Source organism: Geodermatophilus sp. SYSU D00867, from assembly GCF_054050315.1.
The window spans coordinates 1-57433 of record NZ_JBJGZC010000018.1 but is presented as its reverse complement, the minus strand read 5'-3'; the positions used below and the strand labels follow the sequence as shown (position 1 = coordinate 57433).

The following is a 57433-nucleotide window of genomic DNA, read 5'->3' as shown; positions in this document are numbered from 1 at the left end:
GAGCTGGTGCGGGCCGCCGGCGGGGTGGCCGACGAGGGCGGGGCCCGGTGGTGGGACGCCCCCGACGCCCGCCGGCGCAGCCGTGTGTGGCAGGCCACCGGCCTCGCCACGGTGGCGCTCGGCCTCGACGTCGTGGACACCCTCGCCGTGCTGCGCGCGCACGCCTTCGCCACCGGGCGGGTGGTCGACGACCTCGCCGACGACATCGTCGCGGGTCGGCTGGACCCCGCCACGCTGAGCGACTCCGACGCGATGGGCTGACGTGCCGCTAGCGGGCCGTGTAGGCGGCGAGGAAGAGCACGAACGCGCTGGAGCCGAGCAGCAGGCGGGCCGGGGTCAGCCCGTTGATCAGCCCCGCGGTCGCCTCCACCCAGGCCGGCCGCACCGTGGCCTCCCGGGCGCCGCGGCGGACCAGCCGCACCTCGTCGGCCAGCAGCGCCCCGGCCGCGCCGAGCATCACCAGTCCGACGACGAGGAACACCAGCGCCAGGCGCTCGGCGAACGCCTCGGCCCGCCCGCCGAGCAGCAGGACGGCGACCACCCCGGCCAGCAGGCCGAGGACCGCACCGGCGAGCGGCGCCCACGGGCCCATGCGGGTCAGCGGGTCGCTCCGGCGAGGGCGGACCACCGGCGGCCGGCCGGGCACCGGCCCGGTCGGGGAGGAGCCCGTCTCGCCGCCGAGCACGGGCCCGCCCGTGCCCGGTCCGCCCGGAGGGCCGCCGGGGGCAGGGGCGGCGGTTCCGGGGGACGCCTGGCCGGCGGCGGTCGCCCCGCCCGCGCCCGGGTCGCCGGGCGGGTACTGCACGGGGGCGGTGGCGGGTGCGGTCGGCGGGGCGGGACGTGCGGGGACGGCGGGCTCGGTCATCGCCGGCGACGCTAGGACGCCCCTCCGACAGGTCCGCGCAGGTCGGCCGGGCGCGGCGGGACCCGCCGGTCCCGCCGCGGGGCGCCGCGGCGCGCGACCACGGTGCGTCGCCCCGGAGTGACGGGGCGTCAGAGCAGCCGGCGGCCGTCCTCGGCGACCACGCGCAGCCAGCGGTACCCGTAGCCCTCGAGCGCCAGCTCCGCCGCGCCGTCGTCGCCGAGGGTCGTCGTCCGGGTGACCAGCAGGTCCTCCAGCCGGTGCGAGGCGTCGCAGCCCTCGAGCATCAGCGGCACCACGCGCGGCTCGGGACCGAGGTTGTGGACGGCGACCAGCGTGCCGTCGTCCCACTCGCAGACGTGCGCGAGCACCTCGCGGTGCGGCTGCTCGAGCACCCGGAACGAGCCCCAGCCCAGCTCCGGCGACTCGCGGTAGCGGCGGATGAGCAGCTTCACGAACGACAGCAGCGAGTCCGGGTCGCGGCGCTGGTCGGCGACGTTCACGAACTCCGGGGCGAAGCCGCCGGTGACCACGGGCCCGGGCAGCCGGTCGGCGTCGGCGGTCGAGAACCCGCCGTTGCGCCCGGCGGTCCACTGCATCGGCGTCCGGACGGCGAGCCGGCCCTCGGCGTCGAGGTCCTCGCCCATGCCGATCTCCTCGCCGTAGAAGAGCACCGGCGTGCCGGGCAGCGAGAACAGCAGACTGTAGACCATGCGCACCCGCCGCGGGTCGCCGTCGAGCATGGGCGGCAGCCGGCGGCGCAGGCCGCGGCCGTAGACCTGCATGCGCTCCTCGGGGCCGAAGGCGGCGAAGACCTCCTTGCGCTCGTCCTCGGACAGCTTGTCCAGGGTGAGCTCGTCGTGGTTGCGCACGAAGGTGGCCCACTGGCTGTCGGGGTCGACGAACGGGCGCTCGACCAGCGCCTTCGTCAGCGGGCCGGCGTCGGCGCGGGCCAGGGACAGGTACATCGCCTGCATGCCGACGAAGTCGAAGAGCATGGTCAGCTCGTCGCCGTCGTCGCCGCCGAAGAAGTCGCGCTGCTGCTCGTGCGGCAGGTTCACCTCGCCCAGCAGCACGCCGCTGCCGGTGCGGCGGCTGAGGAAGGAGCGCAGCGCCCGCAGGTACTCGTGCGGGTCGGGGAAGCGGTCGGCGTCGGCGCCGCCCTCGGTCTCCAGGAAGAAGGGGACGGCGTCGACGCGGAAGCCCGACAGCCCCAGCTGCAGCCAGAAGCCCATGATCTTGGCGACCTCGTCGCGGACCCGCGGGTTGGTCACGTCGAGGTCGGGCTGCTCCTTGTAGAAGCGGTGCAGGTACCACTCCCCCGTCGGCTCGTTGAACGACCAGACCGAGTCCTCCTGGTCGGGGAAGACGACCTGGTCGGAGGTGTCCGGCGGCTCGTCGTCGCGCCAGACGTAGAAGTCGTGGAACGGGTCGTCCTTGCTGCGCCGGCCCTGCTGGAACCACGGGTGCTCGATGGAGGTGTGGTTGACGACGAGGTCGGCGATCACCCGGATGCCGCGGTCGTTGGCGGTGCGGACGACCTCGACCAGGTCGCCGTGGCTGCCCAGCCGCGGGTCGACGCCGTAGAAGTCGGTGATGTCGTAGCCGTCGTCGCGCTCGGCGGTCGGGTAGAAGGGCATCAGCCACAGGCAGGTGACGCCGAGGTCGGCGAGGTGGTCGATGCGCTGGGCCAGGCCCGCGAAGTCACCGGTGCCGTCGTCGTTCCAGTCCAGGTACGTCTCGACGTCGAGGCAGTAGACGACCGCCGTCTTCCACCACAGGTCGGCCGTGTCGGTGATCTTCATGCCCCGCGACCCTGTCGGCCCCGCGCGCCCCGGGCAACAGGACGGTGGGGTCTCGCTGGACCCGCGCTCCTCCCGGAGTCGATCACCGGCTGCGTGTCCGCGACACGCGCCGACACGCCGTCGGGAGCGGCACGGACCCGATCGTCAACGCGCGGGGGGCCGGCCCTCGGGGAGCACGGTGGGCGCCCCGGGCTCGGGCTCCTGCCGCGGACGGCGCGGCCCGCCGGGACCGTCGAGCGCCACCGCCGGCTCGGGCTCGGTGACGCCGAGCTGCGGCAGCACGTGCTCGCCGAACGCGTCGAGGAAGGGCCGCTGCTCCTTGCCCACGTGGTGCAGGTAGATCTCGTCGAAACCGAGCTCGACGTACTCCGCCAGCCAGGCGGCGTGCTGCCCGAGGTCGGAGCTGACCCGCACCGCGCCCTCCACCGCCTCCTGCGGTGTGTACGCGCTGGCCTGCTCGAACGCCTCCGGCCCGTCGAGGTCCCAGCACAGCGGCGGCGGGAAGGTGTTGGTGAACCACTGCTCGTGGGCGATGGCTCGCGCGCGCTCCGGGTCGGGGTCCCAGCACAGGTGGACCTGCAGCACCAGCCGGCCCTGGCCGCCGGCGTCCCGGTAGGCGCCGACGAGCTCGCGCAGGGTCTCGTGCGGCTGGTTGATGGTGATGAACCCGTCGGCCCAGTCGGCGTGCCGCCGCGCCGTCGGGACGCTCATCACCGGGCCGATCAGCGCCGGCTGCTGCTCGGGCAGCGACCAGATGCGCGCCCGCTCGACGGCCACGAGGCCGCGGTGGGTGACCTCCTCGCCGGCCAGCAGCGCCCGGATGACGTCGACGCACTCGCGCAGCCGCGCGTCGCGCACCCGCTTGGGCGGCCACGGCGTGCCGGTGATGCGCTCGTTCATCACCTGCCCGCTGCCCAGCGCCATCCAGAACCTGCCGGGGAACATCGCCGCCAGCGTCGCCGCACCCTGCGCGATGACCGCCGGGTGGTACCGCTGCCCGGGGGCGTTGACCACCCCGCAGGGCAGGCCGGTGGTGGCGAGCGCGGCACCGAGCCACGACCAGGCGAACCCGGAGTGCCCCTGGTTGGAGTTCCAGGGCGCGAAGTGGTCCGAGCACATCGCCGCGGTGAAGCCCACCTCCTCCGCGTGCTGGACGGCGGCCAGCAGATCGGCCGGGTGCACCTGCTCGTGCGAGTTGTGGAAGCCGATCACGGTCACCGGTCGTGCCTACCGCAGCCGGGGCCGCCCGGCCAGGCGACGGCCCAGCTCAGCCCGGCAGCCCAGCCCAGCAGCCCAACCCAGCAGCCCGGCCACCCGCGCGGGGTCCGTGGCGACGTCGAGGTGTGCGCCGCGGCCGTCGCCGGCGACCGGCCGGCCGCGGGCCCGGGCGGCCGCCGGGTCCTGCACCAGCCCCCCGGAGGTCGGGGACGGCGGCCCTGGCGCCGCGGGCGCGCAGCTCCGCGGCGAGCGGGCCGAGCACCGCGGGGCCGGGCAGTGGTGGGTGCACGAGCAGCCAGTCCACGGGCCCGGCCTGCCGCACGCGGCGGGAGCGGTGAGCGGGGTAACCGGCACCACTGCGTCCCCTGCGCTGCGATCACCCCCGCGCGCCCGGAGGATCGGGGGGTGACACGCACCCCCGACACCGACCGGTGGGGCATCGACGCCACCTGGCTCGACGCCCTCGACGAGGAACACGAGGTCGCCCAGGCCACCATCGACCGCCTGCGGGAGGTGATCGGCGAGCCGCCGGAGGACCTCGAGCACCGGGCGCCCATCGTCGCCCGCCCCGGCGACGTCCTGGAGGTCGACGAGGCCGAGGTGACCCTCGAGGACGGGTCCACCCGGCACGTCGACGGCGAGCTGCCCGCCGACTTCCCGCTCGGCTACCACTGGCTGCAGGCGCCCGGCGGCCCGCGGCGCCGGCTGATCGTGTCCCCCGGCCGGTGCTGGCTGCCCGAGGACCGCGCGTGGGGTTGGGCGGTGCAGCTCTACGCCACCCGCAGCCGCGGCAGCTGGGGCATCGGCGACCTCGCCGACCTGCGCGCCGTCCGCGAGATGGCCGCCGGCCAGGGCGCGGGCTTCGTGCTGATCAACCCGCTGCACGCCGTCGCGCCGACGCCGCAGCAGGAGGCCAGCCCCTACCTGCCGGCCACCCGCCGCTTCCGCAACCCCGTGTACCTCCGCGTCGAGGAGGTGCCCGGCGCCGACCGCGTCGACCTCGACGGCGACGCCGGCCGCGCCCTGTCCGAGGGCGACCTGATCGACCGCGACGCGATCTGGGCCCGCAAGCGCGAGGCGCTGCGCCGGGTGTTCGACGCCACCGGCCGCGACGACCCCGCCTTCCCCGACTGGTGGTGGCACCAGGGGCAGAAGCTGCAGGACTGGGCCACCTGGTGCGCCCTGGCCGACGTCCACGGCCCCGACTGGCACACCTGGCCCGAGGAGCTGCGCGACCCGCGCAGCGGCGCCGTCGGCTCCTTCGCGGCCGAGCACGAACGCGACGTCGCCTTCCACGCCTGGCTGCAGTGGTGCCTGTCGCTGCAGCTCGAGCGCGCCACGGAGGGCATGACGGTCATCCAGGACCTGCCCATCGGCGTGGCCGGCGGCGGCGCCGACGCCTGGACCTGGCAGGGGGTGCTCGCGCAGGGCGCGACCGTCGGGGCGCCGCCGGACGAGTTCAACGCGCAGGGCCAGGACTGGGGATCCCCGCCGCTGGTGCCGTGGCGGCTGCAGGAGTGGGACTACGAGCCGTTCGTCGAGTCCATCCGCGCGACGATGGCCGGCGCCGGCGGCCTGCGCATCGACCACGTGATGGGCCTGTTCCGGCTGTGGTGGGTGCCCTCGGGCGGCAGCGCGGCCGACGGCGCCTACGTCCGCTACCCCGCCGAGGACCTGCTGGACATCGTGGCACTGGAGAGCCACCGGGCGCGGGCCGTCGTCGTCGGCGAGGACCTCGGCACGGTCGAGGACGGCGTCCGGGAGGCCATGGCCGAGCACGGCATCCTCAGCTACCGGCTGCTGTGGTTCGAGGACGACGACCCCGCCGAGTGGCCCGAGGAGGCCATGGCCGCGATCACCACCCACGACCTGCCCACCGTGGCGGGACTGTGGACCGGGGCCGACGTCGAGGAGCAGCGCGAGCACGGCACCGGCAGCGACGAGGAGCTCGAGCGCGGCCGGCGGTCGCTGCTGGAGCGGCTGCCGGGGCTGCGGAGGAACGCGAAGCCGGAGACGGCGGTCAAGCGGGCGCACGAGCTGCTCGGGCGGGCGCCGTCGCTGCTGTTGTCGGCCACCCTCGACGACGCGCTCGCCGTCCGCCGCCGGCCCAACATGCCCGGCACCACCGACCGGCCCAACTGGTCGCTGCCGCTGCCGGTGCCCGTCGAGGAGCTCGCGGGGCACCCGCTGCTGCAGGAGGTCGCGCAGACCCTCGCCGCGGGCGTGCTCGCGACGACCGACCCCGAGGAGGACGCGATCGGCGAGCAGGCCGGCGGGGAGGCCCGCCGGGACTGACCGGCCCGTGGGACGAGTCCGGCGCGGCACCCGCTCCGGGTGCCGCGCCGGACGCGTTCTCAGCCGCGGATCAGGACTCGCGGCCGTCCTGCTCGCTGCTGCCGGTGCCACGGCCCTGGGTCAGGACGTCGCCCCCGCCGGGACCACCGACGAGCGTGTCGTCGCCGTTCCCGCCGGCGAGCGTGTCGAGGCCGAACCCGCCGAGCAGCACGTCGGCACCGTTCTCCCCGGAGAGCGTGTCGTCGCCGGCGCCGCCGCAGACGACGTCGTCGCCGTTGCCGCCGCTGATGGTGTCCTCGCCGCCGAGACCCGTGATCACGTCGACGCCGTTGGTGCCGCGCAGGACGTCGTCCCCGGGGGTGCCGGTGATGGTGGGCCGCAGGCCGTTGCAGCGCTCCTGCAGGTCGATCCCGACGACCAGCGGGTCGTGGTCGCTGGAGCGGTAGGGGTCCGGCGCGTACAGGGCCGGGTCACCGGTGTACTGGTAGGCGAACGACTCGACCGAGTTGATGTTCCAGTGGGCCGCGTCGGTGACCTTGTCCGCCAGCGACGCCGTGGCCAGCGCGTGGTCGAGCGAGCCGGAGAGCTCGTCGTACACGTAGCTGTACCGGCCTGGGTCGAGCGCCTCGCCGAGGTCGGTGAACCCGGCCTCGCGCAGGACCTCGATCGGGTCCTCCTGCGAGTAGGCGTTGAGGTCGCCCTGCAGGATCACATCCGGGTCGCCGGTGCTCCGGGCGAGCTGGGCGGCGAAGGCTGCCACCGACCGCGCCTGGCGGACGCGGTCGCCGTTCCACTCCCCCTGACCGTCACCGGTGTCGACGTTGTCGCCGGTCGGGTCGCCGGGGCTCTTGGACTTGAAGTGGTTGGCGACCACGGTGAACGCGTCACCGTCCTTGACGAAGGTCTGGGCCTGCGGCTCGCGTGCGTTGGACCACACCGCCTCGTCGACCAGGCCGACCGGGTCACCCACCGGCTGGACGACGTCGTTGCGGTAGATGACCGCGTTGCGGATGACGTCGCGGTCGACGGCGTAGAGCTCATCCGGCATCGGCACGTGGCTCCAGACCGGCGAGCCCTCCGCGGCGTTGAGCCGACGGACCAGGTCGGCCAGTGCCGTGTCCGCGTTCCCGGGGGTCAACCCGGTGGAGTCGGTGTCCTCCATCTCGAGCAGGGTGACGACGTCGGCGCCGAGACCACGGATCGCCGCGACCTCCTTGGCCGCCTGCTCCTCGAGCTCGGTCTGGTCGGCGGCACCCCGGCCCTCCCCGCCGAAGGTCAGGAAGTAGTTGAGCACGTTGAACGTGCCCAGCCGGACGTCGCCGCCGACCGGCGCCGGAGCGGCGGGGCGCGTGTTCTGCGGCGCGAAGACGTCGGCGGCGGTGCCGTCGGCCGGCTGCAGGCGGTAGGTGCCGAAGCCCTCGCCGAGGACCAGCGACTCCTGGAGACGCAGCTGGTCACCGACCCGCACCGGGGTGGTGGGCGACAGGTGGGGCCGCGTGGTCACCGTGACGCGAGCACTGACGCCGTCGTCGAGGGTGATCTTGCGGGCGGCGTTGTCCGCCGCCACGGCCTCGGCTGCGTCGGAACCCGGGCGGGCGATCTCCGTGGGCTGCACCAGCACGCCACCCGCGGAGAGGGTCAGCTCGCCGTAGCTGGTGAGGTCGTAGACCTCGCTGACGGTGAGCTGGTCGGCCGGGGCGACGCGCATGCCCTCGAGCCGCTCGCGGGTAGCGGCGTCGGCAGGCAGGTCGAGCGGGGCGGCCGGCGGCAGGCTCGCCGCGGTGCCGTCGGCGCAGACCGCGACGTCGGTGCGCGCGGCGATCTGCGTCTGGCCGCTGTACTCCTGCACCTGGCCGGTCACGGCGATGGTGTCGCCGAGGTCGACCGCCACGGGGCTGAAGACGAAGACGCCGTCGGAGGTGACGGCGCTGCTGTCGCCGTCAGCGTCCTGCAGATAGAAACCGGACAGACCCGGGACATCGCCAACGACCACGCCACGCACGGTGACCGTCTGCCCGGTGATCGGGCTGGCGGCGCCGTCGCCCTGGACAGCGCCGATCTCGTGCGTGGGCGTCGCGTCGCAGACGCCGGTCGTCACGGGCGGCGGCGTCGCGGGTGCGGCCGCGTTGACCGCGCCCTTCGACGTGGTCGCGGGACCCGCCCACACCAGCGCGTCACTGGCCGCGTCGTAGGTCCGCGAGAGCGACTGCCCTGCGGGCTCGGTACCGGCCTCGCTCACCCCGATCCCCGTGCTGAGCATGCCGCTCGCCGGGCCGGCCGTCGCCGTGAACTGGCCCTCGTAGGACAGGAACTCGAGGACCTCGGTGCCGCGCACGAGTGCCACACCGTCAGGGGAACCGTTCTGGATGCCGCTGGTCGGCCCGGCGACGACCGCGACCGCGGGCCCGTCTGGAGGCGCGGTGACCGACGGGACGTCCAGCGTCGCGTACGAGGCTCCCCCACTGCCGTTGTAGAGGACGACCGAGAGCCCCGCTGAACTCATACCGGCCGGGATGTGGATCTCGACGAACTCGTCGGCGTCAGCGCCGGCGTTGTCGTAGTGGATCTCGGAGATGAACGGGGCGGTCGGCGCGGCCGCGGAGGCGGTGGCCGGGAGACCCACGACGGCGACGGCCACGGCAGCGGCGCCGAGTGCCGCCCGGCGCGCGAGCAGGCGCCGGGAGCCGGTTGATGAGAGCACGGAGGACCCTTCGGGCAGGTGCCAGGACGTGAGCGACGCTAAGCAGTCGCGGTGCACACTCCAACAACGATCAGTGACGAGTTGGTGACTCCCCGCACGGAGTGTGACCGGGATCACCGACGTGTCGGCGTGTCGCCGAGTCGACACGCCGACACGGCGACACGGCGCCCGCAGCCCGCCGTCCGAACACGTGTTCGACCACCGTGTCAGACTGCCCGGGTGGCAGGCGGGATGCAGCGGGGCAGGTCGCGGCCGTCGCTCGGCGAGCGCGCCGCGGACTCCGGCGTCGCGCCGGCCCCGCCCCCGGGGGCACCGCCGCCCCGGCCGCCTGCGAGGGAGCCGGCGGCGGGCCGGCACTGCTGGGTGCTGACCCCGCCCGGTGCGGACGGGACCGTCCCCGGCCTGCTGGTGGAGTGGCGCCAGTCCGCCGGCGGCTGGCAGGGCCGGGTCGCCTACGCCGTCCCCGGGCCGCACGGCCCGGTGCTCGTCGAGGCCTGGTTGCCGGCCGGGTCGCTCGAGCAGCGCTAGGGGTTTCCCGCCCCCTTCGGCGGCTATGGCCTCCGGGACCGATCGACGACGACGCAGCGGAGGCACTGCGATGACCGAACCCGACCGCCCGACCCTCGACGACGTCATGGACACCGAGGAGTCGGCGCCGCGCGACCGTCAGCAGCACGGCAAGACCGACCCGCGGCCCGACGACGACTGGCTGCAGCACCGCACCGAGCAGGAGCGGCAGGCCGTCGGCTCCGACGACGCCGACCCGGCCGGCGCGGAGTTCCACTCCGCCACCGACTGAGGGAGGACCCTCCTGCTCCCGACCCCTCGCTGGGCTCGCGCGGGTCCCTGCAGGAGGGCCGCACAGCCCGTCACCTCCCGGGGGCGGGTGCCGGACGGCACCCGCCCCTCAGCCCCGGCCCGGCGCGCTGCTGCGCCCGAGCAGCAGGGCCAGCACCAGGGCCCCGCCGATGCCGGTGCCCGCGACCACCACCGCGCCCGGCCACCCCGCCGCCGCCCAGGCCCGGCCGGCCAGCGTGCCGCCCACCGACGAGCCGACGTAGTACCAGAACGAGTACAGCGAGGCGGCCTGGCCGACCGGCCGCTCCCCCAGCGCCGCCCGCGCGGCCACCCAGCCGCTGGCCACGCCGTGCGCGGCGAAGAAGCCGACCGTCAGCACCGCCAGGCCCGTGACGAACAGCGCCAGCGGCGCGGCCAGGGTCAGCGCGAGGCCCGCCGCGGTCACCGCCAGCGCCACCGGGACCACCACCCGCCGCCCGGCCCGCTCGGCCAGGCCCCCGGCGACCGGTGAGGCCACCGATCCCAGCAGGTAGGTCAGGAACACCAGCCCGGCCAGCGCGGGCGACAGCCCGTACGGCTCGGCCTCCAGCCGGAACGTGCCCGCGTTGTAGACCGCCACGAACCCGCCCATCAGCAGCGCCGCCAGCCCGTAGAGACCGAGCAGCACCGGGTCGCCGAAGCCGCGCGCGAGCTGGTGCAGCACCGGCGTCTCCCGCGGCACCGCGACGAACCGGCGCGAGTCCGGCAGCAGCACCCAGACGGCGACCGTGCACGCCACCGCGAGCCCGGCGATGCCGCCGACCGCCGCCCGCCAGCCGCCGAGGTCGGCCAGCGCCCCGGCGACCACCCGGCCGCTGAGCCCGCCGATCGCCGTGCCGCCGACGAACAGCCCGATCGCCCGCGAGCTCACCGAGGCGTCCAGCTCCTCGCGGAGGTAGGCGACGCCGACGGCGGGCAGCCCGGCCAGCGCGAACCCCTGCAGGCCGCGCAGGACGAGCAGCGCCTCCCACGCCGGCGCCGCCGCGGTCAGCACCGCTAGCCCGCTCGCCACCGCCAGCGCCGCCCGCAGCACCGGCCGGCGGCCGATCCGGTCCGACAGCGGGCCGAGCACGAGCAGCCCCAGCGCCAGCCCCGCCGTCGCCACCGAGACCGACAGCGTGGCCGCGGCCGGCGACACGGTGAAGGCGCGGGTCAGCTCGGGCAGCAGCGCCTGCGGGGCGTACAGGACGGCGAACACGGCGACGCCGGCGAGGAACACCGCTCCCGACGCGCGGCGCAGGCCCGCGTCGCCGGCCCGGTGCCCCGGCGGCAGCGGCTCCTCCCCGCCCGGCGCGGCGGCGGGCGGGGGCGGCACGCGCCCATCGTGCCCGGCTGCTGGGATGGGCCCGTGCCCCGCCTCCGGCCCGCCGACGTCGCCTGCTGGGTGGTCAAGACGGCCCGGCCGCCCGAGGCGGTCGTCCCCGGCTGGCGCCCCGGGGAGCAGGCGACGTTCTCCCGCTGCCTGCGCCGTTCCTACCGGCTCGGGCTCATGCGCCCCGGCGACCCGTGCCTGCTGTGGCTGAGCGGCCCCGACCGCCCGGGCGTGCACGCGACCGGGGAGCTCGCCGGGGAGGTCGGCGAGGACGCGGGCGGGCCGGTCGTCGTCGTCCGGCTCACCCTGCTCGCGGCCCCGGTGCCGCGCGGCGACCTGCTGGGCGACCCCGTCACCCGCGACGCCGAGGTGCTCCGCATGCCCGCCGGCAGCAACCCCTCCTACCTGACGCCCGCGCAGCACGCCGCCGTCCTCGCCCACCTCGGCTGACCCGCCGCCCGCGCGCGCGGGCGGCAGGGGCGGGCACGGGACCGGCTGGGACCATGGGCCGCATGCCCGGCAAGCGGATCACCTGGGGTGCGGTCGCCTGGCTGCTGACCCTGCAGTTCTTCGTCGTCGAGACGGTCGTGCAGCTGCGGTCGGTGCTGCCGTACTCGCGCTCGGCCGACACCATCAGCGCCCTCGGCGACGCCACCCAGCCGGCGCACGCGCTGATGAACGCCTCGTTCGTGGTGCAGGCCGGGCTGATCGGCGCCGGGGCGGTGGCGCTGCTGCCGGTGCTGCGCGGGCGGGCGGCGCGCCCGGCGGTGGCGCTGCTCGGCGTCGCCGCGCTCGGGGTGCTGCTGGTCGGCGTCTTCCCGCGGCTGACCTCGCCGAGCCTGCACACCGCCGGCACGGTGCTGTACCTGGTCGGCGGCGGCCTCGGGCTCATCGCGCTGGCCTACGCCGTGCGGCCGTGGTCGGAGGCGCTGGGCACCACCGTGGTCCTCCTGGGCCTGTTCGCCACCGCGATGACGGTCTTCTACGGCGCCGGGGTGGTCGAGCTGCTCGGCGAGGGCGGCACCGAGCGCGCCGCGGCGTACGTGCTGCCCGTCGGGCTCGCGCTGGCCGGCGCGGGGCTGTGGTGGCTCAGCCGGACCCGCGCGGAGCCCGACACCGGCCGCCCGACCCGGCGGCAGCTGCGGGCGCAGGAGCGCGAGCGGGAGCGGCTGGAGCGGGCGCGGCGCGCCGCCGAGCGGGACGACGCGCTCGAGGCCGCCGCCCGCCGCGCCGATGCGACCCGGGAGACCCCGGCCGACGCCGACGACGACCTGGACCCCGACGACCCGTGGGCCGGCCCCCGCCGGCGCCGGGAGCGCTGACCCGCTCGCGGGCGTCCGGGGGTGCGGCCACGATGGGCTCGTGACCGCCGAGGAGGTGGGCCCCGAGCACCGCGCCGACCTGGTCGCGCGCACGCGGGCCACGGGCCTCGAGCCGTGGGCGCCCGGCGAGCACGGGCACCGGGTGCGGCTGATCCCCACGGCGGTCACCGGCCGGCGGATCGTGCCCGGGGAGCTGCCGCCCGCGGTGGACCCCCGCGCCTACCTCTGAGCGGCCGCCTCCAGCACCGGCTCCGGCTGCCGCACCGGGCCGCGGCGCCGGGACAGCGCCACTCCCGCCAGGCACACCGCACCCCCGGCGACGGCGAGCGCCGGCGGCACCTCGTCCAGCAGCACCCACCCGAGGACGACGACCAGCGGCGGCACCAGGTACGTCGTGACGCCGAGCCGGCCGGCCTCCGTGCGGGCCAGCGCGTAGGCCCAGGTGCTGAACGCCAGCGCCGTCGGGACGACGCCCAGGTAGACCGTCCCCAGCACCGAGGACGCCGGCGCGGCGGCCAGGTCGGACACCAGCGCCCCGGCCCACGGCAGGCAGCACGCCGCCCCGATCGCGCAGGCGGTCGCGGTCACCTGCAGCGGCGGCAGCCGGCGCAGCACCGGCTTCTGCGCCACCACGCCGACGGCGTAGGTCACCGCCGCGACCAGGCACAGCAGCACCCCGACCAGGTCGCCGCCGCTCCCCCGGCCGACCGCCCCGATGAGCAGCACCCCGGCGAAGGCGACGGCGAGGCCGGCGACCAGCCGGCGCGGGAAGCCCTCGTGCAGCCACACCCCGGCGAGCACCGCGATCAGGATCGGGCCGATGTTGACCAGCATCGCCGTCGTCCCGGCGTCCAGGTGCCGCTCGGCGGCGTTGAGGGCGACGTTGTAGACGGCGAACCAGCCGACCCCGCAGACCGCCAGCAGCCCCCACTCGCGGCGGGTGGGGGCGACCCAGCCGCGGCCGAGCGACAGCAGCGCGAGCACCGCCGTCCCGACCAGCAGCCGCCCCAGCGCCAGCGCGCCAGGGGACAGGTCGGCGCCGACGGCGCGGATGCCGATGAAGGCCGAGGCCCAGGCGAGGACGGTGACGGCGACGGCGGCGAGGACGGGCAGGGACACCGGGCGGGCGGGCACCAGCCGACCGTAGGGGCCGCGCGTGCCCGCACACCGGCGGTTCCCGGACCTCGCCCTCGACCTGGCGCTCCCCTTGCGGAGATCGGCAGGGACGGCGCGCTCAGCTCCGGAGGTGCTCGGCGTAGGTGACCCGCCCGCGCGCCGCATGCGGGCCGGGGAGCACCCCGCCCTCGCGGAAGGCGGCCGACAGCCGGCCCGGCAGCGGGGTGGCCACCACCCGCACCGAGGGCTCGCGGGCCGCCACCCACGCGTGGGCGAGGTCGGCGGCCGAGAGGTCCTCGGGCCCGCCGAACTCGACGACCTCCCCGCCGGACGGGGCCCCGGCGACGACCTCGGTGAGGAACCCGGCCGCCTCCCCGACGTCGACCGGCGCGGCGCTCCAACCCATCGGCACGATCAGCACCGGCCCGCGGCGGGCGGTGCCGAGCATGTCGTCGACGAAGTCGTGCCACTGGGTGATCCGCACGATGGTCACCGGCAGTCCCGAGGCCAGGGCCACCTGCTCGGCGGCGAACTTGGCCCGGTAGTAGTTCCACGGCACCCGGTCCACCCCGACGATCGAGACGTGCACCAGGTGCCGCAGCCGGTCACGGTCCAGCGCCTGCACCAGCCGCCGGGTGCCGGCGACGTCGACCTGCCACGGGTTGCCCCGCGGGTCGGTGGCGGCGTGCACGACCACCTCGGCGCCGCGCACCGCCGTCGCGAGGTCCCGGCCGGTGGCCAGGTCGGCCCGCACCCCTCCCGGGCCGGTCCCCCGCCTCGACACCTGCCGCACCTGGTGCCCCGCCGCCTGCAGCGACGGGACCAGGACCCGGCCCAGCCTCCCCGTACCTCCGGTGACCACGACGTCCATGGGTGCAGTCTGGCCGGACCGGTCCTTCCCGTTCCACCGGCGTGCCGCAGCAGTCGTATCTCACGTGCGAGATACCGTTCCCGACCGTGACGGCGACCGAGCTCCCGGCCGAGACCACGACCACCCCCCTCTCCCCCGCCCCCTCCTCCGCGGCCAGCGCCATGCAGCGCATCGGCCTGCTGGTCCGCGACGCCCGTCGGCACCGCGGGCTGACCCAGCAGCAACTCGCCGAGCGGCTGGGCACCAGCCAGAGCGCGATCGCCCGGATCGAGCAGGGCGGGCAGAACCTCACCCTCGACCTGCTCGGCCGGCTCTCCGAGGCGCTCGAGAGCGAGCTGATCAGCGTCGGCCCGGCCGGCCCCACCCACCTGCGGGTCACCGGCGGCACGCCGCTGCGCGGCAGCGTGACGGTGAAGTCGTCGAAGAACGCCGCCGTCGCGCTGCTGTGCGCCGCCCTGCTCAACCGCGGCCGGACGACGCTGCGCAACGTGGCCCGCATCGTCGAGGTGGACCGGATCCTCGACGTGCTGCGCTCGATCGGCGTGGCGGCCACCTGGGACGGGACCGGCCGCGACCTGACCCTGCAGGTCCCCGACCAGCTCGACCTGGCCGGCATCGACGCCGACGCCGCCCGCCGGACGCGCAGCATCATCATGTTCCTCGGCCCGCTGCTGCACCGGGCCCGCTCGTTCCGGCTGCCCTACGCCGGCGGCTGCGACCTCGGCACCCGCACCGTCGAGCCGCACATGATCGCGCTGCGCCCGTTCGGCCTGGACGTCGAGGCGCACGCCGGTGAGTACCACGCCACCGTCGACCCGCGGGCCACCGCGCGGCGCACCATCGTGCTGACCGAGCGCGGCGACACCGTGACCGAGAACGCGCTGCTGGCCGCCGCCCGCACCGAGGGCACCACGGTCATCCGCAACGCCAGCTCGAACTACATGGTCCAGGACCTGTGCCTGTACCTGCAGCTGCTCGGCGTCGACGTCGAGGGCCTCGGGACGACGACGCTCACCGTGACCGGCCGGGCGGTGCTCGACGCCGACGTCGACTACACGATCAGCGAGGACCCGGTCGAGGCGATGAGCCTGCTGACCGCCGGCATCGTCACCGAGTCCGAGCTGACCGTCCGCCGCGCGCCCATCGAGTTCCTCGAGATCGAGCTGGCGGTGCTGGCCGAGATGGGGCTGCGCTACGAGCTGTCGCCGGAGTACCTGGCCGACAACGGGCACACCCGGCTGGCCGACGTCACCATCCGCCCGTCGCAGCTCAAGGCCCCGATCGACAAGATCCACCCGATGCCGTTCCCGGGCCTGAACATCGACAACCTGCCGTTCTTCGCGGTCATCGCCGCCTCGGCCACCGGCTCGACGCTCATCCACGACTGGGTCTACGACAACCGCGCGATCCACCTGTCGGACCTGACCCGGCTGGGCGCCGACGTCCGGCTCATGGACCCGCACCGGGTGCTCGTCACCGGCCCGACCCGCTGGCGCAGCGCCGAGGTCGTCTGCCCGCCGGCGCTGCGGCCCGCGGTCTGCATCCTGCTGGCGATGCTGGCCGCGCGCGGCACGTCGGTGCTGCGCAACGTCGACATCATCGCCCGCGGCTACGAGCACCTCTACGAGCGCCTGGTCGAGATGGGCGCCTCCATCGAGGTCTTCTCCGACTGAACGCGGCACCGGGAGCCGTCCGCACGTGTCGACGACCGGCACGTGCGGACGGCCTCCCGTGCCTCAGCGCTCCTGGGCGGTGGGGCGGACGAGGACCTCGTTGACCGCCACGTGCGGCGGCTGGCTGACGACGTAGGTGATCGCCCGCGCGACGTCCTCGGCCTGCAGCGGCGTCATCTCGGTGTACATCCGCACCGAGGCGGCCTTGGCGTCGGGCTGCGTGATGTGGTCGGTGAGCTCGGTGGCCACCGCGCCCGGCTCGACGAGGGAGATCCGCACGCCCCGGGTGGTCACCTCCTGGCGCAGCGACTCGCTGAAGGCGTTCACCGCCCACTTGCTGGCGTTGTAGACGCCGGCGCCCTTGCGGGCGGTGCGGCCAGCGACGCTCGAGACGTTCACGACGTCGCCGGAGCCCTGCTCGACCATGCCGTCGATCGCCGCGTGCGTCATGTACATCAGGCCGAGCACGTTGGTGGACAGCATCCGCCGCCAGTCCTCGACGTCGGCGCCGACGATCGTGCCGAGCAGCATCACGCCGGCGTTGTTGACCAGGACGTCGAGCCCGCCGAGCTCCTCCCGGGTCCGGGCGACGGCGGCCCGGCAGGACGCCTCGTCGGTCACGTCCAGGTCGAGCGTCAGCACGCGGGCGCCGTCGTCGCGCAGCTTCCCCGCCAGCGCGTCGAGCCGGTCGGCCCGGCGGGCGCCGATCGCCACGGCGGCGCCGGCCTCCGCGAGCGCGACCGCGGTCGCCTCCCCGATCCCCGACGACGCCCCGGTGACCAGGGCGACCCTCCCGGACAGTGGTCGGCCGGCGTCGGTCATGCGGTCCTCCTCCCGCGCCGCACCGTGCGGCACCCCGGCCAGCCTGCGCCCGCCCGCGCGATCCGGCAGCGCGGACCACAGCGGAACGAGACCGGTCGCTCCCGGTGGTTCCCAGCGCCCCCGCCCCGGGTCTAGGACCTCTCCATGACGACGCGACGCGGGTTCCTCCTGGGCGCCGGAGCGGGCGCGGCCGGACTGGCGGTAGGCGCCACCGGCGGCGTGCTCGTCGCGACCGAGGACGACGAGGTCCGGCGCCGGGCGACGGCGCGCGCCGAGGAGCGCTTCTTCGAGGCCGCCGGCGCGGCGGACGAGGGCGAGGGCGTCGCCCGGCTCGGCACCCGCCGCGTCGTCTGGAACACCACGGTCTCCGAGCCGGTCGCGGCGATCACCTTCGACGACGGGCCGACGCCGGAGTACACCCCGCGGATCCTCGACGCGCTCGACCGGGCCGGCGTCACCGCGACGTTCAACGTCATGGGCTGGAACGGCGTCCACCACCCCGACGTGCTGCGCGACGTCGTCGCCGCCGGGCACGAGATCGGCAACCACACCTGGACGCACCGGGACCTCACCACGCTCACCCAGCAGGAGACCCGGGAGGAGATGGTGCGCTGCAAGGACGAGATCGAGGCCCTCCTCGGACAGCCGTTCACCAGCTTCCGGCCGCCCCGCGGTGAGCTCACCGGCTACGCGCTGCGCATCGCCGCCGAGCTCGGCTACGACACCTTCATCTGGTCGGTCACCCGCGGCCCGGGCGACCGGAAGGAGGTGACCGAGATCGAGGACTACATGGGGCAGACCGTCACCGCCGGGGACGTCCTGGGCCTGCACGACGGCATCGGCCGCGGCACCTTCGACCCGCGGGCCGCCTTCGCCGTCGCGCTGGCCGAGCGGCGCGAGCTGGAGGTGCGGGCGCTGCCGTCCGCGCTGCAGCAGGTCGCCGACCGCGGCATCACCCTGGTCAGCGCCAACCGGCTGCTCGAGCGCAGCGCGGTCGAGCCGGTCGGGGGCAGCCCGCCGCCGGCGCCGGACGGCGACTGAGCGGCCTCAGACCCGCACGACCACCCCGCGGCGCAGCAGCGCAGCGCACAGCGCCCACGTCACCACGATCGAGAGCACCGGGTAGAGCCAGGCGGACACGGCCGCCCCGGCGACCGCGGTGACCCAGCCGTCGACCGCCGGCTGCACCCCGGGCGAGAGGACCGCGCGGAACACGACCTCGGAGAAGACGAACGCGACGATCGCCTCGATCCCCAGCACCTCGAACGGCCGGAACGGGCGCGCCGTCCCGCGCTCGTCGACCAGCCAGTGCAGCAGCGCCAGCGCCAGCAGCGCGATGCCGCCGGTGACCAGCACGAACGACGGCGACCACAGTCGCTTGTTCACCGGCACCAGCGGGCCGAGCGCCGCGCCCGCGGCGACCAGCGCGGCACCGCCCGCCGTCAGCCGGACCAGGGCCGCCCGGCCCGCGCCGGACCGCAGTGCCCGCCCGGCGAGCACGCCGAGGAAGACGGTCACCGCGCCACCCAGGTAGGAGTGCGGCGCCTCGGCGGAGAAGCGCAGGCCGAGGGCGGCGTCCACGGCGTGCCCCCACGACCGGTCGGGGCCGTCGCCCAGGACGACCGTGAGGACGCACAGCCCCGCCAGCACCCCGGCGGCGACGGGCACCTGCGCCGGGCGGGGCAGCCGGAGCAGCGCCCAGCACAGCAGGTAGGCCCCCGCGACGTGGCCGAGGACGCCCAGCCCGGCGGTCGGCGAGCCGTACTTGACCGTGACGACGAGCCAGCCGAGGACGGCGAGCTTGGCCACCCGGGCCAGCGCGGCCCGGGGCCGGGCGGACCGCCGGGAGAACGGCACCGACACGCCCACCACCAGCAGGAAGACCGGGAAGACGACGTCGGCGACGTGCAGCCCGTCCCACGCCACGTGCTCGAGCTGGTCGGGGATCGCGGCGTTGCCGCGGTTGTCGACGAGCAGCATGCCGACGACGGCGAGCCCGCGCAGCACGTCGACCCCGCGCAGCCGGGGTCGCGGGTGTGCGTCGACCTCCTCGCCGGGGACCTCCGGTCGCGCCGCCACGTCCCCACGCTAGGACGGCGCCGCCCCGGCCCTCATCCCTCCGGCAGGACGACGCCGAAGCCGCGCACGGCCAGCCGCAGCAGCACCGGCCCGCCGCGCTGCAGGTCGGTCACCCGCGCGGCCGCCGCGGCCTCGAGCTGGGCCACCCGGCAGGCCAGCGCCTCGGGCCCGTGCAGGCGCGCCCGGTGCAGGACGGTCGTGTTGCCCCACACCCGGCGCCGCGACTCGCGCAGCAGCGCCCGGGCCGCCGTCCGGTTGAGCCCGGCCAACACCCGGTCCACCGGCGTGCGGCGGCTGCCCGCGGCCTGCAGGGCGAGGTCCTCGGCGGCCACCCGGCCGGCCAGCACCTCGTCGATGCGCTCGTGGTCGCGGCGGCGGGAGTCCAGCAGCGGCGGGTCGGCGAAGTCGGCCGGGCCGATCACCCGCACCAGCGACTGCGGCAGGTCGAAGTTGATGTGCGCGTTCATGCCGAGCAGCACGTGCGCCTCCGGCCGGGCGGCCGGGTCGGTGCCGAACGCGGCCCGCCACGGCGCCGGCGGGGTGGCCGGGTCGCGGCGGTGCGCCTCCAGGGCGTCGAGGTACAGCCCGGCGAAGTCGACGTCCCACGCGGTCACCCAGTCCGGGTCCTCGAACCGGCCGGCGTCGATCGCCGCGTTCACCGCCTCGGTGGTGCGCAGGTAGGTGCCGAGGAAGTGGCGGGCCGGGTCGCCGGCGGCGACCAGGTCGTCGAGCAGGTCCTGCATGCGGGCGACGAGCTCGTCCACCGGTGCGGTCACGCCCGCGATCGTCCCCGCGCCGCCCGCCCGGCGCAGGTCAGGCCTCCAGGAGGCCGGGCAGCCGGTCCAGGGCCGCCGTCAGCAGGTCCGGCAGGTCCCCGGCCTCGCCGGCCAGCCAGCCGGCCCGGGCGACCTCGAAGCAGGCGACGACGAGCTTGGCCAGCAGCAGCGCGTCCCCGGCCGGGACGCCGCGGGCGGCCAGCCCGTCGGCGAGCGCGGCCTCCCAGCGGCGCAGCTCGGCCGCCGCCCGCGACCGCAGCGCCGGCACGCCGGCCACCACCCGCTCGCGGGTGAGCAGCAGGTCGCGCAGCGGGGCGACCCGACCGGCGATCGCGACGGCGGCCGTGCGCAGCGCCGCCCACGGGGACAGGTCGGGCGGGGCGTCGGCCACGGCCGTCGCGGCGGCGGCGAGCAGGTCGTCCTCGAGGCCGAAGAGCAGGTCCTCCTTGTCGGCGAACAGCCGGAACAGCGTGCTGCGCGAGACGTCGGCCGCCGCCGCCACCTGCCCGGTGCTCGTGGCGGCGTAGCCCTGCGCGGCGAACAGGGCGACCGCGCGGCGGGTCACCTCGGCACGCAGCCGCCGGCGCCGTCGCTGCGCGGCCGTCTCGGTCACCGCCACCTCCTGTTGACACGGCGTCCCATCCTGGCACAGAGTCCCACATCGGGACGCCGTCCCGCGAGGCCCCGGGAGGCACGATGGGCGCCATCCGCACGGCCCTGGTCACCGGGGCGACGTCGGGGCTCGGGCGGGCCGCCGCCGGACACCTGGCGGCCACCGGGCAGTGGCGGCTGCTGCTCGGCGCCCGCGACGCCGCCCGCGGCGCGGCGGTGGCCGCCGAGCTGGGACCCCTGGCCGAGGTGGTCGACCTGGACCTGGCCTCCCTCGGTGCCGTCCGGGCGGCCGCGGCCCGCGTCGCCGCCGGCGAGCCGCTGGACGCGCTGGTGCTCAACGCCGGCGTCCAGCTGCCGGTCGCCGACGAGGCGAGCGCCGACGGCCACGAGCTGACCTTCGCGGTCAACCACCTCGCGCACTTCCTGCTCACCGTGGAGCTGCTGCCGCACCTGGCGCCGGGCGCGCGGGTGGTCGTGGTCGGCAGCGGCACCCACTGGGGCACCTGGCGGAAGTCCGGGCCGTTCCCCGCGCCGCGCTGGGCCGACCCGCGCGAGCTGGCCCGCCCGCGCCGGGAGTCCGGGCAGCGCGCCTACGCGACGTCCAAGCTCGCCAACGTCCTCTTCGGCGCCGAGCTGGCCCGCCGGCACCCGGAGGTCGACGTCGCCGTCTTCGACCCCGGCCTGGTGCCGGGCACCGGGCTGCACCACCGGTACCCCGCCCCGGCCCGCGCGGTCTACACCGGCCTCGCGCCCCTGCTGGCCCGGCTGCCGTTCGCCTCCGGCGTCGACGAGGCGGCCGCCCGGCTCGCCGCCGCGGTCACCGGCCCGCCGGGCACCAGCGGACGCTACCTCGAGCGCGGCGTCGAGGCGCCGTCGTCGCCGGACAGCCGAGACCCCGGCCGCGCCCGGGAGCTGTGGGAGGCCAGCCTGGAGCTGACCCGGCCTCAGACCAGCGCGTCGTAGCCGTCGTCGGGGGGCAGCAGCCCCGAGTCGACCGGCGGGCGGTGCGGCTGGTCCAGCCCGCGCATGCGCGCGGCGTGCAGCGCCAGCAGCAGGTTCAGCCGCAGCGTGGGATCGGTGGTGAAGGGCCCGAGCAGCCGCTCGAGCTTGCCGATCCGGTAGCGCATCGTGTTGTAGTGGAAGTGCAGCCGACGGGCGGACTCCGCGACGTTGAGGTTGGTCTCCAGCAGCACCCGCAGCGTCTCGCGCAGGTCCGCCGAGTCCGGGTCAGCGGCGTCGGCCAGCGAGCCGAGCACCTCGTCGACGTAGGAGCGCAGCTCCGTGCTGTCCGGGATGAGCGACAGCAACCGGAACACCCCGAGCTGGTCGAAGTGGGTGACCGCGGCCGCGCCGTGGATCTCCTGCCCCACGCCGAGCGCCCGCTGCGCCTGCTGGTGCGCCTCGCCCAGCGCCGAGATCGACTCCGCGGGGCGGCCGATGCCGGTGCCGAGCACCCGGCCGACCCGGCGCACCCGCGCGTTGACCCGCGAGGTCACCGCGGTGACCAGCGAGGTGATCTCCTCCGGCGTCCGGCCGTCCAGCGGCAGCACCGTGACGATCTCGGTGGACAGCCCCGCCACCGCGGCGCCGCTCACCTCGGTCTCCAGCGCCGCCCGCCAGCCGTCGGCCAGCCGGTCCAGGACGTCGAGGGCCCGGGTGGGGTCGGCCGCGGGGTCGGCGGCGGTCTCGGTGGCGGTGACCAGGACGACGACGGGGCCGTCGAGCCGCCAGCCGAAGGAGCGGGTCTGGGCCAGCGCCCGCTCGGTGTGCCGCAGCGAGCCGCCGACCAGCCGGCGGACCAGGTCGCCCTGGAAGCGCAGCTCCACCGAGTGCACCGCCTGCTGGCGGATCACCGACAGCGCCGAGACGACGGCGGCCCGCTCCAGCACGCCGCCGGCGCCGACCACCATCTGGCCGCTGCGGTGCACCGCGACCAGCCAGCCGTGCCGCTGGTCGCCGGCCATGATCGGCGCGACCGCGTACTCCCCCACCCCGCCGGGCAGCTCGTGGTGGCCGGGGACGAGCAGGATGCCGTCGGCCGGGGACAGGTCGGCGTCGGCGAGCACGTCGGCGGGCGTGACGACGGTCTGGTCGGCGCGCACCCCCGACAGCCGGTGGGCCGGCGCCATCATGGCCAGCTCGTCCTCGGCCTCGGCGTCGAGCAGCCACAGCCAGTCGCTGATCTCGGCGACGTCGGCGGGCGGGCCGGCGCTGGTGACGATCTCCCGGTCGGGGCCGAGCCCGAGGACGGCGGCGCCCTCGAGGTAGGTGGCCAGCTGCTCGGTGACCTCGGCCAGGCCGCCGCCGCTCAGCGCGACGTCGATGAACTGGTCGTGCATGCGGGCAGAGACGGCCAGCGCCTCGCCCTGCCGGCGCACGACCGCGCCGAGCACCTCGGAGACGGCCTCGTCCATGCGGACGGTGGCCGGCAGCGCCACCACGGGGAACCCGTGCCGCTCGGCCTCGGTGAGCACCTCGGCCGGCACCGCGGGCGGCCCCTCGGTGCGGCGGAAGGCCAGCGCGGCGGCGCCGACCTGCAGCAGCCGGTCCACCAGGGCGCGGCCGGCGGCGGCGTCGGCCGGGGGCAGCCGGGCGCCGAGGACGACGAGGACGTCGGGACCGGCGGTGGCCAGCGGGGCCGACGGGTCGTCGACGACCATGTGCCGGACGACGCGGCCGGTCCCGGAGCGCCCGGCGACCACCTCGGCGCCCACCAGGCGGGGCAGGCGCAGCGCCTCGTCCAGGCGCAGGCCGACGCGGTCGCGCCACCCGGCGCGCTCGTCGCGGGCAGGCAGGGCGCGGGACGGAGAGGGGTTCTGCCACCCGTGGGGCAGCTGCAGCGGCGCAGTCGGGTACATCGCCGAAGTCATCGGCGTATCACTGTGAGTCACGACTCGCCCTCCTCCTCACCCGTCGTCCTTCTCGAGTTGCGGGAAAATGGCAGGTGTGCCTGGACGGGCACCCCCATTCTTGGCCACATTCGCCATAAGAGGACGTGCGACGCGCCGCATAGCTTCGAGCCAGTCGGACCGTCCGCTGGATGGTAGGCGCTCCCCCCAGGTGGTGCGTCTCACCCTCCGACGGCCGGTCCGAGGGGCGGGAGTCGAGCGGAGGGTCGCTCCCGCTGTCCGACGGGGAAGGGCTGCACACATGCGCACCATCGACCACTCGACCACCGGTTCTCCGACCGCACCGGGGCGCGCCGCCCGTGCCGGCGTCCCGACGATCCCCCTGCCCCGCTCGTCGGCGCAGGAGACGCTGCGGACGGCGTCGCCGGCACGCGCCGCCTCGGCGGTCCCGGCCTCGGCCAGCACCGGCGTGGCCGACCTGCTGCGCGGTCCCGTCCGCCCCGCGCGGGTGCTCATGAGCATGCCCGCCGCGGTGTACCTCCAGGTGCCCACCGAGCGCGGCACCGACGTCGTCGGTGTGCTCACCAGCGACGCCGCCCGCCTGCCCCTGGGCTGCGTCCTCTTCCGGCCCAGCAACGGCCGTCCCCTCGTCGCGCTGCCGAGCGGTGCGCCCGCGGAGGTCGGTGGCGGCCGGATCGTCGTCGGCGACCTGGTCGTGCGCGCCGCGGCGTGGTGGGACCCGCGGCCGCGGCTGCCCAGCCCGCGTCCGGCGCTGCTGCCCGAGGGCGTGCGCCAGCTGCGCACCACCCTCTACGGCGAGGGCGTCCCGCACAGCGCGTTCACGCTGCCCGGCCTGCCCGCCGGCCCCGGCGGCCCGCTGGCCGCACTGCGGGGCGCGGTGCGCCGGGCCGACCTCGACGCCGCGCTGCGCACCGCCGCCCGGCTGATCGGCCTGGGCCCCGGCCTCACCCCGGCCGGCGACGACGTCATGGCCGGCACGATGGCCGGCCTGGTGCTGCTGCGGCACCCGGCCGCCGAGCGGTTCGCCGCCGGCGTCTACTCGCTGGCCGCCGGCCGCACCACCGAGCTGTCCCGGGCGCTGCTGCGGCACGCCGCGGCGGGACGGGTCAGCGGCGAGTACGCCGCGGTGCTGCAGGGCCTGGTCGGCGAGCGCCCGCTCGGCCCGGCCATCGAGGGCCTGCTGGCCACCGGCTCCACCAGCGGCCGCGCCATGGCGCTGGGCCTGTGCACCGCGATCGACCTGGTCGACCGCACCACCCGCGCCCGCTGACCGCACGACGACCCCACGGCGGCCCCCTCCCCACCCGGGGAGGGGGCCGCTGTGGCTTGGTGCGGGAACGGCCACCCTCCAGGGTCCCTCCGCCTGCGCTCGCGCGGCGTGGGCGGAAGGGCGGTCCCCCGTCTAGAGACGGCAGGCGTGGATGCTCGTGACCAGGATGGCGCGGGCGCCGAGCTCCCAGAGCTCGTCCATCACCCGGTTGGTGTCGGACTGGCGCACCATCGCGCGCACCGCCGACCAGCCCTCGGTCTGCAGCGGGCTGACCGTCGGGCCCTCCAGGCCGGGGGTGAGCTCGGTGGCCCGGGCCAGCAGCTCGTTCGGGCAGTCGTAGTCGAGCAGCACGTACTGCCGGGCCACGAGGACCCCGCGCAGCCGCCGCCGCAGCTGGGCGACGGCGGGGATCTCCTCCGAACCCTCCCGGCGCACGAGCACCGCCTCGCTGGTGAGCACCGGCTCGCCGATGATCCGCAGGCCCGCGGCGCGCAGCGTCGTCCCGGTCTCGACGACGTCGCACACCGCGTCGGCCACCCCGAGGCGGCAGGCGGTCTCCACCGCGCCGTCGAGCTTGACCACGCCGGCCTTGATCCCCGACTCGTCGAGGTACCGCTGCAGCAGCACCGGGTAGGCGGTGGCGATCCGCCGTCCGGCCAGCTTCTCGACCGAGTCGATGCCCGACTCGACGGGGCTGGCGAACCGGAACGACGAGCGGCCGAAGCCCAGCGGCATGACCTCGACGGCGGTCGGGCCCTCGCCGTCGGCCGGCGCGGTCTCCAGCAGCATGTCGCGGCCGGTGATGCCGACGTCGAGGGTGCCGGCGGCCACGTAGACGGCGATGTCGCGCGGGCGCAGGTAGAAGAACTCGGTGTCGCTCTCGGGGTCGTAGACCGCGAGGTCCTTGGTGCTGCGCCGCTGGCGGTAGCCGCTCTCGGCGAGCATCGCGGCCGCGGGCTCGCTCAGGACGCCCTTGTTGGGCACGGCGATGCGCAGCACTGTGTGTCTCCTGTGGGTCGACGGCGGTGGTTCAGAGGTGGGTGTAGACGTCGTCGAGGGTCAGCCCGCGGGCGAGCATGAGGACCTGCACGCGGTAGAGGAGCTGGCTGATCTCCTCCGCCGTCCGCTCGGGCCCCTCGTGCTCGGCGGCCATCCAGGACTCCGCCGCCTCCTCGACCACCTTCTTGCCGGCGGCGTGCACGCCGTCGCGGACGGCGGTCACCGTGCCCGAGGCGGGGTCGCCCGCGGCGACCTTGGCCGACAGCTCGGCGAACAGCTCGTCGAAGCGCTTCACGCCAGCCCCTGCCCGACGGCCGGGGTGGCCTGGAAGCCGGTGGAGTGCCGCGGCCCGCGCAGGTCGCGGAGGGTGAGCGCGGTGGCCAGCGCGGCGACGGCGGCCTCCCAGCCCTTGTCCTCGGCGGAGCCGGGCAGGCCGGCGCGGTCGCGGGCCTGCTCCTCGGTGTCGCAGGTGAGCACGCCGTTGCCGACGGGCCTGCCGGCGTCCAGCGCCACCCGGGTGAGGCCCGCGGTGACCGCGTCGCAGACGTACTCGAAGTGCGGGGTGCCGCCGCGGATGACCACGCCGAGCGCGACGACGGCGTCGTGCCGCTCGGCCAGCGCCTGGGCGACCACCGGCAGCTCCACCGCGCCCGGCGCCCGGACGACGGTCGGCCGGTCGATGCCGCTGGCGCGGGCGGCCTCGACGGCGCGGGCGAGCAGCGCGTCGGTGATCTCGGCGTGCCAGGTGGTCGCGACGATGCCCAGCGTCAGCCCGGCGGCGTCGACCGCGCCGGCCTCGGGGCGTCCCTGCCCGCTCACGCCGCCTCCTCGCCGACGGTCGCCGGCCGCGTGCGCGGACCCGCTGCTGTGCCCCTCGGTGGACTCGCCGGCTCGTTCACAGCCGCTGCTCCCTCTGGCCCAGGGGGACGTCGGTGCCCGGGACGGTGGCGTGCTCACCGGTGGGGACGTCGGCGGGGCCGGACTCGGTCTCGGGCTCGATGATGTCGAGCAGGTGGCCCATCCGGTCGCGCTTGGTGCGCAGGTAGGACAGGTTCTCGGCGGTGACGTGGCTGGGCAGCGGCACCCGGCCGGTGACCTTGAGGCCGTAGCCCTCCAGGCCCGCGCGCTTGGCCGGGTTGTTGGTCAGCAGCCGCATGGTGTGCACGCCGAGGTCGACGAGGATCTGCGCGCCGGTGCCGTAGTCGCGGGCGTCGGCGGGCAGGCCCAGGTCGAGGTTGGCGTCGACGGTGTCCACGCCGGCGTCCTGCAGCTGGTAGGCCTGCAGCTTGTGCAGCAGGCCGATCCCCCGGCCCTCGTGCCCGCGGATGTAGAGCACGATCCCGCGGCCCTCGTGCGCGACGGCGGCCAGCGCGGCCTGCAGCTGGGGGCCGCAGTCGCAGCGCAGCGAGCCGAAGACGTCGCCGGTGAGGCACTCGGAGTGCACGCGCACCAGCACGTCCTCGCCGTCGCCGATGTCGCCGTAGACGAAGGCGACGTGCTCGCGCTCGTCGTAGGAGCTGCGGTAGCCCACCGCGGTGAAGGTGCCCGGCGCCAGCGGCACGGTGGCCTCGGCGACCCGCTCGACCAGTTTGTCGAACCGCTTGCGGTAGGCGATGAGGTCGGCGATGGAGATCAGGCACAGGTCGTGCTCGTCGGCGAAGACCCGCAGCTCCTCGGCGCGGGCCATGCCGGTCGGGTCCTTCTCGCTGACCAGCTCGCACAGCGTGCCCGAGGGGCGCAGGCCGGCGAGGACGGCGAGGTCGACGGCGGCCTCGGTGTGCCCGGGTCGGCGCAGCACGCCGCCGTCCTTGGCGCGCAGCGGCACGATGTGGCCGGGGCGGGCGAGGTCGGCCGAGGAGGTGTCCGCGGCGGCGAGCAGCCGGATGGTGTGCGCGCGGTCGGCGGCGGAGATGCCGGTGGTCACGCCCTCCCGGGCGTCGACGGTCACGGTGTAGGCGGTGCCGCGGCGGTCCTGGTTGACCCGGAACATCGGCGGCAGGTCCAGCCGGTCGGCGTCGGCCTCGGTGACCGACACGCAGATGTAGCCCGAGGTGTACCGGACCATGAAGGCCACCAGCTCGGGCGTGGCGAGCTCGGAGGCGAAGATCAGGTCGCCCTCGTTCTCGCGGTCCTCGTCGTCGATGACGACGACGGGGCGGCCGTCCTTGATCGCCGCGATGGCGCTCTCGACGGTGTCCAGGCGGACGGTGCCGCTCATCGGCGCGCTCCCAGCAGGCGTTCCACGTACTTGGCGATCACGTCGACCTCCAGGTTGACCGGGTCCCCGGGGGCGCGTCCGCCCAGCGTGGTCTCCCGGAGGGTGGCGGGGATGAGGCTCACCTCGAACCAGGGCCCGGGGTCGTCGGCGGCGCTCAGCGCGCTGACCGTGAGCGAGACGCCGTCCACGGTGATCGAGCCCTTCTCGACGACGTAGCGCGCCAGCTGCGGCGGCAGCGCGACGCGGACGACGTCCCAGCGCTCGCCCGGCGTGCGGGACACGACGGTGCCGACGCCGTCGACGTGGCCCTGCACGACGTGCCCGCCCAGGCGGCCCCCGGCGGCGACGGCGCGCTCGAGGTTGACCGGGTCGCCGTCGCCGAGGGTGCCGAGGCTGCTGCGGCGCAGCGTCTCGGCCATGACGTCGGTGGACCACACCTGGTCGCCGTCCGGGCCGGGCTCGACGCCGGTGACGGTGAGGCAGACGCCGTTGACCGCGATCGAGTCGCCGAGGCGCACGTCCTCGAGCACGCGGCGCGCGCGGATGCGCAGCACCGCGGCGTCGCCCGTCGGGCCTCCCAGGTCCTCGCGTGCGGCGAGGGAGCCGACCTCCTCGACGATGCCCGTGAACACGTCAGCCCCTTCCGTCCGCGTCCGGTCGCTCTCCAGTGTGCCGGGTCGGCCGCAGGCGGATCTGCACGTCCCCGCCCAGCAGGGTGACGTCCCGGACCTCGAGGGACAGCGCCGCGCCGATCGTGCTGATTCCCAGGTCCCCCACCAGCGGGGGACCGGCGCCGAGCAGCTTCGGGGCGAGGTGGACGACGGCCTCGTCGACCAGCCCGGCGCGGAGGAAGGCCGCGGCCAGGGTCGGGCCGCCCTCGAGCAGCACCCGGCGGACGTCGCGGTCGAACAGCTCCGCGAGCAGCTCCGCCGGGCCGGCCGCGCGGCTGACGTGGGTGGGCGCGGCGCCGTCGAGCACCCGCGCGGTGGCCGGCAGCCGCCCGCGGCGGTCGTGCACGACGCGCAGCGGCTGGCGGGCGGCGTCCCGGCCGTCGGCGTCGCGGACGGTGAGCTGCGGGTCGTCGGCCAGGGCGGTGCCCGACCCGACGACGACGGCGTCGCAGGTGGCGCGCAGCGCGTGCACGGCGGCGCGGGCCGTGGGCCCGGTGATCCAGCGGCTGGTGCCGTCGGCGGCGGCGACGCGCCCGTCCAGGGTGGCGCCCACCTTCCAGACGACGAACGGCCGGCCCGCGCGGACGCCGGTGAGCCACGCGGCCAGCGCGCCCTCCTCGGCGGCCTGCCGCTCGACGCCCACCTCGACGTCGACGCCGGCCGCGCGCAGCCGCCCGGCGCCGCCGCCGGCCAGGCCGGTGGGCTCGGGCACGGCGACGACGACCCGCGCGATGCCGGCGGCGAGCAGCGCGTCGGCGCAGGGGCCGGTGCGGCCGGTGTGCGCGCACGGCTCGAGGGTGACGACGGCGGTGCCGCCGCGGGCGCGCTCGCCGGCCCCGCGCAGCGCGTGCACCTCGGCGTGCGGCCCGCCGGGCGGGGAGGTGGCGCCCTCCCCCACGACCGCGCCGCCGGCGTCGAGGACGACCGCGCCGACCGGCGGGTTGGGGCTGGTGGTCCCGAGGACGCTCTCGCCGAGCGCCCGTGCCCTCGCCATGGCGGCCTGCTCGGCCGGGGTGACCGTCACCCGGCGGTCGCCGCCGTGGCCCGGGCGCGCAGGGCGGCGATGGCGCGGGCCGGGTCGTCAGCGCCGTAGACGGCCGAGCCCGCGACGAAGACGTCGGCGCCGGCCTCGGCGGCCCGCTCGATGGTGTCGGCGTTGATGCCGCCGTCGACCTCCACCAGGACCTGCAGGTGGCCGGTGTCGACCAGCTCGCGGGCGCGGCGGACCTTGGGCAGCACCTCGGCCATGAACGCCTGGCCGCCGAAGCCGGGCTCGACGGTCATGACCAGCAGGGTGTCGAAGTCGCGCAGGACGTCCTCGTAGTCCTCCAGCGGCGTGCCGGGCTTGATCGCCAGGCCGGCCAGGGCGCCGGCGGCGCGGACGTCGCGCGCGACGCCGCGGGGGTCGCCGGTGCAGGCCTCGGCGTGCACGGTGACGTTGCGGGCGCCGAGCTCGGCGTACCCGGGCGCCCACCGCTCGGGCGCCTCGATCATCAGGTGGCAGTCGAGCGGGATCGGGCTCACCGCCTGGATCGCCTCGACCACCGGCCGCCCCAGGGTGAGGTTGGGGACGAAGTGGGCGTCCATGACGTCGACGTGCAGCCAGTCGGCGTCGGCGACGCGGGCCACCTCCTCGGCCAGCCGCGCGAAGTCCGCCGAGAGCAGGCTGGGGGCGATCATCGGGGTCCGGGCCACGTCGTCCGAGTCTAGGCAGCCGGTGATCACCCCCTCGCGGCGCCGCCGTCCCACTACCGTGCCGCCCGTGTCCGGGACCGGGGTGGCCGCGCGGGTCGCCGCGCTGTGCCTGGACCCGCGCGGGCGCCCGGGTGACTGGTCGGTCTGCGGTCCGGCCGTCCGCGCGGGCCTGCTGCTCGACCTCGGGCTGGACGGCCGGGTGACCCAGACGGCCGACAGCGTCGTCGTGGACCGGTCGCCGACCGGGTCCGCCGCCGCCGACCGGCTGCTCGCCGCGATCGCCACCGGGCCGGAGCGGTCCCTCGACAGCTGGGTCGAGGACGGACCGGTCGGCCTGCGCGACGTCGCCGACGCGGAGGTCGCCGCCGGCCGCTGGCACCGGCGGCGGCTGCGGTGGCGCCGGGACCGGTTCGTGCCCGACCGCGAGCGGCTCGACGTCGACCGCACCCGGGACCCCGGCCTGCTCGACGACGGGTGGAGCGCAGGGGACGCCGCCGTCGTCGCCGTCGCCCTGGCCGCCGGGCTCCGCGGCGGGGGCCCGGTGCCGCCCGCGCCGGAGCTGGTCGCCGCCACCGGTGCCGCCGCGTGGCTGTGCGGGGCGGTCACCGAACACCTGCACGCCACCGCCCGCCGCTACCGCGCGCAGGCCACGGCGCTGCGCGCGGGCGACGCGCCCGGCCCGGCCTGACCGGCGCTCAGTCCCGGTCGGGCAGCGCGGTCCAGTCGGCCCAGGACAGGTCGCGGCCGACGTGGCGCGGCGCCCGCAGCGGCCACTCCGCGGCCAGCCAGCGCGGGACGAAGGCGTCCAGCGCCGCCTCGACCTCGGTGCCGGCCAGGCGGTCGACCACCCACCAGGACACCTCGGCGTCGGCGTCACCGGCCTTCTCCGGCGGGTCGACGTAGACGCAGCCGAGCAGCTCGGTCTCGTCCTCGTCGAGCAGCGCGTAGTTGAAGCTCTCGTGCGCCTCGATCTCCCGCTCGTGGCGGGCGAGGTCCTCCCGGTCCTGCTCCTCGGTCATCGTCGCGGGCGGCCAGCCCCATGCGTCGCCGTAGATGCCCCACAGCCGCTCGCGGGAGCCCATGACGGCGGGGAAGTCGATGGCGGTGTCGGCCGCGCGGATCGGGCGCAGGTGGTGGCCGGTGGGCAGGTCGGCACGGAGGGGGTGGACGAAGTCGTCGGGGAGCCAGGAGTCCGAGGGCACGGCGGGGCAGGCTAGGCGACGGACGTCGGTCGTGGGGCCCCGCCGCGCCTCAGCCGGCGCGGCGCAGCAGGGCCAGGAACATGGCGTCGGTGCCGTGCCGGTGCGGCCACAGCTGCCCGTACGCGCCGCGCTCGATCCCGGGGACCTCGGGGAACAGCGGCGCCACCGGCAGCACCTCGACGTCGTCCCGCGCGGCCGCGGCGTCCGCCACCGCGACGGTCTCCGCCGCGTGCGGCGAGCAGGTCACGTAGGCGACGACGCCGCCGGGGCGCACCGAGGCCAGCGCGCGGTCCAGGAGCGCCGTCTGCAGGTCCACCAGCGGGCCGACGTCGTCCGGCGTCCGCCGCCAGCGCACCTCCGGCCGCCGGCGCAGCGCGCCCAGCCCGGTGCACGGCGCGTCGAGCAGCACCCGGTCGAACGAGCCCGGCGCCCACGGCGGCTCGCGGCCGTCGGCGACGAGCACCTCCACGTCGTCCTCCCCCGCCAGCGCCCCGCGCACCAGCTCGGCGCGGTGCGGCGCGCGGTCGGCGGCGGTCAGGTGCACCCCCGCCGGGCGGACGGCGGCCAGCAGCCCCGCCTTGCCGCCGGGCCCCGCGCAGACGTCCAGCCAGCGCCCGTCCGGGCCCTCCAACGGCGCGCGGGCGAGCAGCAGCGCGGCGAGCTGGCTGCCCTCGTCCTGCACCGCGGCCCGGCCCGCCCGCACCGAGGGCAGCCGGCCCGGGTCTCCCCCGCCCATCCGCACCGCGTACGGCGACCACGGCCCCGGCGTCCCGCCGGACTCCTCGGCCAGTTCGTCGCGGGGCACGTGCCGGGCGACCAGGTGCACCTCGGGCGCGGCGTCGTCGGCGAGCAGCGCGTCCTCGAGCTCGGCGTCCCCGGCCGCACCGCCGCCCAGCGCCTCGCGCCAGGCCGACACGATCCACCCGGGGTGGTCGGTGGCCAGCGCCAGCCGCCGGTCGCCGTCGGCGCCGAGCCGCTCGAGCCAGGCGGCGCGGTCACCGCCGGCGGCCACCTTCCGCAGCACGGCGTTGACCAGCCCGGAGGCCCCGGCGCCGACGATCGCGCGGGTGAGGTCGACGGTGGTCGCGACGGCGGCGTGCGCCGGCACCCGCAGGTCGAGCAGCTGGTAGGCGCCCAGGCGGAGCAGGTCCAGGACGCGCCGGTCGAGGTCGGCCAGCGGGCGGTCGACCAGCCGGGCGAGCACCGCGTCGAGCGTGCCCTGCGCGCGCAGCGCCCCGTAGGCCAGCTGGGTGGCGAAGGCGGCGTCGCGCGGCTCGAGGGAGCGCTCGCGGAGCAGCTGCGGCAGCAGCAGGTTGGCGTAGGCCTCCCGCGCCGAGACGCCGTCGAGGACGTCGTAGGCGGTCAGCCGGGCACCGTCGAGCGCCGGACGGCGCGGCGGGCGGTCGCGGCGCCCACCGCGCGGGCCGGCCGGGCGCCGGGGCGGGCGGCTCACGACTCCTCCTCGCCGGCGCTCGTCGTCGCCACGGGCCGGGCTGCTCCGCCCCTGCGTGACCTCGCGAGCCCGGTCACGAGCCCAGCCGCTCGCCGGGTGCCGGACGGGCGCCGCGGGCCCAGTCGGCCGCGGGCAGCACCCGCTTGCCCGCCGGCTGCACCTCGCCCAGCCGCACCGAGCCGCGGCCGGTGCCGACGACGACGCCGCCCGGCCCGGCCGACACCTCCCCGGGCGCCAGCGCCGGGGCGCTCGGCAGCGGCTCGACCGGGCCCAGGCGCAGCCGGTCGCCGCGCCAGGTGGTCCACGCGCCCGGCACCGGGGTCACCCCGCGCACCCGCCGGTCGACGACGTGCGCGGGCAGCTCCCAGTCGACCCGGGCGTCGGCGGTCTCGATCCGCGGCGCGAGGCTGACCCCCTCGGCCGGCTGGGGCCGCGGGACCAGCGTGCCGGCGGCGATGCCGTCGAGGGTGGCGACCAGCAGCCGGGCGCCGCTGACCGCCAGCCGGCCGAGCAGGTCGCCGGCGGTGTCGCGCGGGCCGATCGGCTCGGTGACCACGCCGAAGACCGGGCCGGTGTCCAGGCCCTGCTCGAGCCGGAAGGTGCAGGCGCCGGTGACCTCGTCGCCGGCCATGACCGCGTGCTGCACGGGCGCGGCGCCGCGCCAGGCCGGCAGCAGCGAGAAGTGCAGGTTCACCCAGCCGTGCGCGGGCAGCTCCAGCGCCGCGGGCGGGACCAGCGCGCCGTAGGCGACCACCGGCGCGCAGTCGACGGCGAGGTCCGCGAGCTGCCCGAGGAACTCCGGCTCGCGCGGCGAGCGCGGCTGCAGCACCGGCAGCCCGGCGGCGTCGGCGCGCTCGGCCACCGGGGAGCGGCTGACCTTCCGGCCGCGGCCGGAGCGGGCGTCGGGCCGGGTGAGCACGGCGACCACCTCGTGGTCGGAGGCCAGCAGCGCGTCCAGCGAGGGGACGGCGGCCTCGGGCGTCCCGGCGAACAGGAGCCTCAGTGGGGGCTCACCTCCACGCGCGGCACCCAGGCGCCCATGCCGGCCCACTCGGCCTCGGCCAGCGCGGCCCGTGCCGCGGCGGCGGCCTCGGGGTCGAGCCGGTCGACGAACACGACGCCGTCGAGGTGGTCGACCTCGTGCTGCACCGCGCGGGCCAGCAGGTCCGAGCCCTCCACCCGCACCGGGTCGCCGTGCTGGTTCCAGCCGGTGGCGACGACGTGCAGGTGGCGGCGGCAGTCGAAGCGGAAGCCCGGGATGGACAGGCAGCCCTCGGGCGCCTCCTCGGTCTCGTCGCCGACGAGGTCGACCGAGGGGTTGACCAGGTGACCCACCTCGCCGTCGACGTACCAGGTGAAGACGCGCAGTCCGACGCCGATCTGCGGCGCGGCGAGCCCGGCGCCGCCGGCGGCGTGCATGGTGTCGGTCAGGTCCGCGACGAGCCGGCGCAGCTCCGCGTCGAAGTCGACGACGGGCGCCGCGGGCCGGTGCAGGACCGGGTCGCCCAGCAGCCGGATGGGGGTGACGCTCACCCGCCCAGCGTAGGTGGGGGCGGGCGGGGACCCGTCACACGAGGTCGAGCGGGTCGAGCTGGACGCGGACGTGCTCGGGCACCTTGCGGGCGCTGCGCACGCCCTGCACCTCGGCCAGGGCGGTCGCCAGCGCCAGGCCCTCGGTGCGCGGCACCCGCACGAGGTACCGCTCGCGCTCGCCGTCCTGCCCGGGCCGCGGGGGCTCGGGCACCGGGCCGAGCAGGTCGGCCTCGTCGGGCAGCCGCGCGGCGCCCAGGAACTCCGCCAGCGCCGCCGGCGACCCGGACAGCGCGGCCATCCGGGTGGCCGGCGGGAAGCCGAGCTCGCGGCGGTCGGCGAGCTCGCGCCCGGCCAGCCAGCCCGGGTCCCAGCGGACCAGCGCCTGGACGACGGGGTGCGCGGCGTCGGCGGCGACGACGACCGAGCCGTGCGCCCGCACGAGCGTGGCGGCGTTCATCCAGCGGCGCAGGGTCTCCTCCCCCGCCCGCAGGTCCGCCCGCCCGAGCAGCGCCCACGAGTCCAGCAGCAGCGCGGCGCCGTAGCCGCCCTCGGCGACCGGCTCGGCGCCCGGCGTGGCCACGACCAGCTGCGGCCCGGCGGGCACCGACGGCAGCACGCCGGACCCGCGTCCGGACACCCGCACCGGCGCCCCGGGGAACGCCCGGCCCAGCTCCTCGGCGGTGCGGTTGGCGCCGACGACGGAGGCGCGCAGCTTCGTCCCGTGGCAGTGCGGGCAGTCGAAGGTGGCCGCGGGCCGGGCGCACCAGCGGCAGGCGGGCACCCGCGAGCCGCCCGGCCCGGGCGTGGGCGCGATGCCCAGCGGCCCGGAGCAGACCGCGCAGCGGGCCGGCGCCCGGCAGCGGTCGCACGACAGCCCGGGCGCGTAGCCGGCGCGCGGCACCTGCACCAGCACCGGCGTGCCCTCGGCCAGCGCCGCGCGGGCCACCCGGTGGGCGAGGCTCGGCAGCCGGGCGGTGCGCGCGGCCGGGTCGCGGGCCAGCTCGTGGTCCTCGCCGAGGGCCTGCACCCGCGGGGCGACCGCGCGCAGCGTGGCGCGGTCGGCGACGAGCTCGTGCGCCCAGCCGCTCTCGACCAGCAGCGCCGCCTCGGCGGTGCGCGCGGTGGCCGCGACGACGGCGGCGCACGAGGACAGGTGGGCGCGGTGCACCAGCACGTCGCGGGCGTGCGCGTACGGGGCGCGCGGCTCGGCGTGCAGGTCGTCGCCGTCGTCCCAGATCGCGACCAGACCCAGGTCGGCGACCGGCGCGAAGGCCGCCGCGCGGGTGCCGAGGACGACCTTGGCGCTGCCGCGGGCGGCGTCGAGGAAGCGGCGGTAGCGGGCGTCGGGGGCGGCGTCGGCGCGGAGCACGACGAACGACCCCTTCGGCAGCCGGGCGCCGGCCGCGGCCTCCAGCCGGTCCAGGTCGCGACCGTCGGGGACGACCACCAGCGCCCCCCCGCCGCCGGACAGCGCCGCCTGGCACAGCTCGGCCAGCCGGGCCGGCCAGTCCTCCCCCGGCAGCGCCGTCCACACCGCGCGGGCGGGCCGGCCCTCGGCGACGGCGGCCAGCAGCGCCGGCCCGGTCGGGTAGCGGGCGAAGCCGGCCGGGTCCGGCGGCGCCGGCGGCGCCGGGGGCTCGGCCGGCGGGCGCTTCTCCGCGGCCGCCCGGCGCGGCGGGACGGCCAGCCGCAGGACGTCGGTCAGCGTGCCGCCCCAGCGCTGCGCGACCGAGCGGGCCAGCGCGGCCACCTCGGGGGTGAGCACCGGCTCGGAGGAGACCAGCTTGGCCAGCGGGGCGAGCGTGCGGCCGGAGTCGCTGACGTCGGTGAGCTCGAGGACGAACCCGTCGACCAGCTGCCCGGCGAAGCGCACCCGCACCCGGCAGCCGGCCCGGACCTCGCCGGCCATCTCGTCCGGGACCGCGTAGTCGAAGGCCCGGTCGAGGTGGGCCAGCGGCACGTCGACGACGACCCGGGCCACCCGCGGGCTGCGGGCAGCCGGGCCGGCCGGCGCGTCCGTGGTCTCGGGACTGGCGGGTGCCGAGGTCAGCGCTGTTCTCCGTTCGGCGGGGTCGTGTCGCAGCAGTGTCCCCGCCGGGTCCGACATCCCGGCCCCGCTGCAGCTGCCCGCCGCGAACCCGGTGACGTGCTGGGAGGCCACCCTCCGGGGCCCCTCCGCCTGCGCCTGCGAGGCGTGGGGGGAAGGGTGGTCCTCCGTCAGCCCACGGCGGAGCGGAGGGCCTCCACGCGGTCGGTGCGCTCCCAGGGCAGCTCGACGTCGGTGCGGCCGAAGTGGCCGTACGCGGCGGTCGGGCCGTAGATCGGCCGCAGCAGGTCCAGGTCGCGCACGATCGCGCCGGGGCGCAGGTCGAACACCGTGGTGACCGCCTTCTCCAGGACGTCGTCCGGGACGGTGCCGGTGCCGTGGGTGTCGACGAACAGCCCGACCGGGTGCGCGGCGCCGATGGCGTAGGCCACCTGCACCTCGCAGCGGCGGGCCAGGCCCGCGGCGACGACGTTCTTGGCCACCCAGCGCATCGCGTAGGCACCGGAGCGGTCGACCTTCGAGGGGTCCTTGCCGGAGAACGCGCCGCCGCCGTGGCGGGCCATGCCGCCGTAGGTGTCGACGATGATCTTGCGGCCGGTCAGCCCAGCGTCGCCCATCGGGCCGCCGATGACGAACTTGCCGGTCGGGTTCACCAGCAGCCGGTAGCCGTCGGTGGGCAGGCCGAGGGCCTGCAGCTCCGGCTCGACGACGAGCTCCTGCACGTCGGGGGTGAGCAGCTGCTCGATGGAGATGTCCTCGGCGTGCTGCGAGGAGACGACGACGGTGTCGACGCCGACCGGCCGGTCGTCCTCGTAGACGACGGTGACCTGGGTCTTGCCGTCGGGGCGCAGGTAGGGCACCGAGCCGTCCTTGCGGACCGCGGACAGCCGGCGCGACAGCCGGTGGGCCAGCGCGATCGGCAGCGGCATGAGCTCGGGGGTCTCGTCGGTGGCGTAGCCGAACATCAGGCCCTGGTCGCCGGCGCCCTGGCGCTCGATCTCGTCGTCGGTGGTGCCGGTGGTGCGCGCCTCGTAGGCGGTGTCCACGCCCTGCGCGATGTCCGGCGACTGCGCGCCGATGGAGACGCTGACGCCGCAGGAGGCGCCGTCGAAGCCCTTGCGGGAGGAGTCGTAGCCGATCCGCAGCACGGTGCGGCGGACGACGTCGGCGATGTCGACGTAGCCGGCGGTGGTGACCTCCCCGGCGATGTGGACCTGACCGGTGGTGATGAGCGTCTCGACGGCGACGCGGCTGCGCGGGTCCTGCGCCAGCATCTCGTCGAGGATCGCGTCGCTGATCTGGTCGGCGATCTTGTCCGGGTGGCCCTCGGTCACCGACTCGGACGTGAAGAGGCGGCGTGGCACTCGGTTCTCCCTGGGTCGGTGACGAGATCGCGGCGCGGCCTGCCCGCGCCGTGGGAGCAACTTACCGGCGCGTCCAGCCCGTGGCAGCCGCCGGTCAGGCGAGACGGGGCAGGACGACCTGCCAGACCGCCGCGGCGACGGCGTCCTTGCTGCCGTGGGGCACCTCCGTGGCGGTGCCGTCGGCGGCGAGGACGACCGCGGCGTTGTCCGGGCGGCCGAACACCCCGCCGCCGGAGACGTCGTTGACGACGAGCAGGTCGCAGCCCTTGCGGGCGAGCTTGGCGCGGGCGTGGGCCAGCACGTCGGCGTCGGCGTCGCCGGTCTCGGCGGCGAAGCCGATCACGAGCTGCCCGGGGGCGCGCTTGGTGACCAGCTCGGCGAGCACGTCGGGGTTGCGCACCAGCGGGACGGCGTCGGGCTCGCTCGCGCTGTCCTTCTTGAGCTTGGTGGCCGCGACGGTGGCCGGCCGGAAGTCCGCGACCGCCGCCGCCATGACGACGACGTCGGCTGCCGCCTCCCCGCCCGACCCAGCCTCGGCGAGCATCGCGGCGCGCAGCTCCTCCGCCGTCCCGGCCGGGACCACGCGGACGCCGAACGGCGCGGGCAGGTCGACGTTGGCCGCGACGAGGGTGACGTCGGCGCCGCGGGCGGCGGCGACGCGGGCCAGCGCCCAGCCCTGCATGCCCGACGAGCGGTTGCCCAGGTAGCGCACCGGGTCCAGCGGCTCGCGGGTGCCGCCGGCGCTGATCAGGACGCGGCGGCCGGTGAGGTCGGCCCGCACGACGTCGGCGCCCGCCGCGAGGACCACCTGCGCCAGCGCGGCGACGTCGGCGGGCTCGGGCAGCCGGCCGGGCCCGGAGTCGGGGCCGGTCAGCCGGCCGACGGCCGGCGGCAGCACGATCGAGCCGCGGCGGCGGAGCGTGGCGACGTTGTCCTGGGTGGCCGGGTGCAGCCACATCTCGGTGTGCATGGCCGGCACGAACACCACCGGGCAGTGCGCGGTGAGCAGCGTCGCGGTGAGCAGGTCGTCGGCGCGGCCCGTCGCGGCGCGGGCGAGCAGGTCGGCGGTGGCCGGCGCGACGACGACGAGGTCGGCGGTCTGCCCGATCCGCACGTGCGCCACCTCGGGCACCTCCGACCAGACGTCGGTGGTGACCGGGTGGCCGGACAGCGCCTCGAAGGTCGCCGCACCGACGAAGTGCAGCGCACCGGGGGTGGGGACGACGCGGACGTCGTGCCCGGCCTCGGTCAGCGCGCGCAGCAGCAGGGCGGCCTTGTAGGCGGCCACGCCCCCGGCGACGCCCAGCACGATCCGGCTCATGCGCTCCATCCTCCCGCAGACGCGACGACGCCCCCGGCCAGGGCCGGGGGCGTCGTCACCACTTCGGGGCCGGGCGGCCTAGTTGTCGCCGGCGGTGTGGGTCAGCAGGCCCTCGTTGATCTCGCGCAGCGCGATCGACAGGGGCTTCTCCTGGGGCGCGGTGTCGACCAGCGGGCCGACGTACTCGAGCAGGCCCTCGGAGAGCTGGCTGTAGTAGGCGTTGATCTGCCGCGCGCGCTTGGCGGCGAAGATCACCAGGCCGTACTTGCTGCTGGTGCGCTCGAGCAGCTCGTCGATCGGCGGGTTGGTGATGCCCTCGGGGGCGGGTGCGACTCCGGACACGGGCGGGCGTGCTCCTCGGTTGGCTCGGTGGGAGTGAGGGGCCTCGGGTGGCCGGTCACTCGGAGGCGCCGGCAGCCTTTCCTGCCGACGGCGCGACCAGCAATCCTACCAACTCGTCCGCGGCCCTCGCGACGTCGTCGTTGACCACCACGACGTCGAACTCCCCCGCGGCGTCCAGCTCGGCCTGCGCGATGGCGAGCCGGCGCTCCTGCACGGCCGGCGGCTCCGAGCCGCGGCCGGCCAGCCGGCTCTTCAGCTCCGCCCACGACGGCGGGGCGAGGAAGACGAGCTGCGCCTCCGGGGCGCGCGCCCGCACCTGGCGGGCGCCCTGCAGCTCGATCTCGAGCAGCGCCGGGGCCCCGGCCGCGAGACGCTCGCGGACCGGGGCGGCCGGCGTGCCGTAGCGGTTGCCCGCGTACTCGGCCCACTCGAGGAGGCCGTCCTCGGCGACCAGCCGGTCGAACTCGGCGTCGCTGAGGAAGTGGTAGTGCACCCCGTCGACCTCGCCCGGGCGCTGCCGGCGGGTGGTCACCGACACCGAGACCCACACGTCAGGGTGCCGGCGGCGGACCTCGGCGACGACGGTGCCCTTGCCGACCCCCGAGGGTCCGGAGAGCACCGTCAGGCGCGCCGGGGCAGGGATCGGCTGGGCAGTCGGCAACGGGTGGTCCCTCGTGGTGCTGGCGTCGGACGGGTGGTGCGGCGGGGCGACCTCAGACCGTCGAGTCGGCGGGCACCTGGTCGGCGACGACGTTCTCGCCGCCGAACTCCGCCTCCAGCGCCTTGCGCTGGTTGGCGCCCAGGCCGCGCACCCGGCGGGTCGGGGAGATCTCGAGCCGCTCCATGATCTTCGCAGCCCGGGCCTTGCCCACGCCGGGCAGGGACTCGAGCACCGCGGAGACGCGCATCTTGCCGATGACCTCGTCGGTCTCGCCCTGCTTGAGGACGTCGCCGACCGTGGCGCCCTTGCTCTTGAGCCGCTCGCGGAGCTCGGCGCGCGCCTTGCGGGCGGCGGCGGCCTTCTCCAGGGCGGCGGCGCGCTGTTCGGGGGACAGGTCGGGGAGGGGCATGGTGCGTCCCATCGTGTCGTTGCCGGGGATCTGCGACCCGGCGGGTACGTGCGGTGTCGGGAGCGGGGCCCGCGGTCTGGGCGCCGACGATCAACCTAGTAACCACGAATCCGCAGGTCACGCGCTGTTTGCACGAGGTTTTCGACCTCCGGTCGCCCGCTCGTGACGCCCTGTGGAAGGTCGGCGTGACCGTCCGTGAACACCGCAGGTCACAAAGTATACGAAACGCATTCGTATCGGGTCAGCGGCTCCGACACGACCGCACGTGACACGCCGGACGGCGCGCCGGGACGCCCGCCGGCAGGCGGGCCGGCGGCCGGCTCAGCCGGCCAGGTCCTCCGCCCAGCGGGCGGCCGCGGCGCGCAGCCCGGCGGGGTCCGGGCCCGCGGCGAGCACGTCGCGGGAGACGGTCGGGACGACCGCGCGGCCGGTGCCGAACAGCCGCCGCAGGTCCGCGGCCGAGCCGCCCTGGACGCCCAGCCCCGGCGCGAGCACCGGGCCGCCCAGCCCGTCGAGGTCGACGTCGAGCCCGCCCAGCGTGGCGCCGACGACGACGCCGAACGACCCGGTCGCGGCGCCCCAGCGGCTGCCGAGGTCCCGCACCGCGCCGGGGTCGGGCAGCGGGTCGCCCACCACCCAGCCGGGGGTGTTCCAGCCGCGGACGGTGTCGACGACGACCTGCGCCACCGACCGCTCCCCCACCGCCGCGTGCTGCAGCGTGCCGGCGTCGGGGTTGGACGTGCGGGCCAGCACGAACAGCCCGCCGCCGGCGAGCCGGGCGGTGTCCACGGCCGGCTGCAGCGAGCCCGGCCCCAGGTAGGGGCTGACGGTGAGCGCGTCGACCGCGCACGGGTGCTCCGGGCGCAGCACGTCGGCGTAGGCGTCCATCGTCGAGCCGATGTCGCCGCGCTTGGCGTCGAGCAGCACCAGCGCCCCGGCCGCGCGGGCCCGGGCGACGGCGTCCTCCAGCACGGCCAGGCCGCGCGAGCCGTGCCGCTCGAAGAACGCCGACTGCGGCTTGAGCACCGCGACCTCGCCGGCCAGCGCGTCCACCACCGTGTCGGTGAACCGGCGCAGCCCGTCGACGTCGTCGGCCAGGCCCCAGCGCTCCAGCAGCGGCGCGTGCGGGTCGATGCCCACGCACAGCGGTCCCCGGGTCGCGACGGCGTCGGCGAGGCGCTGCCCGAACGGCGCGCTCACCGGGGCACCGACCGCGGCAGGGTGTCGCCGTGCGCGGCGATGCAGTCGCGGGCGAGGAAGGGGTCGGCGAAGGCGCCCGACGCCGACTGCACGGCGTCGGCGCCGGCCTCGTGCAGCGCCGCGAACGACGCCGGGTCGGTGACCCCGCCCATCGCCAGCACGTCGAAGCGCCGGCCGGACGCCTCGCGCAGCGCCACGAGCCGGCGGGTGAAGTCCAGCGCCCGGCCGCGCACGGCCGCCCCCGACAGTCCGGCCACCGCGCGGCCGGGGAAGGTCGGCTCGCCGTCGCCGCGCACCACCCGGCTCGCCACCGTGTTGATGCCCGCGACGCCGTCGACCAGCGGCGCCAGCCGGGGCACCAGCGCGGCCAGCCGGTCCTCGTCGAGCCAGGACAGCTTGGCGACCAGCCCGGTGCGGTCGTCCAGCGCGCGGCGCACGCCCTCGACGACGGCGACGGTGGCGTCCGCGTCCAGGCACAGCGGCGGCTTCACGCCGTCCGGCGAGGCCGACAGCGTGTTCGGGCACGACAGGTTGAGCTCGACGACGGTCGCCCCGGCCTCCTGGGCCATCGCCGCCACCCGGGCGAAGTCGTCGACCAGGGCGGGGCCGTCGCCGGACCCCATGACGCTGACCAGCAGCAGCTGGTCGGCGTCGACGGCGGCCAGCGACCGCTCGAGGTCGGCCATCCACTCCCCCGGCGCCGGCGAGGGCACGCCGAAGGAGTTGACCGTGCTGACGTCCGGGGAGCCGGGCTCCACCCAGTCCCAGGGGTCGGAGACGACGGCGTCACCCGGCGGGCGCGGCGCGAACGTCCAGTTCGGCTGCACGTTCGGCTCGTGCGCCCGGCTGCGCACGGTCTTGTAGGTGAGCACGCTGAACCCGTTGCGGGCGTGGAAGCGGACCCACTCCTCCCCGCCGTTCAGCACGCACGCCGGCACCCCCAGCGGGAAGGCGACGTCACGGCCGAGCACCCGCCACCGCCGGTCACCGGCCCGCGGCCGCCGCGGCAGCCGCGGGCCGACGGGGGTCGGCAGGTTGTCGCGGTAGGAGCCGAGCAGGTCGTAGGACGGCGTCCGCACCCCGTGCGCGGCCAGCAGCCCGCCGTGCCCGGCGAAGAACGCCACCCGGGTGAGCAGCGGCAGGTCGGCGTCGCCGGCCTCCCCCGCCGCCAGCCGCGCGGCCAGGCCCTCGGCGCCGGCCCGCAGCGCGGCGAGCTCGTCGGCCGGCGGCGTCGCGAACCGGGTGACCCCGGCCAGGAACGACGCCGCCAGCCCGTCGAGCAGCCCGCGGGCGACCAGGTCGTCCCGCACCTGCCCGACGACGCTCACGGGCGCGGCGCCGGCGCGGCGGTCAGACCGGCGTGGACCTCCTGCAGGCTGCGCACGCCGAGGCCGCCGCGGCGCAGGGCCTCGACGCCCTGCACCGCCGCCGCCAGCCCCTGCACCGTGGTGACGCACGGGATGCCGGCGGCCACCGCCGCGGTGCGGATCTCGTAGCCGTCCAGCCGCGGCCCGCTGTTGCCCGGCGACCCGAACGGCGTGTTCACCACGACGTCGACGTCGCCGGCGAGGATCCGCTCGACGCAGTTGCCCGGGCCCTCGCTGTACTTGCCGACCACCTCGCAGTCCACGCCGTTGCGGCGCAGCACCTGCGCGGTGCCGGCGGTGGCGAGCACCCGGAAGCCGAGGTCGGCCAGCCGCTTGACCGGGAACACCGCGGCCCGCTTGTCCCGGTTGGCCAGCGAGACGAAGACCGTGCCCCCGGTGGGCAGCGAGCCGTAGGCGGCGGCCTGGGACTTGGCGAACGCGGTCCCGAAGCCGTCGTCGAGGCCCATGACCTCGCCGGTGGACTTCATCTCCGGTGACAGGACCGTGTCGACGCCGTGGCCCTCGACGGTGCGGAACCGGTGGAAGGGCAGCACCGCCTCCTTGACCGCGATCGGCGCGTCCTCGGGCAGGTCGGTGCCGTCGCCGGTGGCCGGCAGCACGCCGGTGGTGCGCAGGTCGGCGATCGTCTCCCCCACCGCGATCCGCGCCGCGGCCTTGGCCAGCTGCACCGCGGTCGCCTTGGACACGAACGGCACCGTGCGGCTGGCCCGCGGGTTGGCCTCCAGCACGTACAGGACGTCGTCCTTGAGCGCGTACTGCACGTTGAGCAGCCCGCGGACGCCGATCCGGGCGGCCAGCGCCTCGGTGGCGGTGCGGATCTGCGCCAGGTCGGAGGAGCCCAGGGTGATGGGCGGCAGCGCGCACGCGGAGTCGCCGGAGTGGATGCCGGCCTCCTCGATGTGCTCCATGACGCCGCCGAGGTAGAGCTCGGTGCCGTCGTAGAGCGCGTCGACGTCGATCTCGACGGCGTCCTCGAGGAACCGGTCGACCAGCACCGGGTGCTCGGGGCTGACGTCGGTGGCCTTGGCGATGTAGGCCTCGAGCGTGGCGTCGTCGTAGACGATCTCCATCCCGCGCCCGCCGAGCACGTAGGACGGGCGGACCAGCACGGGGTAGCCGATCCCGGCGGCGATCGCGCGGGCCTCGGCGAACGTCGTCGCGGTGCCGTGCTCGGGCGCTCGGAGGGCGGCGTCGGCGAGCACCCGGGAGAACGCCCCGCGGTCCTCGGCGTCGTCGATGGCCTCGGGCGAGGTGCCCAGCACCGGCACGCCGGCGTCCTTGAGCCGCTGCGCGAGGCCCAGCGGCGTCTGCCCGCCGAGGGTGCAGACGACCCCGGCCACCGGCCCGGCGGCGCGCTCGGCCTCGACCACCTCGAGGACGTCCTCGAAGGTCAGCGGCTCGAAGTACAGCCGGTCGGCGGTGTCGTAGTCGGTGGAGACGGTCTCGGGGTTGCAGTTGACCATCACGGCCTCGTAGCCGGCGTCCTGCAGCGCCATGACCGCGTGCACGCACGAGTAGTCGAACTCGATGCCCTGCCCGATCCGGTTGGGCCCGGAGCCGAGGATCAGCACGGCCGGCTTCTCCCGCGGCTCGACCTCGGTCTCCTCGTCGTAGGACGAGTAGTGGTACGGCGTGCGGGCGGCGAACTCGGCGGCGCAGGTGTCCACGGTCTTGAACACCGGCCGGACGCCGAGCCGGTGGCGCAGCAGCCGGACGCCGTCCTCCCCCGACAGCTCCGGCCGCAGCGCGGCGATCTGCCGGTCGCTCAACCCGTGCCGCTTGGCCCGGCGCAGCACCGCGGCGGTGAGCGCCGGCGCCTCGCGGACCTCCCCGCCGACCTCCCCGACCAGCGCGATCTGGTCGACGAACCACGGGTCGAAGCCGCTGGCCTCGGCGACCTGCTCGACGGTGGCGCCGGCGCGCAGCGCCGCCTCCGCCACGTACAGCCGCCCGTCGACCGGCGTGCGCAGCGCCTCGAGCAGCTCCTCGGCCGTCGACCCGTCCTCCGGGCCGGTCCAGAAGCCGGCCACCTTCGTCTCGGTGGACCGCATCGCCTTGCCCAGCGCCTCGGGGAAGTTGCGGCCCATCGCCATGACCTCGCCGACGCTCTTCATCGTCGTGGTCAGCCGCGGGTCGGCGCCGGGGAACTTCTCGAACGCGAACCGCGGGATCTTCACGACGACGTAGTCCAGCGCCGGCTCGAAGCTGGCCGGGGTGACGCCGGTGATGTCGTTGGTGATCTCGTCGAGGGTGTAGCCGATGGCGAGCTTCGCGGCGATCTTGGCGATCGGGAAGCCGGTGGCCTTCGACGCCAGCGCGCTCGACCGGGACACCCGCGGGTTCATCTCGATGACGACCAGGCGCCCGTCGGCCGGGTTGACGGCGAACTGGATGTTGCAGCCGCCGGTGTCGACGCCGACCTCGCGCAGCACCGCGATGCCGACGTCGCGCATCCGCTGGTACTCGACGTCGGTGAGCGTCATCGCCGGCGCGACGGTGACCGAGTCGCCGGTGTGCACGCCCATCGCGTCGACGTTCTCGATCGAGCAGACGACGACCACGTTGTCGCTGCGGTCGCGCATGAGCTCGAGCTCGTACTCCTTCCAGCCGAGCACCGACTCCTCGATGAGCACGGTGTGCACCGGGGAGTCGGCCAGGCCGTGGGAGGCCATCCGGCGCAGCATCGCCTCGTCGGTGGCGAACCCGGAGCCGAGGCCGCCCATGGTGAAGCTCGGCCGGATGACGACCGGGTAGCCGACCTCGGCGGCGGTCTCCAGCGCCTCCTCGACGGTGGAGCAGACCCGCGAGCGCGGGGCGTCGGCGCCGATGGACCGGACGATGTCCTTGAACATCTGCCGGTCCTCGCCGCGGTTGATCGCGTCGACGTCGGCGCCGATGAGCCGGACGCCGTAGCGCTCCAGCGTGCCGTTCTCGTACAGGCCGATGGCGATGTTGAGCGCGGTCTGCCCGCCGAGGGTGGCCAGCAGCGCGTCGGGGCGCTCCTTGGCGATCACCCGCTCGACGAACTCCGGCGTCAGCGGCTCGACGTAGGTGGCGTCGGCGACGTCGGGGTCGGTCATGATCGTCGCCGGGTTGCTGTTGACCAGGCTGACCCGCAGGCCCTCGGCGCGCAGCACGCGGCAGGCCTGGGTGCCGGAGTAGTCGAACTCCGCGGCCTGGCCGATGAGGATCGGCCCGGAGCCGATGACCAGGACGTGCGAGATGTCGGTGCGCTTGGGCATCAGGCGTTCTCCCCCGTGCTGTGCTGGACCCGCGGCGCCGGGCTGACCGCGTCCCCGCCGTCCCGCGTGGCCTGCAGGAGGTCGACGAACCGCTGGAACAGCGGTGCCGCGTCGTGCGGGCCGGCGGCGGACTCGGGGTGGAACTGGACGCTGAACGCCGGGGCGTCGAGCAGCCGCAGCCCCTCGACGACGTCGTCGTTGAGGCCGACGTGGCTGACCTCGACCCGCCCGTAGGGGGTGTCGGTGGGCCGGTCCAGCGGCGCGTCGACGGCGAACCCGTGGTTGTGGCTGGTCACCCGGACGGTGCCGCTGACCCGGTCGAGCACCGGCTGGTTCAGGCCGCGGTGGCCGAAGCGCAGCTTGTAGGTGCCCAGGCCCAGCGCCCGGCCGAGGATCTGGTTGCCGAAGCAGATGCCGAACAGCGGCCGGCCGGCGTCGAGCACGCCCCGCACCGCGGCGACGGCGTAGTCGGCCGCGGCCGGGTCGCCGGGGCCGTTGGAGAGGAACACCCCGTCGGGGCCGGCGGCGAGCAGGTCCTGCGCGGTCGCGGTCGAGGGCAGCACGTGCGTCTCGACGCCGAGCGCGGCGAGGTGCCGCGGGGTGGCGGTCTTGATGCCGAGGTCGAGCGCGGCGATGGTGAACCGCCGCTCCCCCACCGCCGGGACGACGTAGGGCTCGCGGGTGCTCACCTGCGGCGCGAGGTCGGCGCCGGCCATGCCCTCGGCGGCGCGCACCCGGGCGAGCAGGGCGTCGGGGTCGGTGGACTCGCTGCTGATCCCGGCGCGCATCGCGCCGCGCTCGCGCAGGTGCCGGGTCAGGGCGCGGGTGTCGATGCCGCTGATCCCGACGACGCCCTGCGCGGCGAGCTCGTCGTCGAGGCTGCCGGTGGCCCGCCAGTTGGCCGGGCGGCGGGCGGGGTCGCGGACGACGAACCCGGCCACCCACATGCGACGGCTCTCGTCGTCCTCGCCGTTGACGCCGGTGTTGCCGACGTGCGGCGCGGTCATCGTGACGATCTGGCCGGCGTAGCTGGGGTCGGTCAGCGTCTCCTGGTAGCCGGTCATCCCGGTGGCGAACACCGCCTCGCCGACCGTCGTCCCGACCTTGCCGTAGGACTCGCCGCGGAACGTCCGCCCGTCCTCGAGGACGAGGATCGCCTCGCTCACTTCACTGCCTTTCCGTCGAGCACCGTCGCCTCGCCCCGCAGGAACGTGGCGACGACCCGGCCGGGCAGCTCCCGGCCGGCGTAGGGACTGTTGCGGCTGCGGCTGGCCAGCGCGGCCGGGTCGACGGTGACCCGGGCGGCGGGGTCGAGCAGCAGCAGGTTGGCCGGCTCACCCGGCGCCAGCGGGCGCCCGTGACCGGCCAGGCGGCCGATGGCCGCGGGGCGGACCGACGTGCGGTCGGCGACGCCGGCCCAGTCGAGCAGGCCGGGCTCCACCAGCGTCTCCAGCACCACCGAGAGCGCCTGCTCCAGCCCGAGCATCCCCGGCCGGGCCTGCGCCCACTCGCTCTCCTTGTCCTCCACCGCGTGCGGCGCGTGGTCGGTGGCGACGGCGTCGATCGTGCCGTCGGCCAGGCCGGCGCGGAGGGCGTGGACGTCCTCGTCGGTGCGCAGCGGCGGGTTGACCTTGAACACCGGGTCGTAGGACTCGGCGCAGGCCTCGGTGAGCAGCAGGTGGTGCGGGGTGACCTCGGCGGTCACCTGCACGCCGCGGGACTTCGCCCAGCGCAGGATCTCCACCGAGCCGGCGGTGGAGACGTGGCAGACGTGCAGCCGGGCTCCCACGTGCTGGGCGAGCAGCACGTCGCGGGCGATGACCGCCTCCTCGGCGGCGGCCGGCCAGCCGGTCAGCCCGAGCCGCGCGGAGCGGTCGCCCTCGTTCATCTGCGCGCCGGCGGTCAGCCGCGGCTCCTCGGCGTGCTGCGCGACGACGCCGTCGAAGGCCTTGACGTACTCCAGCGCGCGGCGCATGAGCGCGGGGTCGGCCACGCAGTGCCCGTCGTCGGAGAAGACCCGCACGCGGGCGGCGGAGTCGGCCATCGCGCCGAGCTCGGCCAGCCGCTCGCCGCGCAGCCCGACGGTAACCGCGCCGACCGGCACGACGTCGACCAGCCCGGCCTCCTGGCCCAGCCGCCACACCTGCTCGACGACGCCGGCGGTGTCGGCGACCGGGTCGGTGTTGGCCATGGCGTGCACCGCGGTGAACCCGCCGAGGGCCGCGGCGCGGCTGCCGGTCTCCACCGTCTCGGCGTCCTCGCGGCCGGGCTCGCGCAGGTGGGTGTGCAGGTCGACCAGGCCGGGCAGGGCGACCAGCCCGTCCGCGTCGACGACGGTCGCGCCGGTGGCGGACAGCCGGTCCCCGACCGCGGCGATCCGCCCGTCCTGGAGCAGCAGGTCGGCGGGCTCGCCGCCGAGGACGCGCGCCCCCTTGATGAGCGTGGTCACGAGGAGGCCCCTCCCAGGAGCAGGTAGAGCACGGCCATCCGCACGCTGACGCCGTTGCCGACCTGCTCGACGATCGTCGAGCGGACCGAGTCGGCGACGTCGGCGGCGATCTCCATGCCGCGGTTCATCGGGCCGGGGTGCATGACGATCGCGTCGTCCGACAGCGCGGCCATCCGGACGGCGTCGAGGCCGTAGCGGCGGCTGTACTCGCGCGCGCTGGGGAAGAACGAGGCGTTCATCCGCTCGAGCTGGACCCGCAGCATCATCACGACGTCGGCCTTGGGCAGCACGGCGTCGAGATCGTAGGAGACCTGCACCGGCCAGGACCCGACGCCGACCGGCAGCAGCGTCGGCGGCGCGACGAGGGTGACCTCCGCGCCGAGCGTCGTCAGCAGCCAGACGTTGGAGCGGGCCACCCGGCTGTGCAGGACATCGCCGACGACCGCCACCCGCACGCCGTCGAGCCGGCCCAGCCGGCGGCGGATCGTGTAGGCGTCCAGCAGCGCCTGGGTGGGGTGCTCGTGGGTGCCGTCGCCGGCGTTGACGACGCTGCCGCGCACCCAGCCGGCCAGCCGGTGCGGAGCGCCGGACGCCGAGTGGCGGACGACGATCGCGTCGCTGCCCATCGCCTCGAGGGTGAGCGCGGTGTCCTTGAGGCTCTCGCCCTTGGAGACGCTGCTGCCCTTGGCCGAGAAGTTGATGACGTCGGCGGACAGCCGCTTGGCCGCGAGCTCGAAGGAGATGCGGGTGCGGGTGGAGTCCTCGTAGAAGAGGTTGACCACCGTGCGCCCGCGCAGCGTGGGCAGCTTCTTGACCTCGCGGCCGGCGAGCGCCTGGTCGATCTGCGCGGCGGTGTCGAGGACGAGCGTGGCGTCGGCGCGGTCGAGGTCGGCCGCGTCCAGCAGGTGGCGCTTCACCGGCCGGTCACCAGGACCTCGTCGGTGCCGTCGGTCTCGGCGAGGTGCACCCGGACCTTCTGCGCGCGCGAGGTGGGCACGTTCTTGCCCACGTAGTCGGCGCGGATCGGCAGCTCGCGGTGGCCGCGGTCGACCAGCACCGCCAGCTGCACCGCGCGGGGCCGGCCGAGGTCGCGCAGCGCGTCGAGCGCCGCGCGCACCGAGCGGCCGGAGAACAGGACGTCGTCGACGAGGACGACCAGCCGGCCGTCGATCCCGGCGGGCGGCAGGACGGTGTCCTCCAGCGCCCGGACGCCGCGCATCCGCAGGTCGTCGCGGTACAGGGTGATGTCGACGGTGCCGACGTCGACCGCCGTGCCGGCGAAGGCGGCGATGCGGGCGGCCAGCCGGCGGGCCAGCGGGGCGCCGCGGGTGGGGATGCCGACCAGGACGACGTCGGGGAGGGCGTCGCCGGCCTTCTCGATCACCTGGTGGGCGATGCGGTCGACGACGCGGGCGACGTCGGCTGCGGCGAGCAGCACGGTGGGCGCCGGGCCGTCGGACGGGTCTGTGGACTGGTTCGCGGGCAGGGGTCCGGTCGTGCCGGCCATCAGGCCTCCTTCCCCGCCTCACGGGACGGGTCGTTAAAGGAGTGGGGTGGACCGGTCTCGACCGTACTGCACCCCTCCGTGTGACCGTCGTCGCGCGTCGTGGCCCTGCAGGTGGGCGCGGGAGTCCCAGGATGATCCGCACGAGGGATGCGCTGTTGCCATCCGCCACTTGTGAGTACGCTGCGTGACGAACCGGCCTCCGACACGACGACGGACAGTGAGCAGAGACGCATGAGCACCGACTACTCACGGGCACTCGGCGCCCGGCTGCGGGCCATCCGCAACCAGCAGGGTCTCTCCCTCCAGGGCGTGGAGGACAAGTCGCACGGACGCTGGAAGGCCGTCGTCGTCGGGTCCTATGAACGCGGGGACCGCGCGGTGACCGTCCAGCGGCTCTCCGAGCTCGCCGTGTTCTACGGCGTGCCGGTCTCCGAGCTGCTGCCCGACCCGCGCCCCTCCTCGGCCGTCACCTCGACGACCAAGATCGTCCTGAACCTCGAGTCGCTGGGCTCGCTGCCCGCCGACGAGGCCGGCCCGCTCGCCCGCTATGCCTCGACCATCCAGGCGCAGCGCCACGACTACAACGGCAAGGTCCTCTCCATCCGCGCGGAGGACCTCAAGTCGCTGGCGATCATCTACGACATGAGCCCCGACGAGCTCACCACCCGGCTCATCGAGTGGGGCGTGCTCAACCCCGGCATGGACGGCGTCGGCGGCCCAGTCGACGACGAGGACGAGGCCTGGGACCGGCGCCGCGCCCCCCGCTGAGGAACACCGCTGTCCCGCGGCAGGCCTCGCGACAGCACGACGAGACCGGGCTGACGAGACCGGGCTGACGAGACCGGGCCACGGAGTGCGTGCGCCCCGGCCACCGGCCGGGTCGGTCCGGCTGGGGTGACCGGGGCCTGTGTCCGCGCCCGCCCGGGTCCGCGGTCACAGCCGCGCGGACAGCCGCCGCCCGCGCAGCGTCAACTCCCCTCGGGCGCCGTTCGGAGGGCCCGTGCGCGGGGGCGGGTCCACGAGCGCGTCGGACAGCTCGGTCCGACCGGTGATGCCGAGCTTGCCGTAGATGTGAGAGAGGTGCGCCTCGACGGTGCGCACCGACACGACCAGCCGGTCCGCGATCTGCACGTTGCTCAACCCGAGGCTGGCCAGCCGAGCCACCTCCTGCTCCCGTGCGGTCAGGGACGGGGGCAGCAGCGCCTGCAGGGACTGACTGCCTGCCAGGCCGCACTCGCGTGCCAGCGTGACGGCCCGTGCCATGGCCGTGGCCGCCGCACGCCGCGCGCCGCGGCGCTCGTGGGCGGCCGCCGCCTCCGCGGCGGCGTCCGCAGCGGTCAGCAGCAGGCCGGCCTCCTCGAAGCGGCGGCTCAGCACGTCGAGGTCGTCCCCGTTCTCGGCCACGATCGCCCCCACGTGGTCGGCGAGGTCCTGCACGTAGGCCGACTCGCAGCGCCGGGCGAGGACGCCGAGCCGGTCGACCACGTGGAGCGGGCGCCCGAAGCGGAAGGTGGTGTGCAGGACGACCGCCTCGGTCGCCACCTGCCCCTGCTCGGCGGCGCTTCGAGCGGCCTCCCTGCTGAGCCGGGCGGCCTCGGCGGAGTGTCCCTGGGCACCGGCCACCACGGCGCGCGCGACGAGGACGAAGGGGGCGTAGACGGGGAGCGCGGCGGAGGCGGCTTCGTCGAGTTCGGCGACGAGCCCGCGTGCGGCGTCGACGTCGCCGAGGAGCGCCCGCGCCATCGCGAGCTGGGAGCGGCACACCGGCAGGAGACCCAGCGGGTCGGCCCTCCGCAGGCCCGTGTACGCGCTGACCAGCCAGCGGGCCGCCACTCGTACCCGCCCGGCGGCGAGCGCGGCCCAGCCACAGTGCAGGGAGGCGACGGCGTCCCCGTACCACTCCGGGCCGGCCAGGTTGCGCCGGTGGAGGTCGGCAGCGAGGGACTCGAGCTCACGCGCCCGTCCGCTCAGGCGGAGCGCCATGACCTCGGCCTGCGCCAACGCCAGGTGCACGAAGGCGGGCACGCTCCTCCCATCCGGCCACGAGAGACCGGCCCGCCCCTCGGCGACCCTGGCCAGCGCCGACCGCGGAGCTCCGGTGACGGCGTGCCCCAGTGCAGCCGCGGCGGTCGCGAGCTGCCAGGCCGGCTCCCCTTCGCGGGCGGTGGAGCGCACAGCCGTTGCCTGGTCCACCGCCCCGACCGGGTCGCCGCTGCAGAACGCGAGGACCGCCCCGGTCGCCGCGAGGAGGGAGCGGCCGTGGTCGGAACGGACTGCCGGGACCACCGCGTCGAGCACGGCCTGCGCCTGGGCGACCTGACCGAGGGCGCAGGCCAGGTCCAGCACCCGGATCACCGTGGCCTCGACGCGGTCGTCGTCCGTGACGGCGACCTCTGCGGCGTGGCGGGTGAGGTCCTCGGTCTCCACCGGGGACCCGGGCCAGGTGGTGGCCTCCACCAGCGCGAGGTACGCCGGCGCCTGCCCGCCCGCCTCGACGGCGGCCCGCGCCAGGCGCCCGGCGAGGCGGTGGTCCAGCATCGCGGCCGCGCGCCGTGCGGCCGCGGTGAGCTGCCCGGCGTCCGGCACCGGCTCCCCTCCGTCGAGCAGTGCCAGGCACCGGGCTGCGACGTGTGCCGGGGACCGGTCGTCCCCGGAGCCGGCGAGGAGCTCACGACGGATGGATCGGAGCACCGCCTCGGGTGTACGGCTCCGGACGACCTCCGTGTACAGCGGGTGTGCCGTACGGACGAGACCCGGCGTCCCCTCGGCGTCGTCGACGACGACGCCGAGGCGTTCGAGCCGGGCGACGGCCTCCCGGCTGCTCAGCGCCTCGACCTCCCGGGCCGACAGCGGTTCGACCGTGGCGAGGACCTCCAGCACCCGCCATTCCGCGGCATCCAGCTGCCCCAGCTGGGCGAGCACGGTCTCACACAGCCGCTGGGACGGCAGCATGGCGTCCTGCCACCGCCACGCCCCCTCGCACTTCGTCAGCCGACCGCTCCAGACGCCGTCCTCCAGCAGCTCCCGGAGGAACAACGGGTTGCCTTGACTCAGGTGCCAGAGTCGCTCACCCGTCCGGGCGTCCACGTCCCCGCCGAGCACCTGGCCGACCAGCCGGACGAGCTCGGCGCGGCGCAACGGCTCCAGGTGGATCCGGTCGGCCAGCCCGTCCTTCCACAGCGGGGCGGCCGGATCCGGCTCCGTCGCGCCTGTGCGCACGGTCAGGACCAGCATGACCGCACCGCTCGCGGCGAGCTGGTGCAGGAGGGTCACCGACATCTGGTCGAGCAGATGGGCGTCGTCGACGGCGAGGACCGGGGTCGGACCGGTCCCGTCCCCGGCGATGGCCGCGGTCGCCCGTTGCAGCAGGGCCAGTCCGGTTGCGCCGTCGTCCACCGCGGGCAGGAGGTGGGCCAACGCGCCGAGCGGCACGAGCGCCGCGGCACCGGTGGCCACGGCCCACGCGGTCGGGTGGCCCCGCTGCGCGGCGGCGGTCAGGGCCTCCCGAGCCAGTCGGGACCGCCCCACCCCCGGGGGACCCGTGATCACCAGGCTGCGCTCCGGCCGCGCGGTGAGCGCAGCGTTCATGGTCCTGAGCTCGGCTTCCCGACCCATGAGGGGCCAGCGCATCGCCTCCATCAGACGGGACGAGCGCGATCAGGGACGGACCACGGCATCCCGTGTCCCGTCCGTCGTTCCACCGCTCCCGGCATGAGCTCCCTCGCCACTGCCGCTCCCCCGAGCTACTGGTACGGATCCCGCGCGGCGACTTTAGTCACGGATTCGTCCCGAATTCGACGTCCGGGCTCCCGCGCGGCCCGGGTCGTGCCCCTGCGCTACGCCTCCCTCACGATCAGTTCGCCCGATCGGAGGCCGCTCCCCCGGTCCCCGTTCCCGGACCGACCATGAGGACAGCGGGCCCCCCGCCGAAGGCGGCAGCCGGCGGTGTACCGGCGGTGGGGCCGCCGACCGTGACCTCCCAGTCCGCCTCCGCGGCCGCCGGCGACCCGCCCCGGACCAGCCGATCGGGCGGGACCCCGTCCCGGAGGAGGTCCCCCCACAGCCCGGCCGGCACCGCCACGGTGCCGCCGGAGGACGCCGGCCCGGCGATCCAGTCGGCGAGCTGCTGGTGCGGCGGGGTCCGCGCGGACACCGGCAGGAAGAGCGCTCCGGTGATCACGACGACCAGGGCGGTCACGAGGAAGGTGCCCCTGAGCAGCGGGTGCGGTCGGGCCGTCGCCGGGCCACCGGTCCACGCGGCAGCGAACAGGACGCCGAGCAGCACCACGGCGACCAGCACCACCGGGAGCGCCGTGCCGGCCCCGTGCCAGGGCACCACGGCCGGCACGGTGGCCGCACCGGCAGCTACCGCCGGCAGGCGGAGGCCGCGGAGGAGGAACCCGGTGCCGACGGCGAGCGCCGCGAGGAGCAGCAGCACGGCGCGCTCGGAGGCTCCGAGGGGGAGGTCGGCCGGACCGCTCGGCACGGTGGCCACCACAGCGGCGACCGGGAGGACGACGAGCGCTGCCAGCCACGGTCGGGTGTCGCCCTCCACCGTGTCCGGGCGGGCGTGCCGGGGTCCGCCCGCGTGCCGCGCGCGCCGGCCCGATCCGGCTCCGAGGTGGGTCCCGATGCCCACGGCCAGCGGGACGGCGACCAGGGGCTCGGTCGCCACGCCCACCGCGACGGCGGCGATCCCGAGCGCTCCCGCGACGGGGCGCCGTGCCCGGGTCAGCACGAGCGCGCCCACGGCGGCCCACGCGGCCCCGACCAGACCGCTGCCGACCGTGGCGAGCACGGTGACCGCCGGCCCCATCACGAGCACCGCCAGCAGGGGCAGGGCCACCGCGACCGGGCGCACCCGCCGGGTCCGGACGAGCACGAGGAGCGCCACCACCAGGACCGCGGAAGCCACGACCGCGAGTTCCCGGCCTCCCGCCAGGATCGTGTCGTGCCGCTCGAAGGCACCGGTCAGCCAGGCGTAGCCGGCCACCTGCAGGCGCAGCAGCCGGTCGCCGGAGCCCGCTGCGGCACCGTCCACGCCGTGCAGGGCGGCCCACGCGCCGTCCACCAGCCGGAGCTCCGCCGCGGTGGCCGGGTGCGACCAGGCGACGGAGGCCACCCGCACGAGCAGGAGGACGCCGAGGCCTGCCAGCCCGACGACCGCACCGACCCGGCGGACGGCTGCCCGGTGGGCCGAGCCGACCCGCCCGGCCCGGCGGACGGCGGGACGGCCGGCGACCAGGGCGACGGGACGCCGGGCGACCAGGGAGGCCAGTGACCACAGGATGAGCCCCAGGCCGAGCCACGGCAGCACCAGCAGCAACAGTTGCAGGACGCCCAGCGTGGTGGCCACGACGTCCCCGTTCCGGGCGTCGGCGTCGAGGTGCCGGACGTACTCCAGCGACGCCTGCCAGGCGACGGGCAGCAGGTACGGCAGGGCGACGAGGACGGCGACCAGCCAGGCGAGCAGCGTGGGGACGATCAGCACGACCCACAGAACGACCACCCGGCGCGCCCGTGGCCTGAGTCTGCGCAGGAGCGGGTGGGACGGGCGGCCCGGGAGCAGGCTCAGCAGCGCCGGCTTCACGAAGCCGAACAGCTCGGGGACCCCCACCAGGTCGGCGAGGATGTAGTAGCCGTCCATCCGCAGGTTGGGCAGGAACTGCCAGGCTGTCTGCGTGTGCATCGCGACCAGCGCGATGAGCAGCCACGGCTCGCCCGTCCCGAGGTAGCACAGGCCCAGCGCCAGCATGGCGATGCAGTTGAAGTAGACGCCGCCCAGGTCGGTCCGCAGCCGCCCGACCCGGTCGAGGCGGTAGCTGTCGGTGACCTTGCTGTAGAAGGCCGGCCAGACGATGTAGAGACCGACGCCGACCTCACCAGGCCGGGCGCCGCCGTAGCGGCAGGCGGTCACGTGGCCGCACTCGTGGTAGGCGGTGAAGACCACGGTGAGGCCGAGGAGGGCGAGGATGAGCCCCGGCTGCCGGGCCACGTCGACGACGGCGGACTCCATCCGGCCGAGGACGTCGCCCTGGGCGACGATCCACACGTCGACGGCGAGGAACGCGGTGACCAGCGCCACCCAGGCCGGCCGGGTGAACAGCGGGCGGAAGAACCCGGCGATGCGCCAGCTGACGGCGGCCGGGATGACACCGGCGCGGTAGCGGAGCCCCAGCAGCGGGTCCGCGCGGACCGGCGCCTGGGGGCTCGCGTCCGCGGTCCCGGCGACGGAGGCGTCGGGAGGGCCGAGAGCGACGATCCCGGCGGGCCGGAGCCGCTCCTCGACCAGGAAGGTCACCTGCTCGGCGGTCAGCTCCCGGCCGAGCTCGGCGCTCAGGTCGGCCGCGATCTGCTCGGCGTCCCGGCCGTCGAGGGAGCCGGCGAGCCGGTAGAGCAGGCGGGGCACCTGCATGACCTGCCCGTCGACCCGGCGGATGATGAACCGGGGGTCCTCGTAGGCGGAGTCCTGGTACTGGCCCAGCAGCTCCGTGCCCAGGGCCAGACGCGGCGGCGGTACACCCGCCGCCGGGCGGTCGAGGACCTCGCTCTGCGTCACGCTGCCGTCCCCCTTCTCGCGGACCGATCAGGACACGGGGAGGGACGGCCGGGATCGACCGCCCCTCCCGTGGCGGCGGCGCAGGTCCGCACCGCCTTCTCTGCGGTCGTGGTCAGCCGCGGCCGAGTCCGCGGCCGACGTTGACGCCGGCCAGTGCCGTCGCCACGGCCGTGTTCACCTGCGTGCCGCCGAAGTTGATGTTCCCGGCGTTGATGGCGATGGCGATGGAGAGATTGCCGTTCTGCGAGAAGAAGGCCTGCATCGTGGTCCGCTCGGGCAGCAGCTCGACGGTCTGGTCCTCGAACATGGGAACTCCTCAGGATCGGTACTGGGAGGAAGTCCCCCGGCGCGGCCGCCAGCCTCCTCGGCCGCCCGGGTGGACTGCCGAGTCCGATCGGTCCGGATCCGGCGGGCGGAAGTCTGTGACGCTCGCCCGGACCGCTACAACCGCGGCGGACACCTACGAGGACGAGGACGGTCACGGACTCACGACGTCGTGGCCACGGCCGGCCGGTGAGCTCACCACGTAGACCCGAGCGCCACCACGGACGTCGACGCGTCCGCACCGCGGATCGGCCACCGAGGCACCAGGGTGGTGACGAGCCGTTGTGACGGCGACCCGCGCTGTGCGCGGACACGGAGGAGGGGGGGGGGGGGGGGGGGGCGCCGCCCCCCCCCCCCCCCCGCGCGAACGAACACCCCCGCCCCCCCCACCCCCAACCACAACAATAA

General features: G+C 76.2%; 53 protein-coding genes (1 of these 53 cut by a window edge). 13 read left to right on the top strand and 40 right to left on the bottom strand.

The window, feature by feature from the left end; translation table 11 throughout:
- Positions 1 to 261, top strand: the final stretch of a protein-coding gene (locus ACI8AK_RS17315; RefSeq protein ID WP_456957247.1) for a hypothetical protein. 480 nt of this gene lie to the left of the window's left edge; 261 of the gene's 741 nt are visible here — the last part of the coding sequence; the start codon falls outside the window, past its left edge; it ends in the stop codon at positions 259 to 261.
- Between the two features lie 7 nt (positions 262 to 268).
- On the opposite strand, the gene ACI8AK_RS17310 is transcribed toward ACI8AK_RS17315, so the two are convergent.
- From ACI8AK_RS17310 to ACI8AK_RS17295, 4 genes are all read right to left on the bottom strand, one after another.
- Complete coding sequence (locus ACI8AK_RS17310; protein WP_456957245.1) at positions 269 to 865, bottom strand: hypothetical protein; 597 nt, start codon at positions 863 to 865, stop codon at positions 269 to 271.
- A gap of 128 nt (positions 866 to 993) precedes the next feature.
- Entirely contained in the window at positions 994 to 2667 is a 1674-nt protein-coding gene (locus tag ACI8AK_RS17305; RefSeq protein ID WP_456957243.1) for an alpha-amylase family protein, read from the bottom strand.
- 144 nt (positions 2668 to 2811) lie between these two features.
- Positions 2812 to 3885: a TIGR03885 family FMN-dependent LLM class oxidoreductase gene (locus ACI8AK_RS17300; RefSeq protein ID WP_387986968.1), complete on the bottom strand. Its 1074-nt coding sequence runs from the start codon at positions 3883 to 3885 to the stop codon at positions 2812 to 2814.
- 9 nt (positions 3886 to 3894) lie between these two features.
- A complete protein-coding gene (locus tag ACI8AK_RS17295) occupies positions 3895 to 4074 on the bottom strand; it encodes a hypothetical protein (protein WP_456957241.1) in 180 nt (59 codons plus the stop codon).
- 216 nt (positions 4075 to 4290) lie between these two features.
- Between ACI8AK_RS17295 and malQ the strand changes: the two genes are divergently transcribed.
- A complete protein-coding gene (gene malQ, locus ACI8AK_RS17290) occupies positions 4291 to 6180 on the top strand; it encodes a 4-alpha-glucanotransferase (RefSeq protein WP_456957239.1) in 1890 nt (629 codons plus the stop codon).
- A gap of 70 nt (positions 6181 to 6250) precedes the next feature.
- Here the strand turns inward: malQ and ACI8AK_RS17285 are convergent, their stop codons facing one another.
- Positions 6251 to 8881 (bottom strand): ExeM/NucH family extracellular endonuclease, encoded by a 2631-nt coding sequence (locus ACI8AK_RS17285; protein ID WP_456957237.1) that lies wholly within the window; start codon positions 8879 to 8881, stop codon positions 6251 to 6253.
- 219 nt (positions 8882 to 9100) lie between these two features.
- Between ACI8AK_RS17285 and ACI8AK_RS17280 the strand changes: the two genes are divergently transcribed.
- Together ACI8AK_RS17280 and ACI8AK_RS17275 are read left to right on the top strand one after the other, a co-directional pair.
- Positions 9101 to 9409, top strand: a complete 309-nt coding sequence (locus ACI8AK_RS17280) for a hypothetical protein (protein WP_456957235.1) — start codon at positions 9101 to 9103, stop codon at positions 9407 to 9409.
- Positions 9410 to 9479: 70 nt separating this feature from the next.
- Positions 9480 to 9680, top strand: coding sequence for a hypothetical protein (locus tag ACI8AK_RS17275; RefSeq protein ID WP_387986958.1), 201 nt, complete (start codon positions 9480 to 9482; stop codon positions 9678 to 9680).
- A 108-nt stretch (positions 9681 to 9788) separates the two neighbouring features.
- On the opposite strand, the gene ACI8AK_RS17270 is transcribed toward ACI8AK_RS17275, so the two are convergent.
- On the bottom strand, positions 9789 to 11033 hold the full coding sequence (locus ACI8AK_RS17270) for an MFS transporter (RefSeq protein WP_456957233.1): 1245 nt from the start codon (positions 11031 to 11033) through the stop codon (positions 9789 to 9791).
- Positions 11034 to 11066: 33 nt separating this feature from the next.
- On the opposite strand from ACI8AK_RS17270, the gene ACI8AK_RS17265 reads away from it, so the two are divergent.
- The 3 genes from ACI8AK_RS17265 to ACI8AK_RS17255 all read left to right on the top strand — a co-directional run bounded on the left by ACI8AK_RS17265 (position 11067) and on the right by ACI8AK_RS17255 (position 12581).
- A complete protein-coding gene (locus ACI8AK_RS17265) occupies positions 11067 to 11480 on the top strand; it encodes a hypothetical protein (protein WP_387986954.1) in 414 nt (137 codons plus the stop codon).
- A gap of 62 nt (positions 11481 to 11542) precedes the next feature.
- Entirely contained in the window at positions 11543 to 12352 is an 810-nt protein-coding gene (locus ACI8AK_RS17260) for a DUF998 domain-containing protein (RefSeq protein WP_456957231.1), read from the top strand.
- A gap of 40 nt (positions 12353 to 12392) precedes the next feature.
- Positions 12393 to 12581: a hypothetical protein gene (locus tag ACI8AK_RS17255; protein ID WP_387986948.1), complete on the top strand. Its 189-nt coding sequence runs from the start codon at positions 12393 to 12395 to the stop codon at positions 12579 to 12581.
- On the opposite strand, the gene ACI8AK_RS17250 is transcribed toward ACI8AK_RS17255, so the two are convergent.
- Both ACI8AK_RS17250 and ACI8AK_RS17245 read right to left on the bottom strand, forming a co-directional pair.
- Positions 12572 to 13486 carry a DMT family transporter gene (locus tag ACI8AK_RS17250; protein WP_456957229.1) on the bottom strand — a complete coding sequence of 305 codons (915 nt, stop codon included), beginning with the start codon at positions 13484 to 13486 and terminating at the stop codon, positions 12572 to 12574. The genes ACI8AK_RS17255 and ACI8AK_RS17250 overlap by 10 nt on opposite strands.
- A 100-nt stretch (positions 13487 to 13586) precedes the next feature.
- Positions 13587 to 14339: an SDR family oxidoreductase gene (locus ACI8AK_RS17245; RefSeq protein ID WP_456957227.1), complete on the bottom strand. Its 753-nt coding sequence runs from the start codon at positions 14337 to 14339 to the stop codon at positions 13587 to 13589.
- Positions 14340 to 14425: 86 nt separating this feature from the next.
- On the opposite strand from ACI8AK_RS17245, the gene ACI8AK_RS17240 reads away from it, so the two are divergent.
- The gene (locus ACI8AK_RS17240; RefSeq protein ID WP_387986943.1) at positions 14426 to 16012 is read left to right on the top strand and encodes a helix-turn-helix domain-containing protein; all 1587 of its coding nucleotides are present in this window, start codon (positions 14426 to 14428) and stop codon (positions 16010 to 16012) included.
- Between the two features lie 63 nt (positions 16013 to 16075).
- Here ACI8AK_RS17240 and ACI8AK_RS17235 read toward each other — a convergent pair whose 3' ends face one another.
- A complete protein-coding gene (locus tag ACI8AK_RS17235; protein ID WP_456957225.1) occupies positions 16076 to 16834 on the bottom strand; it encodes an SDR family NAD(P)-dependent oxidoreductase in 759 nt (252 codons plus the stop codon).
- A gap of 144 nt (positions 16835 to 16978) precedes the next feature.
- Between ACI8AK_RS17235 and ACI8AK_RS17230 the strand changes: the two genes are divergently transcribed.
- Complete coding sequence (locus tag ACI8AK_RS17230; RefSeq protein WP_387986939.1) at positions 16979 to 17875, top strand: polysaccharide deacetylase family protein; 897 nt, start codon at positions 16979 to 16981, stop codon at positions 17873 to 17875.
- Between the two features lie 6 nt (positions 17876 to 17881).
- Here ACI8AK_RS17230 and ACI8AK_RS17225 read toward each other — a convergent pair whose 3' ends face one another.
- Genes ACI8AK_RS17225 through ACI8AK_RS17215 form a run of 3 tightly spaced genes read right to left on the bottom strand, consistent with a single transcriptional unit; the run spans position 17882 to position 20302 of the window.
- Positions 17882 to 18913 carry a heparan-alpha-glucosaminide N-acetyltransferase domain-containing protein gene (locus ACI8AK_RS17225; RefSeq protein WP_387986938.1) on the bottom strand — a complete coding sequence of 344 codons (1032 nt, stop codon included), beginning with the start codon at positions 18911 to 18913 and terminating at the stop codon, positions 17882 to 17884.
- Between the two features lie 32 nt (positions 18914 to 18945).
- Positions 18946 to 19689, bottom strand: coding sequence for a DUF5995 family protein (locus ACI8AK_RS17220; RefSeq protein WP_387986935.1), 744 nt, complete (start codon positions 19687 to 19689; stop codon positions 18946 to 18948).
- A 37-nt stretch (positions 19690 to 19726) separates the two neighbouring features.
- Positions 19727 to 20302: a TetR/AcrR family transcriptional regulator gene (locus ACI8AK_RS17215; protein ID WP_456957224.1), complete on the bottom strand. Its 576-nt coding sequence runs from the start codon at positions 20300 to 20302 to the stop codon at positions 19727 to 19729.
- A gap of 83 nt (positions 20303 to 20385) precedes the next feature.
- Between ACI8AK_RS17215 and ACI8AK_RS17210 the strand changes: the two genes are divergently transcribed.
- Positions 20386 to 21264 (top strand): SDR family NAD(P)-dependent oxidoreductase, encoded by an 879-nt coding sequence (locus tag ACI8AK_RS17210; protein WP_456957222.1) that lies wholly within the window; start codon positions 20386 to 20388, stop codon positions 21262 to 21264.
- Here ACI8AK_RS17210 and ACI8AK_RS17205 read toward each other — a convergent pair.
- Positions 21246 to 23192: a PucR family transcriptional regulator gene (locus tag ACI8AK_RS17205; RefSeq protein WP_456957220.1), complete on the bottom strand. Its 1947-nt coding sequence runs from the start codon at positions 23190 to 23192 to the stop codon at positions 21246 to 21248. The two genes, ACI8AK_RS17210 and ACI8AK_RS17205, sit on opposite strands and share 19 nt — an antisense overlap.
- Positions 23193 to 23451: 259 nt before the next feature.
- Here ACI8AK_RS17205 and ACI8AK_RS17200 point away from each other — a divergent pair, with 259 nt between their 5' ends.
- A complete protein-coding gene (locus ACI8AK_RS17200) occupies positions 23452 to 24441 on the top strand; it encodes a DUF2877 domain-containing protein (protein WP_387986923.1) in 990 nt (329 codons plus the stop codon).
- Positions 24442 to 24573: 132 nt separating this feature from the next.
- Here ACI8AK_RS17200 and hisG read toward each other — a convergent pair whose 3' ends face one another.
- The 7 genes from hisG to rpe all read right to left on the bottom strand — a co-directional run bounded on the left by hisG (position 24574) and on the right by rpe (position 30024).
- On the bottom strand, positions 24574 to 25440 hold the full coding sequence (hisG, locus tag ACI8AK_RS17195; protein ID WP_387986921.1) for an ATP phosphoribosyltransferase: 867 nt from the start codon (positions 25438 to 25440) through the stop codon (positions 24574 to 24576).
- 31 nt (positions 25441 to 25471) lie between these two features.
- Positions 25472 to 25735 carry a phosphoribosyl-ATP diphosphatase gene (locus ACI8AK_RS17190; RefSeq protein ID WP_387986919.1) on the bottom strand — a complete coding sequence of 88 codons (264 nt, stop codon included), beginning with the start codon at positions 25733 to 25735 and terminating at the stop codon, positions 25472 to 25474.
- Complete coding sequence (gene ribH, locus ACI8AK_RS17185; RefSeq protein WP_456902798.1) at positions 25732 to 26259, bottom strand: 6,7-dimethyl-8-ribityllumazine synthase; 528 nt, start codon at positions 26257 to 26259, stop codon at positions 25732 to 25734. Before ribH ends, ACI8AK_RS17190 begins: the two co-directional genes overlap by 4 nt.
- A 76-nt stretch (positions 26260 to 26335) precedes the next feature.
- On the bottom strand, positions 26336 to 27658 hold the full coding sequence (locus ACI8AK_RS17180; protein ID WP_387986914.1) for a bifunctional 3,4-dihydroxy-2-butanone-4-phosphate synthase/GTP cyclohydrolase II: 1323 nt from the start codon (positions 27656 to 27658) through the stop codon (positions 26336 to 26338).
- Positions 27655 to 28290 (bottom strand): riboflavin synthase, encoded by a 636-nt coding sequence (locus ACI8AK_RS17175; protein WP_387986910.1) that lies wholly within the window; start codon positions 28288 to 28290, stop codon positions 27655 to 27657. Before ACI8AK_RS17175 ends, ACI8AK_RS17180 begins: the two co-directional genes overlap by 4 nt.
- Position 28291: 1 nt before the next feature.
- Positions 28292 to 29353: a bifunctional diaminohydroxyphosphoribosylaminopyrimidine deaminase/5-amino-6-(5-phosphoribosylamino)uracil reductase RibD gene (gene ribD / locus ACI8AK_RS17170; protein WP_456957218.1), complete on the bottom strand. Its 1062-nt coding sequence runs from the start codon at positions 29351 to 29353 to the stop codon at positions 28292 to 28294.
- A complete protein-coding gene (gene rpe / locus ACI8AK_RS17165; protein WP_387986903.1) occupies positions 29350 to 30024 on the bottom strand; it encodes a ribulose-phosphate 3-epimerase in 675 nt (224 codons plus the stop codon). Before rpe ends, ribD begins: the two co-directional genes overlap by 4 nt.
- A 67-nt stretch (positions 30025 to 30091) precedes the next feature.
- On the opposite strand from rpe, the gene ACI8AK_RS17160 reads away from it, so the two are divergent.
- Positions 30092 to 30712, top strand: a complete 621-nt coding sequence (locus ACI8AK_RS17160; protein WP_456957216.1) for a GPP34 family phosphoprotein — start codon at positions 30092 to 30094, stop codon at positions 30710 to 30712.
- Between the two features lie 7 nt (positions 30713 to 30719).
- On the opposite strand, the gene ACI8AK_RS17155 is transcribed toward ACI8AK_RS17160, so the two are convergent.
- The 17 genes from ACI8AK_RS17155 to pyrR all read right to left on the bottom strand — a co-directional run bounded on the left by ACI8AK_RS17155 (position 30720) and on the right by pyrR (position 50142).
- A complete protein-coding gene (locus tag ACI8AK_RS17155) occupies positions 30720 to 31226 on the bottom strand; it encodes a hypothetical protein (RefSeq protein ID WP_387986898.1) in 507 nt (168 codons plus the stop codon).
- A gap of 49 nt (positions 31227 to 31275) precedes the next feature.
- The gene (locus tag ACI8AK_RS17150; protein ID WP_456957214.1) at positions 31276 to 32679 is read right to left on the bottom strand and encodes an RsmB/NOP family class I SAM-dependent RNA methyltransferase; all 1404 of its coding nucleotides are present in this window, start codon (positions 32677 to 32679) and stop codon (positions 31276 to 31278) included.
- A gap of 73 nt (positions 32680 to 32752) precedes the next feature.
- Positions 32753 to 33730, bottom strand: coding sequence for a methionyl-tRNA formyltransferase (fmt, locus tag ACI8AK_RS17145; protein WP_387986893.1), 978 nt, complete (start codon positions 33728 to 33730; stop codon positions 32753 to 32755).
- Positions 33679 to 34212 carry a peptide deformylase gene (def, locus tag ACI8AK_RS17140; protein WP_387986891.1) on the bottom strand — a complete coding sequence of 178 codons (534 nt, stop codon included), beginning with the start codon at positions 34210 to 34212 and terminating at the stop codon, positions 33679 to 33681. The genes fmt and def overlap by 52 nt, the downstream gene beginning before the upstream one ends.
- A gap of 34 nt (positions 34213 to 34246) precedes the next feature.
- Entirely contained in the window at positions 34247 to 36373 is a 2127-nt protein-coding gene (locus ACI8AK_RS17135) for a primosomal protein N' (RefSeq protein ID WP_456957213.1), read from the bottom strand.
- Positions 36374 to 36429: 56 nt separating this feature from the next.
- Entirely contained in the window at positions 36430 to 37623 is a 1194-nt protein-coding gene (metK, locus tag ACI8AK_RS17130; RefSeq protein WP_456902793.1) for a methionine adenosyltransferase, read from the bottom strand.
- A gap of 94 nt (positions 37624 to 37717) precedes the next feature.
- Complete coding sequence (gene coaBC / locus ACI8AK_RS17125) at positions 37718 to 38944, bottom strand: bifunctional phosphopantothenoylcysteine decarboxylase/phosphopantothenate--cysteine ligase CoaBC (RefSeq protein WP_387986883.1); 1227 nt, start codon at positions 38942 to 38944, stop codon at positions 37718 to 37720.
- A 78-nt stretch (positions 38945 to 39022) separates the two neighbouring features.
- Positions 39023 to 39286, bottom strand: a complete 264-nt coding sequence (rpoZ, locus tag ACI8AK_RS17120) for a DNA-directed RNA polymerase subunit omega (RefSeq protein ID WP_089305624.1) — start codon at positions 39284 to 39286, stop codon at positions 39023 to 39025.
- A 55-nt stretch (positions 39287 to 39341) separates the two neighbouring features.
- Positions 39342 to 39905 carry a guanylate kinase gene (gene gmk / locus ACI8AK_RS17115; RefSeq protein WP_387986879.1) on the bottom strand — a complete coding sequence of 188 codons (564 nt, stop codon included), beginning with the start codon at positions 39903 to 39905 and terminating at the stop codon, positions 39342 to 39344.
- Between the two features lie 94 nt (positions 39906 to 39999).
- Positions 40000 to 40356, bottom strand: a complete 357-nt coding sequence (mihF, locus tag ACI8AK_RS17110; protein WP_387986876.1) for an integration host factor, actinobacterial type — start codon at positions 40354 to 40356, stop codon at positions 40000 to 40002.
- Between the two features lie 321 nt (positions 40357 to 40677).
- Complete coding sequence (gene pyrF / locus ACI8AK_RS17105) at positions 40678 to 41556, bottom strand: orotidine-5'-phosphate decarboxylase (protein WP_387986874.1); 879 nt, start codon at positions 41554 to 41556, stop codon at positions 40678 to 40680.
- A complete protein-coding gene (locus tag ACI8AK_RS17100; RefSeq protein ID WP_456902790.1) occupies positions 41553 to 42884 on the bottom strand; it encodes a dihydroorotate oxidase in 1332 nt (443 codons plus the stop codon). Before ACI8AK_RS17100 ends, pyrF begins: the two co-directional genes overlap by 4 nt.
- Entirely contained in the window at positions 42881 to 46186 is a 3306-nt protein-coding gene (gene carB / locus ACI8AK_RS17095) for a carbamoyl-phosphate synthase large subunit (protein WP_456957211.1), read from the bottom strand. The genes ACI8AK_RS17100 and carB overlap by 4 nt, the downstream gene beginning before the upstream one ends.
- A complete protein-coding gene (gene carA, locus ACI8AK_RS17090) occupies positions 46186 to 47352 on the bottom strand; it encodes a glutamine-hydrolyzing carbamoyl-phosphate synthase small subunit (protein WP_456957209.1) in 1167 nt (388 codons plus the stop codon). The genes carB and carA overlap by 1 nt, the downstream gene beginning before the upstream one ends.
- On the bottom strand, positions 47349 to 48635 hold the full coding sequence (locus ACI8AK_RS17085; RefSeq protein WP_387986864.1) for a dihydroorotase: 1287 nt from the start codon (positions 48633 to 48635) through the stop codon (positions 47349 to 47351). Before ACI8AK_RS17085 ends, carA begins: the two co-directional genes overlap by 4 nt.
- Positions 48632 to 49552, bottom strand: a complete 921-nt coding sequence (locus ACI8AK_RS17080; RefSeq protein WP_387986861.1) for an aspartate carbamoyltransferase catalytic subunit — start codon at positions 49550 to 49552, stop codon at positions 48632 to 48634. Before ACI8AK_RS17080 ends, ACI8AK_RS17085 begins: the two co-directional genes overlap by 4 nt.
- A complete protein-coding gene (pyrR, locus tag ACI8AK_RS17075) occupies positions 49549 to 50142 on the bottom strand; it encodes a bifunctional pyr operon transcriptional regulator/uracil phosphoribosyltransferase PyrR (protein WP_387986858.1) in 594 nt (197 codons plus the stop codon). Before pyrR ends, ACI8AK_RS17080 begins: the two co-directional genes overlap by 4 nt.
- Positions 50143 to 50373: 231 nt before the next feature.
- On the opposite strand from pyrR, the gene bldD reads away from it, so the two are divergent.
- Positions 50374 to 50910 carry a transcriptional regulator BldD gene (bldD, locus tag ACI8AK_RS17070; RefSeq protein ID WP_387986855.1) on the top strand — a complete coding sequence of 179 codons (537 nt, stop codon included), beginning with the start codon at positions 50374 to 50376 and terminating at the stop codon, positions 50908 to 50910.
- Positions 50911 to 51075: 165 nt separating this feature from the next.
- Here bldD and ACI8AK_RS17065 read toward each other — a convergent pair whose 3' ends face one another.
- The 3 genes from ACI8AK_RS17065 to ACI8AK_RS17055 form a co-directional block, all read right to left on the bottom strand.
- On the bottom strand, positions 51076 to 53757 hold the full coding sequence (locus ACI8AK_RS17065) for a LuxR C-terminal-related transcriptional regulator (protein WP_456957300.1): 2682 nt from the start codon (positions 53755 to 53757) through the stop codon (positions 51076 to 51078).
- Positions 53758 to 53995: 238 nt separating this feature from the next.
- On the bottom strand, positions 53996 to 56701 hold the full coding sequence (locus tag ACI8AK_RS17060) for a hypothetical protein (RefSeq protein ID WP_456957207.1): 2706 nt from the start codon (positions 56699 to 56701) through the stop codon (positions 53996 to 53998).
- A 112-nt stretch (positions 56702 to 56813) separates the two neighbouring features.
- The gene (locus tag ACI8AK_RS17055) at positions 56814 to 57008 is read right to left on the bottom strand and encodes a hypothetical protein (RefSeq protein WP_456951597.1); all 195 of its coding nucleotides are present in this window, start codon (positions 57006 to 57008) and stop codon (positions 56814 to 56816) included.
- Positions 57009 to 57433 lie beyond the last annotated feature (425 nt).

Excerpts from the sequence above, each read along its gene's own strand:
- ACI8AK_RS17310 (WP_456957245.1), bottom strand. The coding sequence starts at position 865 with ATGACCGAGCCCGCCGTCCCCGCACGTCCCGCCCCGCCGACCGCACCC.
- carB (WP_456957211.1), bottom strand. The coding sequence starts at position 46,186 with ATGCCCAAGCGCACCGACATCTCGCACGTCCTGGTCATCGGCTCCGGG.
- ACI8AK_RS17180 (WP_387986914.1), bottom strand. The coding sequence starts at position 27,658 with ATGAGCGGCACCGTCCGCCTGGACACCGTCGAGAGCGCCATCGCGGCG.
- ACI8AK_RS17235 (WP_456957225.1), bottom strand. The coding sequence starts at position 16,834 with ATGACCGACGCCGGCCGACCACTGTCCGGGAGGGTCGCCCTGGTCACC.
- ACI8AK_RS17245 (WP_456957227.1), bottom strand. The coding sequence starts at position 14,339 with ATGGACGTCGTGGTCACCGGAGGTACGGGGAGGCTGGGCCGGGTCCTG.
- ACI8AK_RS17260 (WP_456957231.1), top strand. The coding sequence starts at position 11,543 with ATGCCCGGCAAGCGGATCACCTGGGGTGCGGTCGCCTGGCTGCTGACC.
- pyrR (WP_387986858.1), bottom strand. The coding sequence starts at position 50,142 with ATGGCCGGCACGACCGGACCCCTGCCCGCGAACCAGTCCACAGACCCG.
- ACI8AK_RS17200 (WP_387986923.1), top strand. The coding sequence starts at position 23,452 with ATGCGCACCATCGACCACTCGACCACCGGTTCTCCGACCGCACCGGGG.
- ACI8AK_RS17275 (WP_387986958.1), top strand. The coding sequence starts at position 9,480 with ATGACCGAACCCGACCGCCCGACCCTCGACGACGTCATGGACACCGAG.
- ACI8AK_RS17210 (WP_456957222.1), top strand. The coding sequence starts at position 20,386 with ATGGGCGCCATCCGCACGGCCCTGGTCACCGGGGCGACGTCGGGGCTC.
- ACI8AK_RS17305 (WP_456957243.1), bottom strand. The coding sequence starts at position 2,667 with ATGAAGATCACCGACACGGCCGACCTGTGGTGGAAGACGGCGGTCGTC.
- ACI8AK_RS17055 (WP_456951597.1), bottom strand. The coding sequence starts at position 57,008 with ATGTTCGAGGACCAGACCGTCGAGCTGCTGCCCGAGCGGACCACGATG.
- bldD (WP_387986855.1), top strand. The coding sequence starts at position 50,374 with ATGAGCACCGACTACTCACGGGCACTCGGCGCCCGGCTGCGGGCCATC.
- ACI8AK_RS17230 (WP_387986939.1), top strand. The coding sequence starts at position 16,979 with ATGACGACGCGACGCGGGTTCCTCCTGGGCGCCGGAGCGGGCGCGGCC.
- coaBC (WP_387986883.1), bottom strand. The coding sequence starts at position 38,944 with ATGAGCCGGATCGTGCTGGGCGTCGCCGGGGGCGTGGCCGCCTACAAG.
- mihF (WP_387986876.1), bottom strand. The coding sequence starts at position 40,356 with ATGCCCCTCCCCGACCTGTCCCCCGAACAGCGCGCCGCCGCCCTGGAG.
- ACI8AK_RS17065 (WP_456957300.1), bottom strand. The coding sequence starts at position 53,757 with ATGGGTCGGGAAGCCGAGCTCAGGACCATGAACGCTGCGCTCACCGCG.